General features: G+C 71.3%; 56 protein-coding genes, 1 tRNA gene and 1 other RNA gene (1 of these 58 only partly in view). 29 read left to right on the top strand and 29 right to left on the bottom strand.

Annotated features, from left to right (window positions below):
* A protein-coding gene (locus tag DN771_RS15170; protein WP_116998391.1) for a hypothetical protein crosses the window boundary here: on the bottom strand, positions 1 to 377 show its 5' portion. The gene continues 193 nt to the left of window position 1, outside the view; only the first 377 of its 570 coding nucleotides appear in the window; the start codon lies at positions 375 to 377; its stop codon lies off the left edge, out of view.
* A 62-nt stretch (positions 378 to 439) separates the two neighbouring features.
* Complete coding sequence (locus DN771_RS29555) at positions 440 to 2,620, bottom strand: hypothetical protein (protein WP_162941987.1); 2,181 nt, start codon at positions 2,618 to 2,620, stop codon at positions 440 to 442.
* 77 nt (positions 2,621 to 2,697) lie between these two features.
* Here DN771_RS29555 and DN771_RS15160 point away from each other — a divergent pair, with 77 nt between their 5' ends.
* Together DN771_RS15160 and DN771_RS15155 are read left to right on the top strand one after the other, a co-directional pair.
* On the top strand, positions 2,698 to 3,444 hold the full coding sequence (locus DN771_RS15160) for an inositol monophosphatase family protein (RefSeq protein WP_162941986.1): 747 nt from the start codon (positions 2,698 to 2,700) through the stop codon (positions 3,442 to 3,444).
* Between the two features lie 60 nt (positions 3,445 to 3,504).
* Positions 3,505 to 3,581 (top strand) — tRNA-Val (locus tag DN771_RS15155).
* 39 nt (positions 3,582 to 3,620) lie between these two features.
* On the opposite strand, the gene DN771_RS15150 is transcribed toward DN771_RS15155, so the two are convergent.
* The gene (locus DN771_RS15150; protein ID WP_162941971.1) at positions 3,621 to 4,619 is read right to left on the bottom strand and encodes a hypothetical protein; all 999 of its coding nucleotides are present in this window, start codon (positions 4,617 to 4,619) and stop codon (positions 3,621 to 3,623) included.
* Between the two features lie 465 nt (positions 4,620 to 5,084).
* Between DN771_RS15150 and DN771_RS15145 the strand changes: the two genes are divergently transcribed.
* On the top strand, positions 5,085 to 5,291 hold the full coding sequence (locus tag DN771_RS15145; protein ID WP_116998388.1) for an LPXTG cell wall anchor domain-containing protein: 207 nt from the start codon (positions 5,085 to 5,087) through the stop codon (positions 5,289 to 5,291).
* A 151-nt stretch (positions 5,292 to 5,442) separates the two neighbouring features.
* Here the strand turns inward: DN771_RS15145 and DN771_RS30425 are convergent, their stop codons facing one another.
* The 3 genes from DN771_RS30425 to DN771_RS15130 all read right to left on the bottom strand — a co-directional run bounded on the left by DN771_RS30425 (position 5,443) and on the right by DN771_RS15130 (position 9,015).
* Positions 5,443 to 5,832: a helix-turn-helix transcriptional regulator gene (locus DN771_RS30425; RefSeq protein ID WP_227462364.1), complete on the bottom strand. Its 390-nt coding sequence runs from the start codon at positions 5,830 to 5,832 to the stop codon at positions 5,443 to 5,445.
* Between the two features lie 169 nt (positions 5,833 to 6,001).
* The gene (locus tag DN771_RS15135) at positions 6,002 to 6,313 is read right to left on the bottom strand and encodes a TFIIB-type zinc ribbon-containing protein (protein WP_116998386.1); all 312 of its coding nucleotides are present in this window, start codon (positions 6,311 to 6,313) and stop codon (positions 6,002 to 6,004) included.
* Complete coding sequence (locus DN771_RS15130) at positions 6,310 to 9,015, bottom strand: cation-translocating P-type ATPase (RefSeq protein WP_116998385.1); 2,706 nt, start codon at positions 9,013 to 9,015, stop codon at positions 6,310 to 6,312. The genes DN771_RS15135 and DN771_RS15130 overlap by 4 nt, the downstream gene beginning before the upstream one ends.
* Before the next feature lie 468 nt (positions 9,016 to 9,483).
* Between DN771_RS15130 and DN771_RS15125 the strand changes: the two genes are divergently transcribed.
* A complete protein-coding gene (locus DN771_RS15125) occupies positions 9,484 to 9,936 on the top strand; it encodes a hypothetical protein (RefSeq protein ID WP_162941985.1) in 453 nt (150 codons plus the stop codon).
* A 1,105-nt stretch (positions 9,937 to 11,041) separates the two neighbouring features.
* On the opposite strand, the gene DN771_RS15120 is transcribed toward DN771_RS15125, so the two are convergent.
* Together DN771_RS15120 and DN771_RS15115 are read right to left on the bottom strand one after the other, a co-directional pair.
* Positions 11,042 to 12,484, bottom strand: coding sequence for a choice-of-anchor D domain-containing protein (locus tag DN771_RS15120; RefSeq protein WP_162941984.1), 1,443 nt, complete (start codon positions 12,482 to 12,484; stop codon positions 11,042 to 11,044).
* Positions 12,485 to 12,561: 77 nt separating this feature from the next.
* A complete protein-coding gene (locus DN771_RS15115) occupies positions 12,562 to 13,179 on the bottom strand; it encodes a TetR/AcrR family transcriptional regulator (protein ID WP_162941983.1) in 618 nt (205 codons plus the stop codon).
* 100 nt (positions 13,180 to 13,279) lie between these two features.
* On the opposite strand from DN771_RS15115, the gene DN771_RS15110 reads away from it, so the two are divergent.
* The 8 genes from DN771_RS15110 (at position 13,280) to DN771_RS15075 (ending at position 20,682) form a co-directional block, all read left to right on the top strand.
* Entirely contained in the window at positions 13,280 to 13,471 is a 192-nt protein-coding gene (locus DN771_RS15110; RefSeq protein ID WP_116998381.1) for a hypothetical protein, read from the top strand.
* Positions 13,468 to 13,809, top strand: a complete 342-nt coding sequence (locus tag DN771_RS15105; protein ID WP_116998380.1) for a hypothetical protein — start codon at positions 13,468 to 13,470, stop codon at positions 13,807 to 13,809. The genes DN771_RS15110 and DN771_RS15105 overlap by 4 nt, the downstream gene beginning before the upstream one ends.
* The gene (locus DN771_RS15100) at positions 13,787 to 15,469 is read left to right on the top strand and encodes an N-acyl-D-amino-acid deacylase family protein (RefSeq protein WP_116998379.1); all 1,683 of its coding nucleotides are present in this window, start codon (positions 13,787 to 13,789) and stop codon (positions 15,467 to 15,469) included. Before DN771_RS15105 ends, DN771_RS15100 begins: the two co-directional genes overlap by 23 nt.
* Positions 15,470 to 15,610: 141 nt before the next feature.
* Entirely contained in the window at positions 15,611 to 16,600 is a 990-nt protein-coding gene (locus tag DN771_RS15095; RefSeq protein ID WP_116998378.1) for an alpha/beta fold hydrolase, read from the top strand.
* On the top strand, positions 16,597 to 18,075 hold the full coding sequence (locus tag DN771_RS15090; RefSeq protein ID WP_116998377.1) for an FAD-dependent oxidoreductase: 1,479 nt from the start codon (positions 16,597 to 16,599) through the stop codon (positions 18,073 to 18,075). Before DN771_RS15095 ends, DN771_RS15090 begins: the two co-directional genes overlap by 4 nt.
* Before the next feature lie 51 nt (positions 18,076 to 18,126).
* A complete protein-coding gene (locus DN771_RS15085) occupies positions 18,127 to 18,954 on the top strand; it encodes a hypothetical protein (protein ID WP_116998376.1) in 828 nt (275 codons plus the stop codon).
* A 68-nt stretch (positions 18,955 to 19,022) separates the two neighbouring features.
* On the top strand, positions 19,023 to 19,688 hold the full coding sequence (locus DN771_RS15080; protein ID WP_116998375.1) for a 4a-hydroxytetrahydrobiopterin dehydratase: 666 nt from the start codon (positions 19,023 to 19,025) through the stop codon (positions 19,686 to 19,688).
* Between the two features lie 79 nt (positions 19,689 to 19,767).
* A complete protein-coding gene (locus tag DN771_RS15075; RefSeq protein ID WP_116998374.1) occupies positions 19,768 to 20,682 on the top strand; it encodes an NADP-dependent oxidoreductase in 915 nt (304 codons plus the stop codon).
* Here DN771_RS15075 and DN771_RS29550 read toward each other — a convergent pair.
* The 3 genes from DN771_RS29550 to DN771_RS15060 all read right to left on the bottom strand — a co-directional run bounded on the left by DN771_RS29550 (position 20,672) and on the right by DN771_RS15060 (position 22,778).
* The gene (locus DN771_RS29550) at positions 20,672 to 21,349 is read right to left on the bottom strand and encodes a DUF3109 family protein (RefSeq protein ID WP_162941982.1); all 678 of its coding nucleotides are present in this window, start codon (positions 21,347 to 21,349) and stop codon (positions 20,672 to 20,674) included. The two genes, DN771_RS15075 and DN771_RS29550, sit on opposite strands and share 11 nt — an antisense overlap.
* A 150-nt stretch (positions 21,350 to 21,499) precedes the next feature.
* Positions 21,500 to 21,703, bottom strand: a complete 204-nt coding sequence (locus DN771_RS15065; RefSeq protein ID WP_116998372.1) for a cold-shock protein — start codon at positions 21,701 to 21,703, stop codon at positions 21,500 to 21,502.
* A gap of 133 nt (positions 21,704 to 21,836) precedes the next feature.
* Positions 21,837 to 22,778: a TIGR03621 family F420-dependent LLM class oxidoreductase gene (locus DN771_RS15060; RefSeq protein ID WP_116998371.1), complete on the bottom strand. Its 942-nt coding sequence runs from the start codon at positions 22,776 to 22,778 to the stop codon at positions 21,837 to 21,839.
* Positions 22,779 to 22,933: 155 nt separating this feature from the next.
* On the opposite strand from DN771_RS15060, the gene DN771_RS15055 reads away from it, so the two are divergent.
* The 4 genes from DN771_RS15055 to DN771_RS15040 all read left to right on the top strand — a co-directional run bounded on the left by DN771_RS15055 (position 22,934) and on the right by DN771_RS15040 (position 27,276).
* Positions 22,934 to 25,195: a transglycosylase domain-containing protein gene (locus tag DN771_RS15055; protein ID WP_162941981.1), complete on the top strand. Its 2,262-nt coding sequence runs from the start codon at positions 22,934 to 22,936 to the stop codon at positions 25,193 to 25,195.
* A gap of 208 nt (positions 25,196 to 25,403) precedes the next feature.
* Positions 25,404 to 26,111 (top strand): zinc ribbon domain-containing protein, encoded by a 708-nt coding sequence (locus DN771_RS15050; protein WP_116998369.1) that lies wholly within the window; start codon positions 25,404 to 25,406, stop codon positions 26,109 to 26,111.
* A 13-nt stretch (positions 26,112 to 26,124) separates the two neighbouring features.
* Positions 26,125 to 26,601: a hypothetical protein gene (locus tag DN771_RS15045; RefSeq protein WP_116998368.1), complete on the top strand. Its 477-nt coding sequence runs from the start codon at positions 26,125 to 26,127 to the stop codon at positions 26,599 to 26,601.
* A gap of 90 nt (positions 26,602 to 26,691) precedes the next feature.
* Entirely contained in the window at positions 26,692 to 27,276 is a 585-nt protein-coding gene (locus tag DN771_RS15040) for a histidine phosphatase family protein (protein ID WP_162941980.1), read from the top strand.
* A gap of 28 nt (positions 27,277 to 27,304) precedes the next feature.
* Here the strand turns inward: DN771_RS15040 and sigJ are convergent, their stop codons facing one another.
* The 9 genes from sigJ to DN771_RS14995 all read right to left on the bottom strand — a co-directional run bounded on the left by sigJ (position 27,305) and on the right by DN771_RS14995 (position 37,233).
* Positions 27,305 to 28,351, bottom strand: a complete 1,047-nt coding sequence (gene sigJ, locus DN771_RS15035; RefSeq protein ID WP_116998366.1) for an RNA polymerase sigma factor SigJ — start codon at positions 28,349 to 28,351, stop codon at positions 27,305 to 27,307.
* Between the two features lie 7 nt (positions 28,352 to 28,358).
* Positions 28,359 to 29,651 carry a phytoene desaturase family protein gene (locus DN771_RS15030; RefSeq protein ID WP_162941979.1) on the bottom strand — a complete coding sequence of 431 codons (1,293 nt, stop codon included), beginning with the start codon at positions 29,649 to 29,651 and terminating at the stop codon, positions 28,359 to 28,361.
* Between the two features lie 158 nt (positions 29,652 to 29,809).
* Positions 29,810 to 30,168, bottom strand: an RNA gene (rnpB, locus tag DN771_RS15025) — RNase P RNA component class A.
* A 35-nt stretch (positions 30,169 to 30,203) separates the two neighbouring features.
* Positions 30,204 to 31,154: a hypothetical protein gene (locus DN771_RS15020; RefSeq protein WP_116998364.1), complete on the bottom strand. Its 951-nt coding sequence runs from the start codon at positions 31,152 to 31,154 to the stop codon at positions 30,204 to 30,206.
* A gap of 1 nt (position 31,155) precedes the next feature.
* Positions 31,156 to 31,902: a ferritin-like domain-containing protein gene (locus tag DN771_RS15015; RefSeq protein ID WP_162941978.1), complete on the bottom strand. Its 747-nt coding sequence runs from the start codon at positions 31,900 to 31,902 to the stop codon at positions 31,156 to 31,158.
* 167 nt (positions 31,903 to 32,069) lie between these two features.
* Positions 32,070 to 33,530 (bottom strand): FGGY family carbohydrate kinase, encoded by a 1,461-nt coding sequence (locus DN771_RS15010; protein WP_116998362.1) that lies wholly within the window; start codon positions 33,528 to 33,530, stop codon positions 32,070 to 32,072.
* On the bottom strand, positions 33,527 to 33,934 hold the full coding sequence (locus tag DN771_RS15005) for a hypothetical protein (protein WP_116998361.1): 408 nt from the start codon (positions 33,932 to 33,934) through the stop codon (positions 33,527 to 33,529). Before DN771_RS15005 ends, DN771_RS15010 begins: the two co-directional genes overlap by 4 nt.
* On the bottom strand, positions 33,925 to 35,394 hold the full coding sequence (locus DN771_RS15000; protein ID WP_162941977.1) for an FAD-binding oxidoreductase: 1,470 nt from the start codon (positions 35,392 to 35,394) through the stop codon (positions 33,925 to 33,927). The genes DN771_RS15005 and DN771_RS15000 overlap by 10 nt, the downstream gene beginning before the upstream one ends.
* Positions 35,395 to 35,493: 99 nt before the next feature.
* Positions 35,494 to 37,233: a glycerol-3-phosphate dehydrogenase/oxidase gene (locus tag DN771_RS14995; RefSeq protein ID WP_205528607.1), complete on the bottom strand. Its 1,740-nt coding sequence runs from the start codon at positions 37,231 to 37,233 to the stop codon at positions 35,494 to 35,496.
* Between the two features lie 189 nt (positions 37,234 to 37,422).
* Between DN771_RS14995 and DN771_RS30420 the strand changes: the two genes are divergently transcribed.
* The 5 genes from DN771_RS30420 (at position 37,423) to DN771_RS14970 (ending at position 42,227) form a co-directional block, all read left to right on the top strand.
* Positions 37,423 to 37,680 carry a WhiB family transcriptional regulator gene (locus DN771_RS30420; RefSeq protein WP_227462363.1) on the top strand — a complete coding sequence of 86 codons (258 nt, stop codon included), beginning with the start codon at positions 37,423 to 37,425 and terminating at the stop codon, positions 37,678 to 37,680.
* Between the two features lie 138 nt (positions 37,681 to 37,818).
* Positions 37,819 to 38,862 (top strand): anthranilate phosphoribosyltransferase, encoded by a 1,044-nt coding sequence (gene trpD, locus DN771_RS14985; RefSeq protein ID WP_116998477.1) that lies wholly within the window; start codon positions 37,819 to 37,821, stop codon positions 38,860 to 38,862.
* 18 nt (positions 38,863 to 38,880) lie between these two features.
* Positions 38,881 to 39,732, top strand: coding sequence for a homoserine kinase (locus DN771_RS14980; RefSeq protein WP_116998358.1), 852 nt, complete (start codon positions 38,881 to 38,883; stop codon positions 39,730 to 39,732).
* A gap of 184 nt (positions 39,733 to 39,916) precedes the next feature.
* Entirely contained in the window at positions 39,917 to 41,164 is a 1,248-nt protein-coding gene (locus DN771_RS14975) for an NYN domain-containing protein (protein WP_116998357.1), read from the top strand.
* 97 nt (positions 41,165 to 41,261) lie between these two features.
* On the top strand, positions 41,262 to 42,227 hold the full coding sequence (locus DN771_RS14970) for a DMT family transporter (protein ID WP_162941976.1): 966 nt from the start codon (positions 41,262 to 41,264) through the stop codon (positions 42,225 to 42,227).
* A 10-nt stretch (positions 42,228 to 42,237) separates the two neighbouring features.
* Here DN771_RS14970 and DN771_RS14965 read toward each other — a convergent pair whose 3' ends face one another.
* Genes DN771_RS14965 through DN771_RS14950 form a run of 4 tightly spaced genes read right to left on the bottom strand, consistent with a single transcriptional unit; the run spans position 42,238 to position 45,807 of the window.
* The gene (locus tag DN771_RS14965; RefSeq protein WP_116998355.1) at positions 42,238 to 42,969 is read right to left on the bottom strand and encodes a GntR family transcriptional regulator; all 732 of its coding nucleotides are present in this window, start codon (positions 42,967 to 42,969) and stop codon (positions 42,238 to 42,240) included.
* A complete protein-coding gene (locus DN771_RS14960; protein WP_162941975.1) occupies positions 42,966 to 43,907 on the bottom strand; it encodes a hydroxymethylglutaryl-CoA lyase in 942 nt (313 codons plus the stop codon). The genes DN771_RS14965 and DN771_RS14960 overlap by 4 nt, the downstream gene beginning before the upstream one ends.
* Positions 43,904 to 44,557, bottom strand: a complete 654-nt coding sequence (locus DN771_RS14955) for a carboxymuconolactone decarboxylase family protein (protein WP_116998353.1) — start codon at positions 44,555 to 44,557, stop codon at positions 43,904 to 43,906. The genes DN771_RS14960 and DN771_RS14955 overlap by 4 nt, the downstream gene beginning before the upstream one ends.
* On the bottom strand, positions 44,557 to 45,807 hold the full coding sequence (locus tag DN771_RS14950) for a CaiB/BaiF CoA transferase family protein (RefSeq protein ID WP_116998352.1): 1,251 nt from the start codon (positions 45,805 to 45,807) through the stop codon (positions 44,557 to 44,559). The genes DN771_RS14955 and DN771_RS14950 overlap by 1 nt, the downstream gene beginning before the upstream one ends.
* 163 nt (positions 45,808 to 45,970) lie before the next feature.
* Between DN771_RS14950 and DN771_RS14945 the strand changes: the two genes are divergently transcribed.
* From DN771_RS14945 to DN771_RS14920, 6 genes are read left to right on the top strand one after another with little or no spacing between them, the layout of a single operon-like run.
* Positions 45,971 to 46,165 (top strand): hypothetical protein, encoded by a 195-nt coding sequence (locus tag DN771_RS14945; RefSeq protein WP_116998476.1) that lies wholly within the window; start codon positions 45,971 to 45,973, stop codon positions 46,163 to 46,165.
* 22 nt (positions 46,166 to 46,187) lie between these two features.
* Positions 46,188 to 47,264: a tRNA epoxyqueuosine(34) reductase QueG gene (gene queG, locus DN771_RS14940; protein ID WP_162941974.1), complete on the top strand. Its 1,077-nt coding sequence runs from the start codon at positions 46,188 to 46,190 to the stop codon at positions 47,262 to 47,264.
* Positions 47,261 to 48,382: a glycosyltransferase family 4 protein gene (locus DN771_RS14935; RefSeq protein ID WP_116998350.1), complete on the top strand. Its 1,122-nt coding sequence runs from the start codon at positions 47,261 to 47,263 to the stop codon at positions 48,380 to 48,382. The genes queG and DN771_RS14935 overlap by 4 nt, the downstream gene beginning before the upstream one ends.
* A complete protein-coding gene (locus tag DN771_RS14930; protein WP_116998349.1) occupies positions 48,379 to 48,963 on the top strand; it encodes a hypothetical protein in 585 nt (194 codons plus the stop codon). Before DN771_RS14935 ends, DN771_RS14930 begins: the two co-directional genes overlap by 4 nt.
* Positions 48,960 to 49,409, top strand: a complete 450-nt coding sequence (locus DN771_RS14925; protein ID WP_116998348.1) for an SRPBCC family protein — start codon at positions 48,960 to 48,962, stop codon at positions 49,407 to 49,409. The genes DN771_RS14930 and DN771_RS14925 overlap by 4 nt, the downstream gene beginning before the upstream one ends.
* 22 nt (positions 49,410 to 49,431) lie before the next feature.
* On the top strand, positions 49,432 to 50,364 hold the full coding sequence (locus DN771_RS14920; protein ID WP_116998347.1) for an ROK family protein: 933 nt from the start codon (positions 49,432 to 49,434) through the stop codon (positions 50,362 to 50,364).
* A gap of 10 nt (positions 50,365 to 50,374) precedes the next feature.
* Here DN771_RS14920 and DN771_RS14915 read toward each other — a convergent pair whose 3' ends face one another.
* Together DN771_RS14915 and DN771_RS14910 are read right to left on the bottom strand one after the other, a co-directional pair.
* Positions 50,375 to 50,908 (bottom strand): NUDIX hydrolase, encoded by a 534-nt coding sequence (locus DN771_RS14915; protein ID WP_116998475.1) that lies wholly within the window; start codon positions 50,906 to 50,908, stop codon positions 50,375 to 50,377.
* Positions 50,909 to 50,927: 19 nt separating this feature from the next.
* A complete protein-coding gene (locus tag DN771_RS14910; RefSeq protein WP_116998474.1) occupies positions 50,928 to 51,449 on the bottom strand; it encodes an inorganic diphosphatase in 522 nt (173 codons plus the stop codon).
* Between the two features lie 62 nt (positions 51,450 to 51,511).
* Between DN771_RS14910 and DN771_RS14905 the strand changes: the two genes are divergently transcribed.
* Both DN771_RS14905 and DN771_RS29545 read left to right on the top strand, forming a co-directional pair.
* A complete protein-coding gene (locus DN771_RS14905; RefSeq protein WP_116998346.1) occupies positions 51,512 to 52,735 on the top strand; it encodes an aminotransferase class I/II-fold pyridoxal phosphate-dependent enzyme in 1,224 nt (407 codons plus the stop codon).
* A gap of 9 nt (positions 52,736 to 52,744) precedes the next feature.
* A complete protein-coding gene (locus DN771_RS29545; protein ID WP_162941973.1) occupies positions 52,745 to 53,395 on the top strand; it encodes an ACT domain-containing protein in 651 nt (216 codons plus the stop codon).
* 25 nt (positions 53,396 to 53,420) lie between these two features.
* Here the strand turns inward: DN771_RS29545 and DN771_RS14890 are convergent, their stop codons facing one another.
* The 3 genes from DN771_RS14890 to DN771_RS14880 all read right to left on the bottom strand — a co-directional run bounded on the left by DN771_RS14890 (position 53,421) and on the right by DN771_RS14880 (position 56,059).
* The gene (locus tag DN771_RS14890; RefSeq protein ID WP_116998343.1) at positions 53,421 to 54,014 is read right to left on the bottom strand and encodes an LOG family protein; all 594 of its coding nucleotides are present in this window, start codon (positions 54,012 to 54,014) and stop codon (positions 53,421 to 53,423) included.
* 193 nt (positions 54,015 to 54,207) lie between these two features.
* Positions 54,208 to 55,701, bottom strand: coding sequence for a glycerol kinase GlpK (glpK, locus tag DN771_RS14885; RefSeq protein ID WP_116998342.1), 1,494 nt, complete (start codon positions 55,699 to 55,701; stop codon positions 54,208 to 54,210).
* A gap of 19 nt (positions 55,702 to 55,720) precedes the next feature.
* Positions 55,721 to 56,059 (bottom strand): hypothetical protein, encoded by a 339-nt coding sequence (locus DN771_RS14880; protein ID WP_162941972.1) that lies wholly within the window; start codon positions 56,057 to 56,059, stop codon positions 55,721 to 55,723.
* Positions 56,060 to 56,274 lie beyond the last annotated feature (215 nt).

The following is a 56,274-nucleotide window of genomic DNA, read 5'->3' as shown; positions in this document are numbered from 1 at the left end:
ACCTCGACGGGCAGCTCGACGCCGCCCACGCCGGCGAGCTCGGTGGCGAGCACCAGCAAGTCGGGCGGTTCGGGCAGCGGCGGCAGCGTCCACGTGAACACGAGCGGGAACGTGAAGCCGGGCGGCGGGGACTCGTCGATGTCGGCCAGCTTCATCACCTCGTCCTCGAACCCGAGCATCGCCCGCGGGTCGACGTCGAGCGACAGGTGCAGGTCGATCGGGCCGCTGCACGCCTCCTCGGGATGAAGGTCCACCTCCCACAGCTGGCGCAGGGAGTACGTCTCGACGAAGTGTCGTTCGTCGTGAACGTGGAATCCGTGGTCGATGGCCTGGCTCTTCAGATCCGCGACGAATCCCGCCACATCGATGACTGCCACGCCGAGAGGCTAACCCGGATGTCGCCGCACCGGCGAGGGCGTGACCGGTGCACCTCGGGGTGTCAGGGGATGAGGTCGAGGGCCTGCGACGGCCCGCCGCTCACGTCGATCGGCGTCGCGCCATCGACGGTCATCACCGTGGACGTGACCACCTGGTTGACGATCGGGACGACGGTGACGGCGGCAGCCGACTCGGCGAGGGCGGGGTCGCCCGTGAAGAAGTCGGGGATCACGAAGTAGCCGTAGGCGTACCCGGCGTTGGCCGGGGTCTGGGCGGGCCACGCCGTGAAGGCGGCCGTGTTGGATGTGTCGGCGGCGGTGGCCGGGGCGCAGCGCGTCGAGCCGTCGGGGTCGTGGAACTCGATCGTCATCGGGTGACTGGCGGCGGCCGCCGGGTCGACGGCGGCGCCCTGGGAGAAGCGGACGTCGACGTAGGTGACGGCAGGGTCGGTGGTGACGATCTCGATGACGAACGGGATGACCGCCGATCCCTCCGGCGCGCAGGTGGACGGCCCGTTCCAGATCTCGTCGGCGTCCGCCGGCTCGGCAGCCCGGCCGACGGCGATGAGGACGTCGGCGGTCTGACCGTTGTCGTTGGTGGCGGCACCGCGGTAGGCCACGACGAACGGGATGCCGGCGTCGAACGGCACAGCGACGGTGTCGGGCGGCGGCTCGCTGGTCGGCGTCGAGTCGAGAGTCGTGTCGGGCGTCGACTCGACGGTCGTGTCGGGTGTCGAGTCCGGTGTGGTGTCGGCGGTGGTGGCCGGCGTGGTGTCGGCGACGCTGCTGTCGGCCACGGTGTCGACCGACGTGTCGCCAGTCGTCTCGACGGGCGTGCCGGCGGTCGTCTCGACGGTGGTGGCGTCGGTCGTGTCGGCCGGCGCCGAGGTGGTCGAGGCCGGTGCCGTGGTCGCGGTGACGGTCGTCGAGGTGGCGGGCGCCGCGGTGGTGGCGGTCGTCGACACACCGGGTGAGGTCGTGGCGACGCCGGCCGCCGACGTGGTCACCGGCACCGACGAGTCGGCTGCGGCCGGTTCCGACGTGGCCGGGAGGACCGGCTCGGTGGTGACCGGCTCGGTGGTGGCGGGCTCGGTCGTGTCGGACGGCTCGGAGGTCGGCGGGGCCGTCGACGTGGCGGGCAGCGTCGGCACGACGGTGTCGGGCAGCGAGATGTCGGGAACGGAGATGTCCGGGCCGGGGCCGCCGCCGGCGAACGTGCCGTCGCGGCGGGCGTCGTCGAGGTCGGTGGTGTAGCCGACGGCGCCACCGATGACGGGGATGAGCAGGCTGGCCAGCGCACCGGCCAGGAGGGGACGGCCGGCCAGGCCCACCGAGCGGCGGTTGAGGGCGGCGATCGTGACGGGCACGCCCACGCCGAGCAAGAGGAGGGGAAGGACGGAGACCTCGGCATCGGCGTCGCGGATGGGCAGCGACCACCAGAGGTCGGTGGGCACGACGCGGGTCCCGAACAGGTTGGTGCCGGCGAGCAGACCCATCGTCGCGCCAGTGGCGAACCCGCCGATGGCTGCGCCGGTGCCTACCTGCGTCATGCGGTGGCGCTCCGTCGAGACGCCGAGCGTCGCCGCCCATGCCGCCGCCGTGAACGCACCCCAGCCGAGGGCACGCAGCAGCGAGGCACCCGACAGGACCGTGTCGTCGATGGCGTTGAAGTGCGTCTCGGTGCTGCCGAACACGAACGACCCGACGACGCCGCTGACGGCGCCGGTGAGGGTGCCGAGGCCGGCACGCTGCAGCGCTCCCGGTCCGCCCATGAGGAGACCCCAGAGCCCGCCGGCGACGGCCAGGGCGACGGCGGGCACCCAGTAGCCGCGGCCGTCCTCGTAGGCGTTGCGCAGCCAGGAGTTGGTCAGGAACCAGACCACGTAGGTGGCGATGACTGCACCGCCGATGACCGCGGCGACCACCCACCACGGCGGTGAGCCGCCGGCCGATCCGGTGCGGGGTTCCAGGGGGTCGAGGGGGTTCGGCGGCGACCAGCTGCGCAGCGGCTGGTCGACCACCTGGGTACTGCCGCGCCCGCCGCCCCCAGGAGCGTCGTCGCCGGCGCCGCCGAGCCGGGGCGGGCCGCCGGCCGGGCCGGGCGTGACCGGGATCTCTTGGGTGATCGGCCGCGATGGCGGCGGCGGAGGTGGCGGGCTGGCCGGGGTGGGCCCGCCGGGCGGCGGGGGCGGAAGCGAGCCGGATGGGTCGCCGCTGGGGGGTGGGCCGAAGGGGGAGGTCATAGCTAGCTTCGAAGAGTGCGAACAGTGTGGCAGACGGCCGCGGCGGCCTGCGCGGACATTGAGACGGGCGCGCGGACGTGAGTGTTCCCGCGGATCCGGCGCTGACCGTGCTCCACCGAGTGGCCGACGAGGTGGCGCGACGACTCGGCACGATCACCGATTGGGGGATGTCGGGGGTGCGGCCCGGGCAGTACCTCGCCGATGTCGCCGTGGACGACGTGGCCGTGGAGATGTTGCTCGACGCCGGCTTCGGCGTGCTGTCGGAGGAGAGCGGGCGGTCGGGCCCCGAACGCGACCGGGTCGTGGTGATCGACCCGATCGACGGGTCGACCAACGCCAGCCGCGGTGTGCCGTGGTTCGCCACCGCCCTGTGCGTCGTCGACGACGCCGGACCCGCCGTTGCGTTGGTGGTGAACCAGGCCTCGGGTCAGCGGATCGAGGCCGTGCGTGGGGGAGGGGCGTGGATCGGCGAGCGCCGGCTCGTGGCCTCGGGCCGCCGCTCGCTCGACGGCGCGGTCGTGGGCGTCAACGGCCGGCCGCCGGCCGATCCCGGGTGGTGGCAGTTCCGTGCCTTCGGGGCCTCGGCCCTCGATCTCGCCCTCGTCGCCGGCGGCTCGCTCGACGGGTTCATCGACTTCGACGTCGAGGCCCACGGTGTGTGGGACTTCCTCGCCAGCACGCTCATCTGCACCGAGGCCGGCGCCCACGTCACCGATGCGTTGGGACGTGAGCTCGCCGTGGTCGATCACGACGCCCGCCGCACGCCCGTCGCCGCGGCGACGCCCGAGCTCCTCGACGCGCTCGTCGCTCTCCGGCAGGCGTGATCCGTCGCCGAGACCGAGCGGCCCGGGCCAGGCTGGCCGCTAGGCTCGGACACTCGCTTCGGGCGCATAGCTCAGCTGGTTAGAGCACTGCCCTTACAAGGCATAGGTCGGGGGTTCGAGTCCCTCTGCGCCCACCAACGTGGACGGTGGGCGTCGCGCGGTGCGACGACCGCGGATCATCCGGCGGGAACCGGAGGTAGCGCGACGACGGTGGGGCAGCCGATTCCGAGCGTTTCGATGACCGGACGGCGGACGATCCCGTGGTCGGTGGCTTCAGCGTGCAAATTCTCGTACGGCCGGTTCGGGTCGTCGTCGTGGAGGGCTGGGTTGCCGGCGTTGAACTCGATGAACCGAGTCACCGCATTCATCGCCGCGTCATCGAGCACACCGTCGATCGCGCCGGGATCGAACCCGGCGGTCGACAACGCCTGTTCCAGCAGCAGCGCCTCCGCAGGGTGCGCCGAGGCCACGGCCAGCTCGGTGCCAACACAAGCTTCAGCCCCGGGAGCAGCGTCGGGTGCTGGCGGGGTGTCTGGCCGCGATCCTTCCACGACGGCGGGGCGACCGGCGTCGTCCCAGACCACCTGTTGGCTCCGGAAGACCGACGGGCAGCAGTTCGGATCGTCGGCTCCGAACGTCACGTCATCGACGACGACGACACCGTCGGAAGTGACCACGTGGGTGGCACCCGGCTCGGCGATCACGGCGGCGGCGATGGTCGGTCCGACGTGGAACTCGGACGGGACTGACGCGGCCGGCGCATCGTCCGACGGGGCAGGCAACTCCATCACGAGATAGAGCTGCTGGGACAACGCGGCGCCTGGGCCGCCGGCAACGCATGCCAGCTGGACGAGGACGAATCCATCGCGACCCGGAACCTCCTCGGCGCTGACCACCTCGACGTCGAGCTGGTCGGCGTCGCCGTTGTGTGTCTCGGGGCGAAAGCTGCCGTCAGCGAGCTCGATCTCGTTGACGGCGCCGCAGGCGATGGCGTAGGTGTGGTTTGCCCAGTCGATTCCATCGACGACCAGTGAGTCGGCCACAGCCATGGTGGGCGGCGACGGCTCGGGCTCGGGGCTCACACCCGCCCCGCCGCCGGGACTCAGCGCCAGCGTGACGCCCGTCGCGCTGGCCGCCGCCAGCAACCCGCGTACCATCAGATCCTGTCGAGCCATTGAGCCCACCTCCGTCGAAACGTGCACATCTCGTGACGCGCCCGGTCGATGGACCGTACCGCGAACGGCCATGACGCGACCAGGCGTCGGTGAGGCTGCTGACGGCTTCGGTGAGCCGATCGGCCCGCCCGGTGTAGGCGATGCGGATGTCGTCAAGCTGGGTCTCGCGGACGCCGACCGCCGCGCTCTGTACGTGTGCCATCTCGCCGGCCGCACGATCAACAGACACTGCACGGTGCGGTCGACGCGCTCGAGCTGCTGAGTACTTCCTGACCGCGCACGCCGTCGACATCGAGGACACGTGAGAGCGTCGGCGACGAGATCGGTCCGCATGTGATCGGCCACGGACCAGCCGATCACCCGCCGGGAGAACAGATCGATCACGGTGGCCAGGGAGCCTCCCGCGTCGGTGTTACGGCCGCGCCGCAATCTGACTGATGGGCATCAGGTCGGCGGGCGGGCGCGATGAATCGTCAACTGCCGGCGACCGGAGTGAACAGCCTCGTCACATTGCTGATGGCGGTGAGCGTGATCGTCACTGGCTCGGTGATCGTGCTCGCGGTTCGCCGTCGGCGTTGTGCCGCGGGCTCCCTTCACGGCGCGGGCGATCTCGAATCCGGCGCGGGGCAGGCCCAGGTCATTGAGGATGGACCGCCTTTGAGCGGCTGTTGAGGCGGTCGCGGAGCGTCTGGCGGTGGACTCGCGGCTGCACCGGCACCGCCTCGGCGGGATCCTCCTACTGGTCGATGCGGTCGGAGAACTTGGGCCACCGTGCGCTTGCTGCCCAGCGGTGTCGACGATCGGGTCGTCACCGGCGCGACGTTCAGCCTTCGGGATCTCGTGCGAGCGATGCGCCCGATGCCACGGGTCGACCGCCCGGCGGTCCAGCCGTCGGAGCGATGGCGCTGAGCAGCTCGCCGATGACGTGCTCGCGTTCGAGCGGATGGCGCAGCGGGCGGTCCGGATCGATCGTGTAGTGGTTGCGCCGTCCAACCCGCTCACGACGTACGTAACCGGCGTCGACGAGCTCGGTGACGATGCGGTGCGCCGCCCGCTCGCGGATCCCGACCCGCTCGGCGATCTCCGAGAGCAGCACATCCGGATCCTGAGCGATGCACACCAGCACATGCCCGTGGTTCGTCAGGAACGTCCAGCCGGCATCGGCACGTTGGGTGCCGACACCCGATGTCGCCGCGGTCGCTGAACGGGGCACCCGTCCATCGTAGAGCTGCACCCGATGACGTGTCTTCCCGGCCACCCGACGGAGACGCCACACCGTGGTCCGCGTTGGCGTGGCAGATCTTCGCCAACGTCCTCGCCGGTTGACCGCCGACGTGAACCGCCGGATCGCCCGGCGGTTCAGACCGCGAGCCGATCTCGGACTAGAAGTCGAACAGTTCAGCGAACATAGACCGCTTGCGGCGACGACCCGAACGATCGGCGCGTGGGTTCCCCCAGACGTCATCGTCGTCCCGACCGCCATCGCGGCCATCGTCGCGGGCGCGGCGGTCGGACTGCGGTGAGCGGTTGTCACGGCGAGACGCGTCGGTGGGCGCGTCGCCGGTGCGAGCAAGGATCTTGTCGAGCTCGCCACGATCGAGCCACACGCCTCGGCACACCGGGCAGTAGTCGATCTCGACACCGACGCGTTCGGTGATCGCGAGGGTGGCATCGGGGCAGGTCGGGCAGTTCATACGGACACCTCCACGGCGTCGATCGAAGGGGCAGGAAGAGGCGACGGGGCGCCACGGCGGCGGGTCTTTGTGGCCTCGATGACACCGACCAGCACCATGGCCGCGAGCACGCAGACGCCGAGATCGACGATGTCGAGCGGGGCGACGTCGAGCAACTCGTGAAGCGGCGTGTACAAGGCGGCAGCGGTCAACGCCAGGACAGCGGTGGCGACGAAGGCCATGGTCGGGTTGGAGCGCAGCCCGAGCCGCCAGATCGGCTCGACGGTGGAACGGGTGGCGAGCGCCTGGCCGATCTGCAGGAACGTGAGCGCCGTGAAGATCATGGTCTGCCACTCGGGTCGGTCGGCGATGTGGTAGGTGAACCCGACCGCCAGAGCGATGCCGCCGATCGCGCCGCCGGCCAGGAGCGTGTGGCGACCGTGATGTCCGGACAGGATCCCTGCGTTCGGGTCGATCGGGGGGCGGCTCATCACGTCACGTTCGGCCCGCTCGACACCCATCGCCAGGCCCAGCAGACCGTCGGTCATCAGGTTCAGCCACAGCAACTGCAGCGGCAGCAACGCCACCGCCTCGGCCGTGTTGCCTGTCAGCAACAGCGGGATCGGCCAGCCGAGCATGACGAGGACCTTGCCGAGGTTCCCGGCGACGGCGAACGCGACGAAGCGGCGCAGATTGTCGTAGATCACCCGGCCCTCCTCGACGGCGGCGACGATCGTGGTGAAGTTGTCGTCGCGCAACACCATGGCGGCGGCCTCCTTGGACACGTCGGTGCCGGTGATGCCCATCGCCACGCCGATGTCGGCGCGGCGGAGGGCGGGGGCGTCGTTGACGCCGTCACCGGTCATCGCGACGACGTCACCGTTCGCCTTGAGCGCTTCGACGAGACGGAGCTTGTGCTCCGGGGTGACCCGGGCGAAGACCGACACGCGCCGCACCGTGTCACGCAGCCCCTCACCGTCGATGCGGTCGAGGTCGACGCCGGTGACCACCTCACTGGCACCGATGCCGAGCTGGCCCGCGATGGCACGTGCCGTGAGCGGGTGGTCACCGGTGATCATCACCGGACGGATTCCGGCGGCGGTGCACCGGCCGACCGCGGCGGCCACCTCGGGACGCGGCGGATCGATCATGCCGACCAGCCCGAGCAGGATCAGATCCTGCTCGATCTCGACGGACGCCGCCGACGACCCGTCCGTCGGCATCGACCGATACGCAACGGCCAACACGCGCAGGCCGGCAGCTGCGTGCCGATCCCCGGCGGCGAGCACTCTGTCGCGCAGGTCGTCGTCGAGCGGGGCGACGCGGTCCGCGGCCTGGACGCCGACCAGGCGCGATGCCAATGCGTCGAGCGCGCCCTTCACGACCACGAGTCGGTGGTCTGCGGAGACGAGCGGGAACAGTGCCCGCAGGTCAGCCTCCTCGATGTCGTGGATCGTGGACATCCGTTTGCGATCGGAGTCGAACGGCACCTCGCCGCGGCGCGGCGCCGACCGGCGCAACCCCTCGGGATCCTGGCCGATCCGTGTCGCCGCGACCAGCAACGCAGTCTCGGTGGGATCACCGATGCCGTCCGCGGCGCCCGGCGCGAGTTCGGCGTCGTTGCACAGTGCTCCCGCAACGATCGTGGCTCGCGCCAGCGAGCTGTCGAGCGCCGCGCTCGGCAATGCGTCGAGGTCGACGCCGTGGTCGAGCACGTCGACGACTGTGACCGTCATGCGGTTCTGTGTCAGCGTGCCGGTCTTGTCCGAACAGATGACGGTGACCGAACCGAGCGTCTCGACGGCCGACAGACGTCGTACCAACGCCTGGCGGCGCAACATACGTTGCGCGCCGATGGCCAGTGTGACGGTGACGACCGCCGGTAGACCCTCGGGGATGACGGCGACGGCCACGCCGATTGCGGTGAGGATGAGATCCTCGGCACTCTCGCCGGCGGCTGCCCCCATGGCCACCACGAGGCCGGCCACGACCACGCCCGCCGCAGCCAGCTGCTTGCCAACCCGATCCAGGCGGCATTGCAACGGTGTCGCCTCGTCCGCGACATCCCCCAGCAACGCTGCGATGCGTCCGAGCTCGGTGTGCATCCCCGTCGCCACCACGACGCCCACCCCGCGCCCGTAGACGACCTGGGTACCGCAGAACAGCATGTTCCGTCGGTCGGCCAACGGGGCGTCGCCAGCGACCGGATCGAGAGACTTGTCGACCGGCTCCGACTCGCCGGTGAGCGCCGCCTCCTGCAGCCGGACGCTCGCCGATTCGACCAGCCGCAGGTCAGCCGGCACGACGTTGCCCGCCTCCACCACGACCACGTCACCGGGTACCAGGTCCGCCGACGGCACCGTCATGTCGACACCACCGCGACGCACACGAACCTCGGGTGTCGACATCCGCCGCAAGGCGGCGATCGCCCGCTCGGCCCGTCGCTCCTGCACGAACCCCAACGTCACGAACAGGGCCACGATCGCGGTGACCGCTGCGGCCTCGAGCAATTTGCCGAGCAGCAGCGACAACGCCGCCGCCGCCAACAGGATCAGGACCATCACCGCCCGAACCTGATCCCACAACAGCCGCCACGCGCTCCGACCGCCGTCGTCCGCCAGCTCGTTCGCGCCGAACACATCCCGTCGGCGAACGACCTCATCGAGGTCCAGGCCGTGACGACGGCCCACTCCCAATGCCGCCTCGACATCGACATCCGACATCGCATGCCACGGTGCAGCATCCTCTGCGTCGATGGTTGGAACTGTCATCTCGTGTGCCTCCGGTGGGTCAAAACCGCTTCCGAAGGTCTCTCCGCCCGTCATCGGACCAGCGCCGCCGGGCCGAGGGCCGAGATGACGACAACACTGTACTGGGATACTCCCCTTCGGAGACCAGTCTACAAAAGCCAGCTTTATTCGCAACATGCGGTCGGCGATGACATGTGGCCGGCGTTCGACGGTCGCACCGCTCGTCGTCGACGCCGTCTCGGCGGCGTCTGGTCGTCACCGGTGGGCTGCCTCACGCCACGCGCTGACCGGCAGCTCGAAGAGCGGCGATGCGCGCAGAGCATGAATATCGCCTGCGACGCATTGCGTTCTAGCCTGTCTTTCCAACAGGTTCTGACTCGTTTCGCCCACGTGTGATGTGCGTGGTGCGAATGGACATAGCGTTCTTTAGAGTTGTCCGCTATGGCAGCAAAGACGCCGAATAGCGCCAAGAGTCGCGTTGGAGCCAAGCGCGGGCCCAAGAGCTCTATGACGGATGAGCACAAGAACGCGTTGGCTGTGGGCCGGGTCGAAGGCCGTGCGGTCCGGGAGTATCTCGAGTCGCTGCGTGCCAATCGGCCCCGGCGAGGCCGCCGCCGGACGCCGGACTCGATCCGCGCCCGCCTGAAGGCCATCGATGTCGAGCTGCAGGAAGCCGATCCGATGACCGAGCTCAAACTCCGCCAGGAACGTCGCGACTTGGAGCAGGAACTGCACCAGCGCTCCGCCTCCGTCGATCACGCGTCGATCGAGAAGGCGTTCATCTCCGTCGCGAAGTCGTACAGCGAACGTCAGGGCATCAACTACTCAACATGGCGCGAGATCGGCGTCGACGCAGCCGTCTTGAAGAAGGCCGGCATCGCCCGCTCTGCCTGAACACGCCGGCCTGTCACGCATCGTGACACTCGAGGTTGAGTGACCTTGATCCGGCGGCGCTTCATCAATCAACTGATGCCTGCCTCGGCGGCATCAGCAGAGATCCCGTTGCTGCTGCCTCGGCGGCCGTTCAGGCGCACGCTCGCCCGCGGCGCGGCAAATGGTCGCCTCACTCATAGCTTCGGGGCTATTGTTCGTTGCGCGGACAGTTGGTGGGTGGGCTGACCGCCGCAGCCCACCTACCTGCCGCTCGGGTTTTCCGTCGCCGCTCACTTCGCCCGCAGTCGATGTGCGCGGCGGTCGATGCGCGCGCACTTGGCCAACGCATCGTCGGGTACGACCGGGCGACGGGGGGATCGCCCGGTTCGGTCGCCCCCGACCCGCACCAGTTGGGGGAACCGGGGGTCAGGGGGCGACGGGCACCATGATGGCCTGTCGGCTGCCGGTCGTGCTCGTCGAAGCGGCGTGTCATCGGGCACTTCGGCGCCGCGATACCGTGTTTGCATCCCGGCGGCTTCTTCATCATGCGCGGGACGCGCTTGCCGGCGGGTGGTCAGGCCACTCTCCTGCCCCGCCGGCAACCGGGATCCATAGCTCCGAAGCTATAGTGCTCTGCGGGAACCTGTGGCTGGTGGGCTGAGTTGCGCAGCCCACCGAGCCGAGGTCCGTGCCGTCGGCGGGCGCTCTCCTGCCGCACCGAATTTCGCTGACAGTGGCGCGCCGTCCGGAATACCGTTCGGTCGAGCCTGCTCGGACCGCTGTCGAGTGGGGGAGAGTCGGCGGGGCGGTGCGAGGCCCATCACCGCCTCGCCGACATCGCCGTGCGGTTCGCGCACGCCTTTTCGTCTGAACGCGGCCGGTCCTGGGTAGCAGGCGGTCTGGCGTCGGCCTTCTCCCACCCCGGGCCGACGCCGCACGCTCAGTCCGGACGCGGCGACTTGGTCCGGCGTCGCATGGAACGGGGCGATGGCGGGTACTCCGGAGCGGGCTCGGCTTCTTCATATGTCGGTGTCCAGCCGCCCGGGTCGATCAGCGACCGGCCCGGGCGGTCTCGCGCGCGACGGCAGGACGCCTCGCTCTCGGCCTGAACGTCTCGCTGCGCCGGCTACGGCACCGGGCCGCCCACAGCGGCGACGAGCACCACCGCATCGGCGGTGCCCGCGTTGTCGAGCGAGACCGTCGGCAGCGTGAGTACGGAGCCCTCGGCGAGCACCTGCCCGCCGCCGGTCGTCACGTCGCCCGCGATGACGATCACCAACATCGGGAACGGCGAGATGACCTGGAGGCTCTCGCCGGGCGCCAGCGTGTCGCCGATCAGGTTGACGTCTCGCCGCGCCGGCCCCGGGGTGAACGCGGATGGGCCGGACGCGCCGACGAACGTGATGCGGTGACCTGCCGACGCCGCGCCGTCGGACATGGGGGACGCCGAGCCCGATGATCCGGCGGGGAGGAAGAACGCCTCGCCGGCGTCGAGCAGCGCCGACGACGCCGATCCGATGGAGACGAGAACGGCGTCGGGACCGTCGATGGCGACGAAGGACGCCGACGTATCGGTGAACGAGACCGGCCAGCCGGCCGCGTCGAGTGTCTCGTGATCCCACCCGACGGCGCCGGCAGGGAACTCGACGACGCCCTGGGCGATCACCTGCGCGGGCCCCTCGGCGAGCGGGCCGGGCACGATCTCGATCCCGCCGGCCACGGTCGACGACGGGATCGCGCTGCTGGTCGTCGTGACGTCTGCCGGGCCCGTCTGGACGTTGGGGTCGGTGGTGGTGGTCGTGGACGTCGACGTCGACGTCGACGTCGAACTGCTCGTCGTGGTGGCGTTGCCATCGGTCCCCGTGCCGGACATCGAGATGGCGAAGTTCTCGCTGTCGACCCCGATCGTGGTGGTGCTCGACCACGGACCGGCCGCGGCCGGCTTGAACTCGTAGGTGAACGTGCACGTGTCGCCCGGCCCGAACGTCTTGCCGGCGCAGTCCTGGCTGCCGCCGAAATGGGTCGGGTCGATCGGCGCGCCACCGGAGAAGTTCGGTGACTGGCTGGCGTTGCTGATGTTGGTGATGATGACGGGGATCGTGCTCGTCTGCCCGACCGGGGTGCCCGGGAAGGCCAGGGTCGGCGGTGACACCGTGAACGGGAAGAGCCCTTCGCCCGACATCGAGATCGAGAAGTTGTCGCTGTCGATTCCGATGGTGGTGCTGCTGGAGTGCCCGCCCGGGCTGCTCGGCTCGAACTCGTAGGTGAACGTGCACGTGTCGCCCGGGGCGAACGTCTTGCCGGCGCAGTTCTGACTGCCGCCGAAGTTGGCGGCGTCGAGGGGTGCGCCGCCGCTGAAGTTCGGGCTCAGGGTGGCATTCGACGCATTGGTGATCGTGACGCCGATCGACGACGTGGCCCCGACGAACGTCGCCGGAAAGCTCAGCGATGTCGGCGACACCGTGAACTCACCCGCGGCCCTCGCCGGTGACGGCGCGACCCACACGCACAGACCGGCCACCGCTGCCAACGAGGCCACCAGGCCACGAGCGATGCGCGACCGCGTCACGCGCGGGATCGTACGGCGCGCCGATGCACAGGTCACCTGATTATGAGCGCCGCGCCGGCGGTCGTTCGCGCCCCGAATCAGTGCCCGTCGATGACCGGAAGCACCTGGGCGACGAGGATGGGGAGGGTGGCCAACATGGTCCTTCGGACCCGCTCGCGATCGATGCGGTGGCGGCCGACCCACTCGATGGTGAGCTCCTGGACGAAGCCGCCCCAGGCGCGCACGAAGGCGCGGACCGCCGAGTCGGCGGCGCGATGACCGAGCCCGATGGCGACGAGCGTCTGGTCGGCGAGGATCTCGCGGGCTTCGTCGAGGATCGCCGCCACGTCGTCGTCGCTCTCGGGCGCACCGGCGTTGACGGCGCTCAGCCAGCGATCGGGGTTGTGCTCGACGGCGCTGATGAAGCTGTCGACCACCGTCGCCCAGGCCTCGGGCGTACCGAGCGTGTCCGGCGATCGTGTGCCGAGCGGGGCGCGGGCGGCGACGCGCACCACCTCGAGGTACAGCTCGCGCTTGGAGCCGAAGTAGTGGTGCAGCAGCCCGCGGGCGACGCCGGCCGCCCCGGCGATGTCGCTGATCGACACGTCGCTGTAGGGACGGTCGGCGAAGAGGCGGGCGGCGACGCGCAGGATCTGGTCACGGCGGGCGTCGGGGTCCATGCGAAGGCGACGCGGCGCGTCCTCGACAGTGCTCACGCCGTCATCCTCCTTGGTGCCTCTCGCATCGCCGCTCCGGTGCCGACATCACGCTCGTCCGCTTATTGGACGACGTTCAACAAGGGCTACGGTAGCGGCCATGGGGGCCCGCACGTTCATCACACCGCAACCGGGTGACACCCTCGACACGATCGCCGAGCGAGTCCTGCCGGGAGTCGAGGGTGCCGCTCAACAGCTCTTGTCGTGGAACCTGCACATCGCCGCTCGCGGAGGCATCGTCGGCCTCCTGCCGAGCGACATCGTCTTCACGGAACCGCCGCCGGCGTCGTGACCGCCGTCATCAGCCGGGCGAGCATCGTCGGGGGCCACGACGGGCGGGCCGAGATCGAAGTCGAGATGACCTACGAGAACGGCGGCCGCTCGACGATCTCGCTCGACGTCGAGGCGTGCATGGCATCGCTCGACCGGGCCGGCATCGCCTCGATCGACGATCTCGTCGGCCAGCCCTGGAGCGTGGTGCTCCCGGCCTTCGAGCGCCCGGGCCTCAGCGACGCACGCCAACGGCCGTCGCCGCACCAGGCCGCGCGGGAACAGCAGCAGCAACAACAGCAACAACAACATCAGCAAGGGAACGGGGGAGCACCCAATGCTCGATCTGATCATCCGTGACGGGCTCATCGTCGACGGCTCCGGCCTGCCCGGGCGCCGTGGCGACGTGTCGATCCACGAGGGCCGCATCGTCGCCGTCGGCGGACGCGCCGGCGAGGCGGCGACGGTGCTCGACGCCGCCGGCAAGGTGGTGGCGCCCGGATTCATCGACCCGCACACGCACTACGACGCCCAGCTGTGCTTCGATCCCTACGCCTTCCCGGCCATCGAGCACGGTGTCACCACCGTCGTCCCCGGCAACTGCTCGCTGTCGCTGGCCCCACTCAAGGCCGACCAGCGCGACGCGTTCAGCCGGATGTTCCGCCTGATCGAGGAGATGCCCGAGCCGACCTTCGCCGCCGGCGTCGACTGGCGGTGGGGCGAGGGCTTCGGTTCGTGGCTCGATGCGCTCACCGGCCAGATCGCCCTCAACGTGGTGCCGCTCGTCGGCCACTCCGTCATCCGCATGTTCGTCATGGGCCCCGACGCCCAGCAGCGCGAAGCGACCGCCGGCGAGATCGTCCAGATGGCCGACGTCCTGCGCGAGTGCCTCGATGCCGGCGCCGTCGGGCTGTCGACGAGCTTCGTCGACATCGACGAGACGTACCGGCCGGTGCCGAGTCGCTGGGCCGCGCCGGCCGAGCTCGACGCCCTGGCCGCCGTGCTCGGCGAGCGCGACAAGGTGTTGCAGATCGTCCACGAGTTCTACGACACGGCGCTCACCGTCGCCCGTGTCGAGCAGCTGGCCGAACTGTCCCTGCGCCACGGCATCACCACGACGCTGTCGCCGCTGTTCCACTCCGACGCCAACCCGACGGCGGTCGCCCAGGTGATGGCGGCGGTCGAGCAGGCCCGGGCGCGTGGGGCTGCCGTGTGGCCGCAGGTGCAGACCCGGCCGATCGACATCAGCTTCACGCTCGACCAGCGCAGCCTGATGTTGCTGACGATGCCGTCGTGGTGGCAGGTCGCCTCGATCCGCGATCACGCCGACAAGGTCGCCGCCGTCAACGACCGTCGCCAGGCCCTCGTCGACGAGATGAACAGCTTGGCCCGCCGCCCGAACGCCGGGCTCGGCTCGGGTGCGTTCGTGGTGCGCGAGGTGGTGAACGAGCGCAACAACGATCTCGTCGGCCGCACGATCGACGACATCGCCGCCGAGCGCGGCTGCTCGCACGGTGACGCCGTCGTCGATCTCGCCCTCGACGAGGATCTCGGCACCTGGTTCATCCGCGAGTCGATCGGTCACGACAACTCGGCGGTCGTCGGCGACCTGCTCGCCGATCCGCTGGTGCACGTCGGCGCATCCGACGGCGGCGCCCACGTGGGCTCGTTCTCCACGTTCGGCGACACCGGCTACCTGTTCTCCGAGTTCGTCCGCGAGACGAAGTCACTGAGCCTCGAGGCGGCGGTGAAGAAGATCACCCTCGACCCGGCGACGATCTGGGGCATCGAGGACCGCGGCCTGCTGGCCGCCGGCCGCGCCGCCGACGTGGTGGTGTTCGACGCGGACCGCATCGGTCGGGGTCCGGAGATCGCATCCGACGACTTCCCGGGCGACGGCATCCGCTGGATCCGCCGCCAGGAGGGTATCGACACGGTCATCGTCAACGGCGCCGTCACGTGGGACGCCGCCGGCGGCTACGCACCCGACGCCCGCGCCGGCGTCATCGCCACCCGCTGACGCCTCCCGCCCCGACCCACCCGAGTGTCGGGCGCCCCCCTGTGGGGTCCCCAGCACTCGGGTGCGCTTCAACACTCCGACGGGTCGGCGACCGACCGACCGCCGACCTCTGCACCCCGAACGTCCGAAAGGCTCGACCCCATGTCCAACGACGTGCTTCCCGACGGCGCCACCGCCCAGGTGGCCGACGCCGCCGGTACACGCATCCACTACGTCGAGGCCGGCGACGGCCCGCTCGTCCTCCTCGTCCACGGCTTTCCAGAGTCCTGGTACTCGTGGCGTCACCAGCTGCCCGCCCTCGCCGCGGCCGGTTATCGAGCGGTGGCCATCGACGTGCGCGGCTACGGCCGGTCGGCCGCGCCGCTCGCCGTCGAGGACTACCGCATGGTCCGGCACGTCGCCGACAACGTCGGACTCGTCGCCGCGCTCGGCACGGAGACGGCGACGATCGTCGGTCACGACTGGGGCGCTCCGATCGCCTGGACGTCGGCCCTGCTGCGCCCCGACGTGTTCACCGCCGTCGCCGGCCTCTCGGTGCCGTACTCGCCGCCGTCGGCCATCCGCCCGCTCGCCGCGATGCGGGCGATGGCGGGAGACGAGGAGTTCTACATCGAGTACTTCCAGGAGCCCGGTCGCGCCGAGGCCGAGATCGAAGCCGACGTGCGTGGCTGGTTGAGCGGTTTCATGTACACGGCGTCGGGTGACGCCCCACCGCCCGACCCCGCCGCCGGCACGGTGGCGACGATTCCCCACGGCGCCCGGATGAAGGACCGGTTCCACCAACCCGACCCGCTGCCCAGCTGGCTGACCGAGCACGACCTCGACGTGTACACGAGCGAGTTCGAACACACCGGGTTCCGCGGCCCCCTCAACCGGTACCGCAACGTCGACCGCGACTGGGAGGACCTTGCCGCGTTCCGGGGCAAGGCGATCGACGTCCCGGCCCTCTTCATCGGGGGCGACCGCGACGGTCCGACCATCTGGGGCGGCCCGGCGATCGCCGCCTTCGGCTCGACGCTGCCCAAGCTGCACCGCTCGCTGATCCTCGAAGGGTGCGGTCACTGGACCCAGCAGGAACGCCCCGACGAGGTGAACGCGGCGTTGATCGACTTCCTCGGAGCGGTTCGATGAGCCCGCATCGGGATCCGGTCGCCGTCCCCCAGGACATCGCCGTGGTCGGCGGCGGTATCGCCGGCATGCTCGCCGCGCTGCTGCTCGCCCGGGACGGTCACCGCATCACCGTGTTCGAGCGGGACGACACCGATCTCCCCGAGACCGCCGACGAGGCGTTCGAGCAGTGGGACCGCCGCGGGGCGCCGCACGCCCGTCAATCCCACGCCCTGCTGGCCCGGCTCCGCCGCATCCTCAAGGACCGGGCACCCGACGTCCTCGAGATGCTCGCCGAGCAAGGCGCCACCGAGCTGACCGTCGAGCGCATCCTGCCGCCGGGGATCGAGGACCGCGCCCCCCGCCCAGGTGACGAGGAGCTCGTCCTGTGGTGCTGCCGGCGGCTGACGATCGAGTGGGTGTTGCGCCGCGTCGTCACCGCCGAGCCCGGGGTGATGTGGCGCCGCGGCGTGGCCGTCGACGGGCTCGTCGCCGACGGCACCGACGTGCGCGGCATCCGGCTCGCCGACGGGTCGGAGGTGCTCGCCGACCTCGTCGTGGTCGGCGGCGGGCGCAACTCGCCCGTCATGGACTGGATCGCCGCGCTCGGCGGCAAGGTGCAGCCGACCGAAGAGGAGTCCGAGGCGGGCATCATCTACCTGTCGCGCTTCTACCGGCTCCGGGACGGCCACGAGCTGCCCGTTCTCACCGAGCGCGGCGCCGGTGGCGACCTCGGGTATCTGGGATTCGCCGGGTTCTACGGCGACAACGGCACGTTCTCGATCACGTTCGGGGTGCCGACGGTGGACCGCGAGCTGCTGGCGCTGCGTGACGTCGATGCGTGGGAGGCCGCCGTCCGCACGCTGTCCCCGCTCGAGCCCTGGACGGCCGACGGTCTCGCCGACCCGATCACCGACGTCGAGGCGATGGCCCGGCTCACCAACCGGATCCGCCGGTTCGTCGTCGACGGCGAGCCCGTCGCCACCGGGCTGGTCGTGATCGGCGACGCCGCGCTCACCACCAACCCCTGGTACGGCAAGGGTTGCTCGCAGGCCGGCATCGCCGCTGAAGCGCTCTCGGCAGCGCTGCGCGAGCACGGGCGCGACCGCGTCGGCGTGGCGCTCGCCATGGACGAGTCGATGCGCAGAGACCTCGAGCCCCACTACGTCGTGTCCTGCCTGCAGGACGCCGACCGCATCAAGCTGCACACGTCGTCCCACGAGGGCTCGGAGCCCGACCCGGTGGCCGCGGCGACCCGGGATTTCATCATCAACGGACTGCTCGAGGCGACGCGTGTGGACGCCGACGTGTTCCGGGCGTTCTTCCGGTCGTTCAACATGCTCGACGATCCGACCGCGCTGCTCGCTGACCCGCAGGTGCTCGCCGCGGCCGGTGCCGCGCACGCGGCGAAGGACCAACGCCCGCCCCAACCGAAGCTCGGCCCGGCGCGCGAGGAGTTGCTGTCGGTGATGGCCAGCGCGGCGCCGCTCGGTCGCTGATGCCGCCGGCGTGCGGCGCCACTGCTCCACGAGTGTCATAACCTGAACCTGGTGGTCGACGACGTGCGGCTCGATCGGGCGACGGCCCGGCGTGTGTTCCAGCGGGCGAGCGCGGCCGATGGCCCGGATCGGCGGGACGGCGCCTCGACCGATGTCGACCGGCTCGACGACGAGACGGTGGTGGCCGCCGCGGTCGAGGCCGGGATCGACCCCGCCGAGGTGCGCCGGGCGCTGGCGTTCGAACGCCTCGGTCCGGAGCCCGCTCGCGGTCGTGGCGCCGGGCTGCTGGGTGGGGCCGACGTGTCGGCCGACGCCGAGATCGCCGGCCATCCGGACGTCGTGATGGCCCGGCTCGATTCGTGGCTCGTGGGCGGCCACCACCTTCGCCGCGATCGGCTCCGCGACGGGCGCGGCGTGTGGCGCCGCCGCACCGGCGTGCTCGGCGCGACGTTCCGTACGGTTCGCCGCGCCACGGGGGAGGGGCGCCTCGGCGACCTGGCGCGGATCGAAGCGATCGCTGTCGACACCGGGGTCGGGACGAGCGTCGTGCGGGTGACGGCCGACCGGCGTCGAGATCGCCTCGTTCGGGCGTCCGCTGGGGCCGCAGCTGCGACGGTCGGGACGGCGGTCGTCGCCGTCGTCGCCGCGGTGTCGGTGCCTGCCGTGCTGCTGGCCACTCCCGTCGCTCTCGGCGTCGGCACCGGCATCGCCGCCACGGGCCGGCGGGCGGCCACCGACGTCGCCGTCGAGCTCGAGCGCGTGCTCGACGCCGTCGACCACGGCGACACGCCGGCCCGCCTCGGTCCCGACGTCGTCCGCAGGGTGATCGGCCGGCGCGGCCGGCCGAGTTCGCCCGTGCCACCCCCGCCGCCCACCTAACGGTTGGTGCCTGGCACCAAGCGTTAGGTTCGGGGAGTGCGACCGTCTCGATCAGCAGGGGAGCGACCATGACCGATCCGAAACAACCGCTCACGTTCTCCGATGTGGAAGCCGCCGGCCTCGACGACTGGCGCCTGGTGCTCGGTTCGCTCCGCACCCGCTTCGCCACCGGCAACTTCGCTGCCGGGCTGGCGTTCGTGGAGCGGATCGCCGCTGCCGCCGAGGAGGCCAACCATCATCCCGACGTCACCCTGACGTATCCCGAGGTCGCCCTCGTGCTGCGTAGCCACGATGTGGACGCGATCACCTCGCGCGACATCGACCTGGCCCGGGCGATCAGCGGCTTCGCCGCCGAGACCGGGATCTCCGCCACTCCGGAGAAGGTGCGCGCGCTCGAGCTGTGTCTCGACGTGGACGATCCTGCTCCGGTGGCTCCGTTCTACGCGACGGTGCTGGGCGCCGACAACGGCGACGACGACATCATCGACCGCACGGCGCAGATGCCGCCGCTGTGGTTCCAGGCACCGGGCGGCGACGGGGCCCCGCTCCCCGCCGCTCATCCGTCCCAGCGGTGGCACCTCGACGTGTGGGTGCCGGCCGATCGCGCCGAGACCGAGGTGCAGGCCGTCATCGACGCCGGCGGGCGGCTGGTCAGCGACGCCGAGGCGCCGCGGTTCTGGGTGCTCGAGGACGCCGCCGGCAACCGGTCGTGCATCTGCACCGACGCCCGCTGACCCAGTCGTACACACGCAGCACGTCTCCGTGACCGGAGGCCTTGACTTCAAGCGAACTTGATGAGCTTGGCTGGCCGCCGTGAAAGCCATCTTCATCAGCCGCCCCGGTGGACCCGACGTGCTCGAGCTCCGCGACCTACCGACCCCCGACCCTGCACCCGGCACGGTGCGGGTGCGGATCCATGCCGCGGGCGTGCAGCCCCTCGACCTGGCGATCCGCGAGGGATTCCGGCCGCCGTACGCGGCACCCGACCTGGTGCCGGTCCCGGGCAACGAGTTCGCCGGCGTCGTGGACGCCGTCGGCGACGACGTGCACCACTGGCACGCCGGCGACGAGGTGCTCGGCTTCACGTTCCTCGGGTGCTACGCCGAATACGTCGTGATTCCGGCCGACCAGATCGTCGCCAAGCCGGCGACGATGCCCTGGGAGGTGGCGGGCGGCTTCACCGCCGGCGCACAGACGGCGGAGATGGCGTGGGAGGAGGTCGAGCCCGGTCCGGGCGACGTGGTGCTCGTCCACGGAGCCGCCGGCAACGTCGGCGGCTACGCCGTGCAGCTCGCCCGCCGGCGCGGTGCGAGGGTCATCGGCACGGCCCGGCCCGAACACCACGACTACCTGCGTGCGCTCGGCGCCGAGCCGGTCGACTACCGGGGCGATCTCGTGGGAGAGGTCAGGCGGCTCGCTCCCGGTGGCGTGGACGTCGTGCTCGACGGTGCCGGCCGGGGTGCGCTCGAGGCGACGGTGGCGCTGGCCCGTGACCTGCGACGGACGCGCACGATCTACGAGCACGAGGCCGGCCCCAAGGTGGGCGTGATGACGCTGTCGGGCGTCCGCAGCGCCGAGCGTCTCGAGCGACTCGTCGCGATGTCTGCGGGCGGCGAGCTGTCGTCGCTCATCCGGTCGACGTACCCGCTCGAGGAGGCGGCGGACGCCCACCGGGAGCTCGAGACCGGCCACGGGCGCGGCAAGATCGTGCTCGTCGTCAGGTCGTGAGGCGGCGTCGCAGCTCGACATACACCGGCTCGCCGACGATCTCGGTGAGCTCGGCCGCGAGCGACTCGAACACCGGCGCATCGCCCCGGTAGGGCTCGGGCTCCTCGGTGCAGCACCACGCCATCACGTCGCCGTCGTCACCCCAATCGGCACGAGACCACGCCCGCACCGTGGCCACCTCGGTGTCCTCGTCGAGCTCCACCCAGTCCACGTGCACCGGCAGCTGCCAGCAGACCGATGGCTTCCAATCGATCGGCGAGTCGCCGATCGCCAGGGCGGCGATGTGCAGGGCGCACCCGGAGCCGCCGGCGAATCCAGGCCGGTTCAGGAAGATGCAGGCGCCGTCGACCACCCGCGTGCCGCGCCGCGACTCGTCGCCGAAGATGCCACCGTCCGCGGCGTCGGCGTGGTGCTCGAACTGCGACGGCGACAGCATCGCGGCCATCGCCGACAGGGTCATCGCCTCGTCCTCGCCGTCGAGCTCGGCGCCGAGTGAGCAGCAGCCGTGGCCGAGCGCCGCGGCGCGCTCGGGCCCGATGCCCTCACACCCGGCGCCGAAGATGCACGTCCAGTTGGACGTCATGAAGCGCCGGTCGAAGCGCCACACGGTGGGCCCGGCGTCGATCTCGATCATCCCGTCGTCGGGCAGGGTCGCGCCGTCCGTCACCTGCTCGGAGGGTACTGCGGTCCCCCCGGTAACAGATGGTGCCAGGCACCATCTGTTACCGGGGCGGGCCGAGCGGAAGCTGGCCCGGACGCGACGATGCCCCGCCCTGGCCGGACCGTGCCGGCAGGACGGGGCATCGACGACGACTGGTCAGACGAGCGAGACGCTGCGCGCTTCCTCGCCGCCCTTGCGGCTCGGCCCGACCTCGAACTGCACGTTCTGGCCGACATGCAGGGTCTGACGGCCCTCGCCGGCGATCTGCGAGGCGTGGACGAAGAGGTCCTCACCCTGGTCCCGGGTGATGAACCCGAAACCGCGCTGATCGTCGAAATACTTCACTGTTCCTGTGGCCATGTTGGCCCTCACTTTTCTCACCGGAACCCAGAACGCCCGGGCCCCGCGGCACGCACCGTACCTGGCGACGGACCGGGAACGTCGGTTGGGCGACCGATCGTGGCCGGACGAGGAGCCGCCCGGCAGCGCGGGATCAGTTGCCGGAGAGGGCCGACACCACCGGGGCGAAGGCCTCGACGTCGTCCTGGCCGACGATGAGATAGCTGATCCCCGTCTCCTCGCGGAGTCGCAGGATCTCCTCCGTGACTGCCGACACCGGGCCGATCAACGAGAACGGCGACTCACGGATCAAGTCGGGGTCCACCTCGAGCATCTTGGCCAGGTTGTCGATCATCGGCTCGGGCTCCTCGGTGATGGAGACCATGAACACCCGGATGTTGAGCTCGATCCGGTCGATGCGGTCGCCGGCGGCTTCGCGGATGATCCCGATGCGATCGAGCACCGCCGGACGGGTCATCGTCTCGAGCGCCTCGGGCCCCACGGCGCCGGCGGTCATCGTGCCGTTGATGCCGACGATGTCGGCCTCGCGCGCGGCGATCCCGAGCACCCGCTTGCCGCCGCCGCCGATGAGGATGGGCGGCCGGGGCTGCTGCACCGGCTTGGGCAGGCCGTCGTAGTCGGTGATCGTGTAGTGACGGCCCTCGAAGGAGAACGGCCCGTCGCCCATCGCCCCCTTGATGACCTGCAGGCCTTCGACGAAGCGGTCGATGCGCACACCCGGCCGGTCGAGGGGGATGCCGGACGCCTCGTAGTCGCTGGTCATCCAGCCGGCGCCGAGTCCGATCTCGACCCGACCGCCGGACAGCACATCCATCGTGGCCAGCTCCTTGGCCAGCACGACCGGATGCTTGTAGTCGTTGTCGAACACCAGGGCGCCGACGCGCAGCGTCGTGGTCGCGTCGGCGATCGCCTGCAGGGCGGGCATCGGCGCCAACTGGTCGGTGAAGTGATCGGGCATCGTGGCCGTCGAGTACCCGTGGTCCTCGATGCGGCGGGCGAGGTCTCTCCAGCCGGCGCCGTCGCGGGCGTCGCGGATCTGGATGCCGAACCGGAAGGGGCGAGGGTGAGCAGCCACGGCAGCACCCTACGACCACCCCCCGACCCATCCGAGTGTTGAACGCCTCCCGAGTGTGGAAGGCCCGGAAACCGGGCATTCCACACTCGGATGACGGTCCGGACCCGGCGGTGGGTGACCGCTTCGCGGCGGCCTCGGGCGTTACCGTGGGCGACGTGCGCGCCATCACCTGGGTCTCCCGGCTCCTCGTGATCACCCTGGCCGCCGGACTGCTGTTCAGTTCCGTGTTCGCCGGCGTCGCCCCCCGCATCTGGGGTGTCGCCAACTCGTGGGAGGGCCGCCCGATCGAGCTGCCGGGCTTCGACGATCTCGCCCGGCCCTCCCGGGCGCTCGACACCAGCGGCAACGTCATCGCCGTCTTCCAGCGCCAGAACAGCAAGCCGATCGAGCTGGCCGACGTCCCCCAGAGCGTCATCGACGCCTTCCTCGCCGTCGAGGACCGCGAGTTCTACGAGCACAACGGCGTCAACGCCCGAGCGCTGTTCCGGGCGACGGTGTCGAACGTGGCCTCCGACGCCAACCAGCAGGGCGCGTCGACGATCACGATGCAGGTCGCCAAGAACGAGTACCTCGGCGGCTTCGACCGCGACCTGCGCTACAAGATGCTGCAGATCCACTACGCCTTGATGCTCGAGCGCCAGTACAGCAAGGAGGAGATCCTCCAGCGTTACCTCAACACGGTGTTCTTCGGCCAGAACTCGTACGGCATCGAGGCCGCGGCCGAGACGTACTTCGGGCTCCACGCCAGGGATCTTTCGCCGGTGCAGGCCGCGTTCCTCGCCGGCTTGGTGCAGTCGCCCTCGAGCTACAACCCGATCAACAATCCCGAAGCGGCCCGTAACCGGTTCGAGCAGGTGCTCGGCCAGCTCGTCGACGAAGCGATCCTCACGCAGGAGGAAGCCGACGCCTACCAGGATCCCAACAGCCCGACGGCGTTCCAGATCCCGGCCCGGGCGCAGTCGTTCCCCGACCAGCCGAGGCCCGAGCGGACGTACTTCTCCGAAGCGCTCACCGACTACCTGCTGAACCGGTCCAACATCCTCGGCGACTCGTACGACGAGCGCTTCGCCGCGCTGTACCGGGGCGGTCTGACGATCCAGACGACTCTCAACCCGACGTATCAGGCGTACGCCGAGACGGCGGCGACGGTGCTGCCGCAGAACAATCAGGGATTCGAGGCGGCGATGGTGTCGCTCGACTCCTCCACCGGCGCCGTGCGGGCGATGGTCGGCGGGCGCAGCTTCGAGGACAGCCAGGTCAACATGGCTCTCGCCCCCCGCCAGACGGGGTCGAGCGTGAAGATCTTCATCCTCGCCGCCGCCCTGCAAGCCGGCGCCCAGGCCACCGACATCATCGACGGTCGCCGGCCGTGCGTGCTGCCCAACCCCGGCGATCCGAGCGATCCGTTCGAGATCACCGACGCCGTCAGCCGCGAGCCCGACACGCTCGCCCAGATGACGTGGCGCTCGATCAACTGCGCCTATGCCCGGCTGGCGCAGATCGTCGGCCTCAACCGTGTCGTCGACACGATGTACCGCATGGCCGACTCGCCGTACCTCAACCGCAACCTCGATCCCGGCCAGCGCGATCCGTTGCAGCCCTTCCCGGCGCTGGCCACCGGCGCCAACGAGATGTCGCCGCTCGACATGGCGGCGGGTGCCCAGACGATCGCCAACAACGGCCTGCACATGCAGCCGTACTACGTGGAGTCGATCACCGACAGCACGAACACCGTCGTCTACCAGCACGAGGATCCGGGCGTGCAGGTGCTCGACCGCGAGGTGGCGCTCGAGGCCGTCGACATCCTCAAGGGCGTGCTCACGGTGGGCACCGGGCGGCATTATCCGATCTCGGTGCCCGCGGCCGGCAAGACGGGTACGCAGGACGAGAACACCAACGCCTGGTTCGTCGGCTTCACGCCCAACCTCGCCACGGCGGTGTGGGTGGGCGACCCCGACGGGCATACCCCGATGATCAACGTCCCCGAGTTCGACAACGACCGGGTCCAGGGTGGCGGCTACCCGACGGAGATCTGGCAGAACTACATGGAGGCTGCGTCACAGACCGAGGGCGCCGCCGACTGGGAGGCTCCGCCGGCGCCGGCCCGTGAGCCGTACCGGCTCTTCCTGCCCGGCAACGAGTGCGTGTACGTCATCACCGGCTACACCGGCGGACAGCCGGTCGGGGCCCCCGCAGTTCCGGGCCAGCCGAGTGGCTTCGCCAACCCGGCCGCACCGCCCCCGACGGCCCCGCCGGCCACGCCGGCACCGCCGGCACCGCCGGTGCAGACCACGCCGGTGCAGCCCGTCTATGGCACCGTGCCGGCGGGCACCACCATCCCACCGGACAACCTCGATCCCAACGCGCCGCTGCCGATGTACCCCGTGTCGTCCGGGTACGTCTACCGCGCCTGCTGACCCGCAGGCTGTCTGCGGCGATGTGTGAGCCAGGGACGCGCATCGCCGCGTCGTCCACTCACACTTGCTGGCAGGGGCCGATCCTGCCGGCGAGGTGTGAGCCAGGGATGCAGGTCTGCGCGCTCGTCGCTCACACTTGTCGCTCACACCTTGGCGTCCGGGGCCCCGCTACCCTCCACGGGGTGGCACCCAACTCCGTGAACCGACCGTGCTGAGCGACGATCTCGTCGCCCTCCAGGAGGTCGACACGGCGATCGACCAGCTCGGCTTCCGCCGAGCGCGGCTCCCCGAGCGTGAAGCGGCTGCCGCGGCCGCCAGTCAGCGTGACGTCAGCCGCAAGCGAGCTGCCGCCATCGCCGCTCGCCAAGCCGAGATCGAAGCGGCCGTCGCCGCCGCCGAGAAGGAGGGCGCGGACCTCACCAGGCAGCGCGAGCGGCTCCAGGCGCAACTGAAGACCGTGATCGCGCCGCGCGAGGCCGAGGCGCTGATGCACGAGCTGGAGACGATCGCCGCCCGTCGCGACGCCCTCGACGACGCCGAGCTCGAACACCTCGAGGAGGACGCCCGCCTCGCCGGCGAGCTGGCCGAGGTGGAGGCTGCGGTCCCGGCGCAGGACGACGCCCAGGCCGCCGCCGCTGCCGCCCTGGCGGCCGCCGAGGCCGAGATCGACGCCGAGGTGGCGACGCTGACCGAGCGCCGCAACGAGCTGGTGGGACGCTTCGACGCGTCGGCCCTCGCCGACTACGAAGCGGCACGCCGCCACCACGGCGGTGTCGCCATCGCCCGCCTCGACGGCCGGCAGTGCACCGGTTGTCACATGGACCTGTCGACCAGCGAGTTCGAGCGCGTCAAGGCGACCGCCGCCTCCGATGCGATCGCCGAGTGCCCCAACTGCGGGCGCCTGCTCGTGCCCTGACACGGGCCGACTCGTGCTGTTCTGGTTCATCGGCACCGCCGTGCTCACGGTCTGGTACGTGTTCCGTGACCCCCGCTTCGACTACCGGCTGCTCGTCGTCGGCGCCGTCCTGCCCGAGATCGACATCGTGACCGGCGGCATGTGGCTGTTGCACACACTGGTGTTCAGCGTCGGCCTGCTCGTCGTGGTGATGCTGGCCACGAGCGGGCGCAAGCCGATCCGCCGGCTCCTGCTCGGCCTGCCGATCGGAACGCTGCTGCATCTCGTGTTCGACGGGGCCTGGGCGACCACCGACGTGTTCTGGTGGCCGCTCGGCGGCACCGACTTCGACGGCTTCGACCTGCCCTCGGTACAGCGCGGCCCGCTCAACATCGTCTTCGAACTGGCCGGGCTGGCACTGGTGGTGTGGATATGGAAACGGTCGGGACTGTCCGACCCGGCTCGACGCCGGCAGTTCCGGGCGACCGGTCAGCTGTTCGCCGCGGCGTGAGCTCTAACATCGGCGGCGTGCAGACGAGGGGCGCGGTCTGATGGAGTCTTCGACGCGGACGGCCGATCCGACGACATCGGCGACGCCGCTGTGCTGATCCTCGTACGCCACGGCCGCACGGCGCTCAACGCCGCCGGCCGGCTGCAGGGGCGCATCGACGAGCCGCTCGACGAGGTCGGCGAACAGCAGGCCAAGGTGATCGCCGATCGGATCGGACCGGTCGACGAACTGATCAGCAGCCCGCTCGTGCGCGCGCAGCAGACGGCGTCGGCCTTCGGGCAGCCGTTCAGCGTCGACGAGCGCTGGATCGAGCTGTCGTACGGCGTGTTCGAAGGGGTCGACGCCCGCGCCACACCCGCCGGGGTCTGGGCGAAGTGGCGAGACGATCCGGCCTTCGCGCCCGAGGGCGGTGAGTCCCTGCTCACCCTCGATGGCCGGGTGCGCGGCGCGTGTGAGGAGCTCGCCGAGCGGGCGGGAGGGGACCGCACCGTCGTCGTCGTCTCGCACGTCTCGCCGATCAAGTCGGCCGTCTCCTGGGCCCTCGGCGCCGGTGTCGAGATCGCCTGGCGTTCCCACCTGTCACCGGCGTCGATCTGCCGCATCGACATCCGATCCGGCGTGCCGGTGCTCACGGCGTTCAACGAGACCGCCGACGCCAATCTCAACGTGTCCTGACGCGGAGCCGCCGGGCTCGCGGCCGGCGTCAGGGCGCGACAGGTGCGCCGCGGCGGTGGCGGAAGCGGCCCGTGCCCTCGGAGGGGGCCGGATTGTCGGCGGCCCACGGCAGCGACGCCACGAGCCGTTCGAGCTTGTCGGGGTTGAGCCACATGTTGATGGCGGTGACCCGGCCGTCGGCGCCGACGTCCACCGTGGTGGCGGCCCACCGACCGGAGCCGAACATCACGAAGCCGACGGTGCCGTTGATCTCCATCTGCGCCATTTGCACGTCGCCGCTGGCGTAGATCCGCCGGACGAGGTTGCCGAGCAGACGGCCGACCTTCTCCGGTCCGACGACCGGTCGTAGCGCCGCGTGGACGACGCCGCCGCCGTCACTGAGCACGACCACATCGGGGGCGAGCGTGGCGAGCAGTCCCTCCGGATCGCCCGACATCACGGCGATGAGCATCTGCTGTGCCGCTTCGGCGGCCACGGCGATGTCGGCGCCCGCCTGCCCGGCATCGGCGGGCGCATCGCCGGAACCGTCGCGCACGTGACGGCGGGCCCGGCTGAGCGCCTGGCGGCAGGCAGCCTCGCTTCGCCCCAGGGCGTCGGCGACCTCGCTGTGCGAGTGGTCGAGGACGTCGTGCAGCACGAACACCGCTCGTTCGATCGGCGTGAGCCGTTCGAGCAGGAGGAGGAACCCGATCGTCAGGCCGTCGGTCTGCTCGAGCTGGTCGCCCGCGCTCGGACCCGTGGCGACGGGCTCGGGAAGCCACACGCCGGGGTACTGCTCGCGCTGGCGACGCGCCGACTTGAGCACGTCCAGCGCCCGCCGCGTGACGGCGGTGACCAACCATGCCTCGGGGGTGACGATCGTGGCGTGGTCGACGGTGAGCCACCGCAAGGCGACGTCACCGACCACGTCCTCGGCCTCGGCCATCGTGCCGAGCATGCGATAGGCGATCGACAGCAGCTTCGGCCGTGCGGCGGCGAAGGCCGCTGTCGCGTTGTCCTCGCACGACGCGTCGAAGGTGCGACCGCCGGCGGAGGCCGGTGATGAGGGACGGGATGGTGTCGACTGAACGGTCATCGGGCGATCACGGAGCGGTGAGCGACGGGGCGGCCGGCGTGTGCGACAGGCTGCGGGGTGCGACCAGCGCGGCGGCGTCCCAACCCGATCGTACCGAGGCGTCGGCGAGCGCCCCGCGCGGTCCGATCCAGTCGCCGGCCACGGCGAGACCGGTGACTCCGGCGATGCCGACGGTGGGCCGGCCGAGCGTGCCATTGGTGGCGACCCGGGGGTGGTCGCCGGCCACCATCGATCGGGGCACGTAGCGAACGTCCACGACGTGGTCGGTCCAGCCCGGCTGGACGGCCTCGAGCGCCGCTTCCAGTTCACCCCGGTGGTCGTCGGCCTCCTCGTCGGGAGCGAGATAGCGACCGACCGACACGACTGCGCCGTCGGCCGGTGCCACGTCCGCGACGTCGCTCGGTGTGGAGACGAAGACCCGCTCGTCGAGTCCCAGCGCCGTGACGATGCGACGCTGGGGGAGCGGCCGCAGGGCGACGTCGAGATGGGCCATCCGGATCGGGACGGCGGCTGCGGCGGCCACCTCGAGATCGAGCAGCGGTGGTCCGTCGATCAGCGCCACGGCCCGACGGGCCTCGTTGACTGCCACGACGATGCGATCGGCGTCGATCTCCGTGCCATCGTCGAGCGTGATGCCGGTCGCCCGCTGGCCGTCCTGGTGGACGCGGCTGACCGGGGCGTTGCGCCGGATCGTGCCACCGTGGGCGATCACGATGTCGGCGAGGCCGTCGACCATCGTCTGCCAGCCGCCGTGCACGTACAGCACGCCTCGCAGGGCGTTGCGCATCTGCCGGGCGGCGGCCCCGGCGTCGAGCAGGTCGAGGTCGGCGGCGTAGTTGGTGGTGCGCACGAGGGATTCGACGACGGCGCGGCTGCGAGCGTCGGGGACGGCGTCGCTGAGCCAGTCGGCGACGCTGGTGCCGGCGAGCTCGCGGGCGCTGCGGGAGCCGGCGCCGAGCATGGCCCGGACCGTGCTGATCGGCCGGCGCAGCGTGGCGACGTAGCGGGCGGCGCGACGTGCGGTGCCGCCTGTGATCACGCCGTAGCGGCGGAAGTTCGGGGCGCCGCCGTGCAGCGGGACACCCAGGCGGCGCAGGATGGGGTAGCCGACGCCGCCCTTGTAGACGGCGTGCGGGCCGACGTTCATCGAGAACCCGTCACGGCGTCGGCTCCGGGCCCGGCCACCGAGTTCGCTGGTCGACTCGAGGACGGTGACGGCGTGGCCGGCGGTGGCCAGGGCGGCTGCGGCCGTCAATCCGGCGAGCCCACCGCCGACGACGTACGTGGGTTGTGTGCGCATGCCACCCAGACGATCGACCCCGCCCGCCTGTGACATCGCCTCCCGTCCCGTCCCGGCCTCGCATCGCCAAAGTGTGACCCCAGAACGCAGAAACCTGCCTCCACCGCTCACCGATCCGGTTTCAGCCGGCGGCCTGCGTGGCCGGGGAACGCAATGTGATGGTGAGTCGGCGTGTAGGCGGGATTCTGTACCGCCCGAGGGCGGTGACGGCCATCCATCTGTGCGGTCTACCCGAAGGCTGCACCACCGGGAGGTGATGCGGACGGGCCGCCCATACCTTCTGCTCGACCTTGCTCCTGGTGGGGTTTACCGAGCCACGACGGTCACCCGCCGTGCTGGTGCGCTCTTACCGCACCGTTTCACCCTTGCCTGTGCCGTTGCCGGCCATCGGCGGTCTGCTTTCTGTTGCACTCGTCCGTCAGGTCACCCCGACCTGGCTCTCGCCAGCACCGTGCCCTGTGGAGTCCCGACCTTCCTCGACGTGGTCAGGCCACGCCGCGACCGTCCGGCCGACTCACCATCGCCATCAGGCTACCGGTGGGGCCGTCGCGGTCAGGCGTCGCAGGTGAGGCTGTTGTAGACGAAGGCGTTGTCGGCCGGCGTCTCGAACGCCGACTTGTAGCGCAGTCCGAGCTCGTTGACGGCGCCGATCTCGATGCTGACGGCGGTGAGCTGAGCGAAGCGCGTGCTGATGACGTACGGCAGCACGATCGGCGCGGCGTCCGGCGTGGAGTCGGCGCTGGCATCGGTCGCCGGCGGCTCGGTCTCGACCGTGGGGACCTCGCCGCCGTCGGCCTCGATGATCTCGGGGGAGAGGTAGCCGACCGGCGCCGGGTTGCGCAGGAGCGTGGCGGTGGCCGCGCGGCGCGACGCCTTGGCGCCGAGAGCGATGACGGCGGAGCGCAGCTCGGGGGTGGAGAGCTGCGGGATGAAGTGCAGGCTCGACGACGTGGCGAGCGATTCGAGCGCCCAGATCATCGTCAGGACATCGCGGGGGATGTCGTCGCTGACGGGGATCTCGCCGTCGGAGTTGGTCCCGCCGAAGATGTTGTCGAGGGCCGGACCGAAGAATCGGGCCTCGTACCACGGGTTGGGGCAGGCGAAGGGCGTGCCGCCGACGGTACCGAGCAGGCCGTCGAGCTCGGCCGCGGCCGCGGTGTGGTCGGTGGTGAAGCGTTCGAGGGCGGCGGCAGCCTGTCCCTCGAGGCCGCCCTCGGCGGCGAACCGCTCGTACATGCCAAGGGTGGAGTACTCGAGCGACTGCAGCGTGCGCAGGAACACGGCGTCGTCGACGGTCGCGGTGGGCAGCGCCGTGGTGGTGGGCGCCAGGCCGACCCGGCCGGGCGCGCCGCCGCCATCGTTGCCGCACGCGGCGAGGACTGCGGCCATCGCGGCCGCGGCGCCGCCGAACTCGAAGAGGCGGCGACGGCTGAAGGGCTGGCGTGCGCTCGGGGTGAGGGCGTCGTCGGCGAAGGTGGGGGCGTCGGGGTGCTGGGCGTTCATCTCAGGCCTCGGTCGTCTCGGTCGTGGAGTCATCCGTGTCGGCCGACTCGGTGTCGGCCGACTCGGGCTCGGTGTCGGCCGCTTCGGTCGAGGCGGGCTCGGTGGCGGAGCCCTCGCTGCCCGACGGCTCCGAACCGCCGCCGGCCGGAGCCTGCGACGTGGCCGAGTTGTCGAGCATGGCGGCGAGATCCTCGCCGTCGCCGGCCACGCTGGCCAAGACGGTGCAGTGAGACGATTCGACGAGCAGCGCGGCCGACAGCGTCTTGGCCCCCTCGACGCCTTCGAGGCGGCCGACGAGGTCGGTGTGCGTGACGACTGCCGCCGACTCGAGCTCGTAGGCGGCAGCGATGACCCCGTCGAGGTCGTCGCCCCCGAACGATCCCTCGAGGCTGTCGAAGCTCGCGTCGTCGCGCTCCTGCGGTGCGTCCACGCCGAGCAGGGCGGACAGGGCGTTGGCGTACTCCTCGTGGTTCTCACGGAAGGCTCGGAACACGTTGACGTGCTCGGTGTCCTTCACCGCGCCGGCGAGGGCGACGTCGTACAGATCGCGAGCGGTGAGCTCGAACTGCTGGGCGAACGAGAGCAACTCGACGTCGGCCTCGGTCGGGCGGGCCGGGGAGGCGACGGTGGTGGGAGGGGCGGCCGGTTCGCTTCCCGTGGCCGACGACTCCGGCGCCGAGTCATCGGCCGAAGACGTGGGAGGAGTCGAGGGCGGCGTCGAGCGTGGCGCCGCGGTTCGGTTGTCCACGAGGGGCGGTCCTTCCGTCTGGGTGGTGGCTCGGGCCGACGGGGTCGGTCCGGTCCTGGTCTGAGATGTCGTCGAGGCGGTCTGTTGGTGCGTTTGGGGCGACCGCTGCCCGCCGGCGACGGCGGGACGGGCCCTAGCTTTCCTGCTCGGAGGCGGGCCGAACAACTTTAGAAGTCCAAGGCCGAGAGTTCCGGGATCCATCCCTGGGCTCTCGTCACGGCATCGGCCCACCGATCGCGCTCGCCGGGGCGGCCTCCGTCGACCGGTTCGACGACCTGCGCGGGGCGCCACATCGCCTCGGCATCGGCGATGTCGTCCCACACCCCGACGGCCAGACCGGCGAGGAAGGCGGCACCCATGGTGGTCGCCTCGGCGACCGGGGAGACCTCGACCGGCCGACCCGACAGGTCGGCGAGGGCCTGGACGAACGTCGGATTGGCCGACATCCCGCCGTCCACCCGGAGCCGATCGATGGCCGTCCCCGTGTCGGCTTCGGTGGCCTCCACCAGGTCGACGCCGCGGTGGGCGACCCCCTCGAGCACCGCCCGCACCAGGTGAGCCGACGTGGTGCCACGTGTGATGCCGAGCAGCGTGCCGCGGGCTCCGTAGTCCCACGACGGCGTGCCGAGGCCGAGCAGCGCCGGCACGTAGACCACGCCTCCGGCGTCGGGCACGCTGGCCGCGGCATCGTGGCTGGCCGCCGGCGAGTCGATCAGCTTCAGGTCGTCGCAGAGCCACTCGACGTTGCTGCCGGCCGACAGCATGATCGCCTCCGAGCCCCACGACAGCCCGGAGTCCCGCGACCAGGCGACGATCGGGAACGTGCCGTGCTCGCACCGGTGCGCCGACGCGGGTGCGGTCGCGCCGGTGCACGTGTCGAGCATGCCGCCCGTCCCGAACGTGATCTTGGTGCTGCCGGGACGGACGCAACCCTGCCCGACCATCGAGCTCTGCTGGTCGCCGGCCAGCCCGGCGAGCGGCGGGGCCCCGGGCAGGGCCGTGGCCGAGCCGATCACGCCCGACGACGGCACGATCTCGGGCAGCACGCCGGCCGGGAGTCCGAGGGCATGGAGCACCCGGTCGTTCCACGCCGTCGCTGCGGCGACGGTCAATCCGGTGACCGCTGCGTTGGTGTGATCGGTCACATGGGCGGCGCCACCGGTGAGCGTCCAGGCGAGCCACGAGTCGACGGTGCCGAAACACAGGTCCCGGCCGGCGGCCTCGGGGACGTTGGAGAGGATCCACGCCAGCTTGGTGGCCGACTGGTTCGGCGCGAGGGCGAGGCCGTGCTCCGAGCGTGCGGTGATGCACTCCATGACCGTTCGCAGGTCCTGCCAGCCGAGGCCGGGACCGATCGGCTCACCCGTCGAGCGATCCCAGACGATGGTGCTGGAGCGCTGGTTGGCGACGCCGACCGCGACGACCGGCGCCGTCGCCCGGGAGAGCACGGCCGTCGCCGCATCGAGAGCGGTGGCCGCCATGTCGGCCGGATCGAACTCGACCAGCCCGGGGAACGGGGTCGACGGCGGCGTGGGCCGGACCTCGATGTCGGTGATGCGGAGGGTGTCGTCCACCAGCGCCGCCCGCAGCGACGTCGTCCCCACATCGATGACGAGAACCATCGTCATGGTGCCCTCCGGGTCGGGGTGAAGCCCTTGGACTGCAGGCGCTGGCCGATCCAGCCGCCGAGCAGACCGGCGCCGACCACGATCGACAGGTTGAAGAACACGGCGAACCAGCGCACCTCGTCGGAGCGGATCAGGCGGATGGCGATGAACACCGCCTGCGCCGCGACGTAGGTGAGCGACGCGGTCACGATGCCGTGGCTGAGCGGCGTCCCCGCCCGTTGCACCCAGGCAGCGCAGCCGGCGCCCAGGACGAACCCGGCGATGGCGCCGAGCGTGAGGATCACGGCCCCGTTGGAGTTGTCGTTGTCGGCGACGATGCGCGCGGCAATCGAGAACGGCACGGCAAACACCAGACACACGCCGGCCCCCGCCCTGATGGCCGCCCAATCCCACTTCATGGCCATGGAGACGCTCCGAAGGGGGAGGCAAGACCGAGCTTGCCGGGGTTGAGGATGCCGGCGGGGTCGAGGGCGGCCTTGACGGCGGCGAGCACGGTGAGGCCCTCGCCCAGCGCCTCGGCGGCGAAGCGGGCCCGATTGATGCCGACGCCGTGATGATGCGACAGGTTGCCGCCGCCGGCGAGCACGGCTCGCTGCCCGGCATCCCACATCGCCACGTACGTCGACTCGACGAGGTCGGCCGGCGGGAGCGCGGCGAACGTGAAGTAGAGGCAGGCGCCGTCGGTGTAGCTGTGCGACAGGTGACACGTGGCGGCCCGGGCGTGGGGTACGGCCGACAGGGCGGCACGGACGTCGCGGAACAGCGCGTCGAGGCGGCTCCACGGCGCGGCGATCTCCATCGTGTCCACCACGTAGCCCTTGCGGGTCAGCGCCTGCAGCGCGCTCGTGTCGTTGCGGTGCTCGAGCCAGGCGTCGACCAGCGCCGCCGATGCCGGCGCGCCGAGCCGGCAGGCGTCGGCGACGACGTCCATCGTCGCGTCGACGATCCGCGGATCGCCCTCGTCGAGCACGAGCAGGGTGCAGCTGGAACCGTCGCCACCCCGTCCCGAGCCCATCGATTCGACCTCGTCGTAGAGCCGGAGCACCGCCGGCGTGGCGCCGTTGCGCAGGATCACCCGGCAGGCCTCGACGCCGTCGGCGAACGAGGCGAACGAGTACGCGGCCCGGCGCTCGGCGACGGGCACCGGATGAGCCCGCAGCCACACGGTCGTCACCACCCCGAGCGTGCCCTCCGAGCCGCAGAAGAGCTGGGTGAGGTCGGGGCCGGTTGCGGCAGCCGGCGCTCCGCCGGTGCGCACGACCGTGCCGTCGGCGAGCACCACCTCGAGGCCGACGACGAGGTCTTCGATCTTGCCGTAGCGCGTCGAGTACTGCCCGGAGCCGCGGCAGGCGACCCAGCCGCCGACGGTGGCCAGTTCGAGGCTCTGGGGGAAGTGACCGACGCTGAGTCCGTACCCGGCGAGCGTCGACTCGAGGTCGGGCCCGAACACACCGGCACCGGCTTCGACGATGCCCGACACCGTGTCGACGTCACCGATGCGATCGAGCCCGGTCAGGTCCAGCACCACGCCGCCGAAGGCCGGGGCCGCGGCGCCGGTGACGGCGCTGCGCCCGCCGGCTGGTGTGACCGGCACGGCGGCGCCGCGGCACGCCCGCAGGACGGCGCCGACCTGTTCGGTGGACGTCGGCCGGACCACCGCCGCCGCCCGCGACGGCACCTGCCCGGCGAGCGCCCAGTGCATGGCGAGTGGCCACCAGTCCCGCGACGCGTCGGCGGTGACATCCTCGGCGTCGTCGACCGGAGCGATGGCGCGCAGCTGGTCGAGCAGTTCGGACGTGACCGCCACTCCGTCGCCCCAGCGTGGCGCCGACCCGGTGAGTTCGATCGGAGGTGTCGGCCGCACGCCGCGGAACCCTATCCGGACCGTAACTGACGGGATGTGCCCGGCCCTCCCGTCGGACCGGCAGTGGTCCGAGATAGTGCCTGGCACTATCTCGGGACGTCAGGCGACGGGGACGGAAGGGGTCTCGGCGTCGGCGCGCTCTCGGGCGACGAGTTGTTCGTACTCGGCGAGCTGGTCGGCGACGGTCGCCTCGTCCCATCCGAGCTCGCCGGCAAGCAGCCGGGCGACATCGGGGGCCGCCGCCACGGTGGCCTCGCGATCGAGCAGGTGGCAGCGTGTGCGGCGGGTCAGCACATCGGTGAGGGAGACGGCCATCTCGTGGCGCGCCGCGTACAGCGCCTCGGCCCGTTCGTACGGGAGACCCGGCACGAGCGGCTCGCCGAGCGCCGGGTCGGCGGCGACGAGGGCCTCGATCGATTCCCGCAGGGTGCCGTAGCGGTCGCCCAGCCGGGCCTCGCGGGAACCGGCCGGTGACTCGGAATAGCCGTCGGCGCCGAGGAGCCGCAGCGATCGGGTGCTGTTGCGCCGGGGCAGGTACTCCTGCAGCTGCTGGCGCCAGCGGGTCAGCCGGCCGAGCCGGGGGCGTCGCCCGGAGAGGGCGTCGGCGACCGCGTCGACGGTGTCCTCGGCCATCTCGCGATACGTGGTGAGCTTGCCGCCGGCGATCGAGATCACGCCGGTGTCGCCCACGGTGACGCGGTGCCGACGGGAGAGGTCGGCGGTGCGTCCGCTCGCCGAGTCGTCGCGGACGAGAGGGCGGAGCCCGGCCCACACGCCGGTGACGTCAGCCGGCGTCACGCCCGTGGTGACGGCGGCGTTGAGCGCGCGGAGCACGTAGTCGATGTCGTCGGCCGTGCACGGCGGGTCGTCGAGACGGCCCTGGTAGTCGGTGTCGGTGGTGCCCACGTACGTATGGTCGAACGTGCCGTCGGCCCGGGCCCCCCACGGCACGACGAACAGGCTGCGCTTGTCGCCCGGAACGGGGATCACGGCCGCGATGTCGTTGCGGACGAGCCGCCACGGCACCGTGAGGTGGACGCCCTTGGCGGGGCGGATCGTGTGGCTGATCTCGCCGCCGGCCCGCTCGAACGCCCGCACCTCGTCGGCCCAGACGCCGGCGGCGTTCACGACGACCTTGGCCCGTACGTCGATGGTGCCGTGGCCGGTGTCGACGGTGGCGCCGCCCACCCGGCCGTCGGCGTCGTGGAGGAAGTTGGTGACACGGGCGTAGTTCGCCACCACCGCGCCCTTGGCGGCGGCGGTCCGGGCGACGGTGAGGACGAGCCGGGCGTCGTCCACGGTGGCGTCGTAGTAGATGTAGCCCCCGCTCAGCCGCTCACGAGGCATCGTCGGCATGTGCCGGTGTGCCGCGTCGGCGTTCACCCTCCGGTGCAGACGGCCGATCCGCCAGCCGCCGGTGAGGTCATACATCCACATCGCCGAGCCGAGCGCCCGAGCCACCCGCTTGGGGATGAGGCCGTCCTTGGTGAGGATCGGCAGCAGGAACGGGAGGATCTTGACCAGGTGCGGGGCGTTGCGCCGGAGTCGCTTGCGTTCGCGAAGAGCCTGGTAGACGAGGTGAACGTCGCCCTGCTGGAGGTATCGGAGGCCGCCGTGGACCAGCTTGGAGCTCTTCGACGAGGTGCCCGAGGCGAAGTCGGACGCCTCGACGAGCGCGGTCGCCAGACCTCGATTGGCGGCGTCGAGGGCGACACCCACCCCGGTGATCCCCCCACCGATGACGAGCACGTCGAATGACTCGTCGGCGAGGCGCCGCAGCATCTCGCTCCGATCGAACGGGGGTTCGTGCTGCTCGATGGAGCGGGGCGCATCAACCACGGCGCCCAGGCTATGGCACGGTCATCCGCACGTGCTTCGAAGGCGGTCGTGGTCGGTGTGTTCCGGGTGCCGGCGGGTGGCCGAGCGACCGTGCCACTCTTCGCTGGAATTTTGCCCCTTTACGGACCGGCGGAGTTGGTTCTATCGTTCCCGCTCGCAGACCTACTTGGAACGGGGGAGTCCAACAACGTGTCGTTGCAACACATCGAGCGGCAATCATCGATCGAGTGGCGTCAGGCCGGAGCATGCCGAGGACTCGACGCGACCATCTTCTACCCGGACGACGACGACGACGCCGAAGAGGCGAAGTCGGTGTGTGATCTCTGCGGCGTCCGGGCTGCGTGCCTCGAGCACGCCCTGATGAATCGCGAGAAGGCGGGCGTGTGGGGTGGCGCCACCGAACGGGAACGACGCCGGATCATTCGCCAACGCCGCCGGCCGGCCTGAGCCGGCGAAGAAGGGGGTGGTAACCGGCCAGTTTCCGCGCGCCCGCTACTCGATACCGTGGACTGGGTGACATCGGCGACGAGCGACACCCCGACCGCGACCGGCAGCGCCAGCCCCTCCCCGGCGGGCGCAGATCTGCTGAGCGCGTACGGCGGGTGGCCGGGTGTGATCACCCACGTCGTCGAAGGTCGTGACCTCAGCGCGCCGCAGGCTGCCGCGGCGATGGGCACGATCCTGTCGGGCGGCGCCACGCCGGCCCAGCTGATCGCCCTCACCGTCGCCCTGCGGATCAAGGGCGAGACCGCCGACGAGCTGTCCGGTCTGCTCGACGCCGTGCTGGCGGCCGGAGAACAGGTCCCGCTCAGCGACGAGGTGCGTGCGTCGGCGGTCGACATCGTCGGCACGGGGGGCGACCGCTCGCATTCGATCAACGTGTCGACGATGGCCGCCATCGTCACGGCCGGGGCCGGGGTACCGGTGTGCAAGCACGGCGCCCGGGCGGCCTCGTCGAAGTGCGGCACCGCCGACGTGCTGGAAGCGCTGGGGGTGGTGCTCGAGCTCTCGCCGGCCGGCGTGGCCCGTTGCGTCGACGAGGCCGGCATCGGCTTCTGCTTCGCTCCCCGCTTCCATCCGGCGTTCCGCTTTGCCGCGCCGGCCCGCCGCGAAGTCGGCATCCCGCTCGTGTTCAACCTGCTCGGCCCGATGGCCAACCCGGGGCGGGTGCGCCGCCAGGTGATCGGCGTGGCCGATCCCCGCTTCGCCGAGCGCATGCTGGCGTCCTTGCGGGCCCACGGCTCCACCGACACGTGGGTGGTGCACGGCGGGGGCCTCGACGAGCTGAGCACCACCGGGCCGTCCACGGTCCTCGCCCTCGACCACGACGGTGGGGTGCGGACGTTCACGATCGACGCCGTCGAGCTCGGCCTGGCCCCGGCCACCGAGGAGCAGCTGGTAGGCGGCGACCCGGCGGAGAACGCCGATGTGGTGCGTCGCGTCCTCGCCGGCGAGCACGGCGCCCACCGTGACATCGTGGTCCTCAACGCCGCCGCCGCGCTCGTCGTCGGTGGCGCCGCCGCCTCGATGGCCGACGGCCTCGTGCTGGCGGTGGACTCCATCGACAGCGGCAAGGCAGCGGCGACGCTCGAACGACTCGTCGCCGTGTCGCAAGCCGCGGCCGACTGAGCCCGGGCTGGCGGCACCGTGAGCGACAGCAGCGTCCGCGTGCCGGCCTCGACGGCCAACCTCGGTCCCGGGTTCGATGCGCTGGGCATGGCGTTGTCGCTGTTCGCCGACGTGGGTGTGCTGAGCGACGCCACGCCGTCGGAGCTTCGGGCGAAAGTGGTCGACGAGCATCACCCGGCGTCGATCGCCTTCCGGCGGGCCGGCGGCGACGGGACGGTCTGGGTGCGGTCACCGATCCCGATGAGCCGGGGCCTGGGGTTCAGTGGGGCGATGCGGGTGGGAGGCGCGGCGGCGGCCTGCCGACAGCGGGGCGACGATCTCGGCGATGCCGGCACGCGTCGGTGGATCCTCGACGTCGCCGCCGACCTGGAGGGTCACGCCGACAACGTCGCGGCATCGGTGTACGGAGGAGTGGTGGTCACGGCCGGCGAGCACGTCGTGCCGGTGTCCACGCCGCTCCGTCCCGACGTCGTGGTGTGGGTGCCCGAGGCATCGACGACGTCGACGGACGCCTCACGGACCAGGTTGCCGCCCACCGTCGCCTTCGCCGACGCCGCGGCCAACGTCGGTGCCGCGGCGCTCCTGGTGGCCGCGCTGGCCGCCGGTCGGGTGGACGCGCTGCGTGCGGCGACGGCCGACCGTCTCCACCAGGACGTGCGGTTCGCAGCCGCTCCGGACTCACGGAGGGCGCTCGAGGCCGGCCTGGACGCTGGCGCGTGGTGCGGCTGGCTCTCGGGCAGCGGTCCGTCGGTGGCCTTCCTCTGCGAGCCGGGCCACGGGGCCACCCTCGCCGACGCCCTCCCGCCCAACGGCCACCCCAAGCTGCTGTCCATCTCCACCATCGGCGTGCATCCCACCCCCCAAACCTGATTCTCAGGCGTCTCCGGTCGCGAAAACGCGACCGTGGCGGCACTGGAATCACGCGCCTCCGTCAAGATCCAGCCCCAGATCGCCGAATGGCACGATCGAGCCCCAGATTCTTGTGGGGTGCCGCCCGACTGCTCGGGCCAGCCGGTGGCGATGGGGCGAGTGCTGCGCTCCTATCGTTGACCATGTGGAAACGACGCCGGCGCCCGGCCCGACGACACTCGAGCACCGCCATCTGCGGTCCGCGCTCGAGTTCGCCGTGGGTGTCGCCGACGCCGGCCAGCGCCTCAAACCGCCGCTGGTCTTTCCGCCCGAGCTGAAGCCGTTCCTCAAGCAGCAACGCCTGCCGGGAGCCGGACTGGGCCGGATCCGCCGGGCGATCGAGGCCGACCCCGAGTACCGCCACCGACTGGCGGTGGCCGCCACTGCCGAGCTGGTCGACCCGATCGGACTGGAGTGGCTCCGGCGCGAGGAAGGCTGGGAGGACCGCATCAGCACGCTCATCGAGGCCGAAGCCGAGGCCGCCGCAGAAGCCGACGCGGCGCTCGCCCTCAAGCGGTCCGAGCGGCGCCGCGAGGCGGCCGAGCAGGTGGCGGTACGCACGCGGACCGAGCTCGCCGCACTGACCGAACAGCTCGAGGAACGCACCCGCGAGCTGTCCGAGAGGGCGGACCACCACCAGGCCTCCGGGGCCGAGCTGGAGCAGCTGCGCGCCGACCTGGCTGCGGCCAAGCAGGCCGCCCGGCATGCGGGCGACCGGACCAACGCGGCACAGCAGCGCCTGGCCGGCGTCGAGGCCGAGCGTGACGCGGCGCTCGCACGAGCGGCCGAGGCGGAGCGGCAACGCGACGAACTGTTGGCCGCCCGCGCCGAGCAACACGGCGTGCCGGTGTCGGCCACGCAGCTCGGCGAGCTGCGCGAGCTCGCCGAATGGGCCAAGGGCATCGCCGACCGGATGTCCCGGCTCGTCGACGTCCGCCCCGCCCGGCGGGTCCCGATCGGTCTGCCCGGCCCGCTCGCCCGAGATCCGCGCAAGGCGGCCGAGTATCTCCTCAAGACCCCCTCCGTGCTCGTGTTCGTCGACGGCTACAACGTCGCCAAGCTCACCTGGCCGGACCTCGACCTGCAGGCCCAGCGCGAGCACCTGCTCGACGCCGTCGACACGGTGGCCCGCCGGTACGGCAGCGACATCACGGTCGTGTTCGACGGCGCCGACATCCCGGGCAGCCACACCCGCGCCCGCCGCCTGGCGAGGGTGCGCTACTCGCCCGGCGGCGTGATCGCCGACGACGTGATCCGCTCCGAGGTCTCGGCGGCGGACGCCTCGCGGCCCGTCGTCGTGGTCACCAACGACGCCGAGATCCGTCGTGACGTCACCGCCGCCGGGGCCAATGTCGTGGCCAGCGACACGTTCGCCGCCGTGGCTCTCGGCTGACGACGGGCGGCGGCCCTCCGCAGCACCGCTCGAATGCTCGGCGGGCGCGGGTGGAACCGCTGACGGTGGGCCGGTCGAGCGCCACTACCTTGGCGCCGTGACCTCGCTGCGCAACAGCGCCGGAACCGACGAACCTGCGCCGAATGCGCCGACGGCGGCCACGCCCGGTCGTCTTCCCGCCACCGCCGAGGGGACGAGTGCGGCCCCCTTCGGCGTCGTCGACTGGGGACTGGTCGCCTTCGCGGCGGCCATCTGGGGCGCCTCGTTCCTGCTCATCGCCGAAGGGCTCGAGGCGATGGAGCCCGGCGTCGTCACGATCGGGCGCCTGGCCTTCGGGTTCGTCACGCTGGCCTTCGTCCCGAAGACCCGCCAGACCCGCATCGCGGCGGGCGACTGGCCCCGGGTCGCGTTGCTCGGCTTCGTCTGGTTCGCCATCCCCCAGACGCTGTTCCCGATCGCCGAGCAGTGGGTGTCGTCGGCGGTCGCCGGGATGCTCAACGGCGGACTGCCGATGTTCGCCGCTGCGGTCTCGGCGATCCTCCTGCGAAGGCCACCCGGGCGCAGCCAGCTGCAGGGGATCGTCGTCGGCTTCGCTGGCGTCGTGTGCATCAGCCTGCCGTCGCTCCAGGGTGGGTCGAAGACGGCCTTGGGGACCGTGCTCGTGCTGCTCGCGATCGTCGCCTACGCCTTTGCCGGCAATCTGATGGTGCCGCTGCAACAGCGCTACGGGGCGATCGGCGTGATCGCCAGAGCCCAACTGGTCGCCGTGGTGCTCACCGCCCCCTACGCGATCGTCGGGCTCGGCGAGTCGAGGTTCGAGTGGAAGCCCTTCGGCGCCGTGCTGCTGCTGGGCACGATCGGCACCGGTGTGGCGTTCGTCGCCGCCGGCACGTTGATGGGTCGCGTCGGCGCCACACGTGGCTCGGTGATCGCCTACCTGATCCCGGTCGTCGCCCTCGTGCTGGGGGCCCTGGTGCGCGACGACCCGGTCGATGCGATCGCCGTGGTCGGTCTGGCGCTGGTGCTTGCCGGCGCCTGGCTCACCAGTCGCGCCGGTCGCTAGTGGTGTGTCGTCAGCCGCCCTGGCCGGAGGAGCGGGCCTCGGCGGCGAGGCCGTCGCGCACCATGTCGTGTCCCTGGGCGATGTGCTCGGCCATCAGGCGGCCGGCCCGCGTGCCGTCGCCGGTGCTGACCGCCTCGACGATGAGATGGTGGAACAACGCCGAGCGCTGCAGCTGGTCGCCGTCGAAGTCGCGCAGCGCCCGGAACACCAGAGGAACGTCGACCGTGCCGGCGAGCAGGGCACCGAGGCGATCGTGGGCCGCCGCCGCGACCACGGTGTCGTGGAAGCGCCGGTTGGCGGCGTTCAAGGCCCTCGTCTGGGCGACCGACCCCTGGACGCCACGGCGCCGGGCCGCAGCGACCTGCTCGACAGCGGCGGAGAACTCGGCGGCCGCGGCGTGCAGGGCGGCGAGCTGCTCGGCCGTGCGCCGGCCGGCGGCCAGTTCGGCGGCGTACGACTCGAGGCGGCCGCGCAGCTCGTAGAGGTCGTCGATCTCGGCAGCCGAGATCGACCTCACGACGACGCCGCGGTTGCGCTCGCTGGTGACGAGGCCGTCGGACTCGAGCCGGCGCAGCGCCTCCCGCACGGGTGTGCGCGACACGCCGAGCTCGGCGGCGATCGCCTGCTCGACCAGGCGGGCCCCCGGCGCGTAGCGACCCTCGACGATGCCGGCGCGCAGCCGCTCGTACACGGGCTCACCGGGGAGCTCGGTGCCGGCGCCGGGGCCGGCCCGGTCGCTCATGGCGTCGCGTCGAGCGGCGAGAGCGTCTTGAAGCGCGGTCCGGCGACGCCGACGTGGCTGGCCACCGGCCGACCGACGAGGCGGCACGCCAGCTCGGCCGCCTCGATGAGACGCTCGACGTCGACACCGGTGGCGACGCCCATCTCGGCGAGCACGTGAGCCAGGTCTTCCAGCGCGAGGTTGCCCGATGCGCCGGGAGCGAACGGGCAGCCGCCGAGACCGCCGACGCTGCCGTCCACGCGCACCGCGCCGGCATCGATGGCCGCGAGGGCGTTGGTGACGGCGAGACCGCGGGTGTCGTGGAGATGGATGCCGACAGGGAGGTCGGGATGGTCGGCGGCGACGTTGCGCACCAGGGCGGTGACCTCGGTGGGGATCGCCGTGCCGATCGTGTCGGCGAGCCCGATCGAACGGACGCCGACCCGAGCCGCGTGGTCGGCGGCGCGTCGCACGTCGGCGGGATCGACGGGCCCGGTGTGCGGGCAACCGAACGCCGTGGCCAGCGTGACCTCGACGGCGGCACCGTCGGCATCCGCCAGCTCGACGATCTGGCCGAGGTCCTCGAGGGAGCCGGCCGTGGGCCGCCCGGCGTTGTTGCGGTTGTGGGCGTCGGAGACCGACACGACGAACTGAACGTTCCGGAGCCCGGCGGCAAGCGCCCGTTCCGCCCCGCGGCGGTTGAGCACCAGCCCCCACCGCGTGGGTCCGCCGGGATCGGCGGTGGCCGCCGCCAGTTCGTCGGCGTCGGCCATCGCCGGGACGCGGTCGGCGCGCACGAACGACGTGAGCTCGAGATCGTCGACGCCGGCGACGACCAGTGCGGAGTAGAGCGCCAGCTTGTCGGCCATGGCGATCGGCGACTCGTCCTGCAGTCCGTCGCGCAGCGTGACGTCGCGCAGCGTGACCCGGCCCGTCGCCGCCGGGTCAGGGCTGTTCATCCTTGCTCCGGCATGGCGATCGCGGCGCCGACGTCGAACGACACGAACCCTTCGGGCGCGGCGATCTCGACGATCGGGTCGTCGCGATCGTCCCATTCCAGGCGCAGCGCCCGGCTGATGACGGCGTGCATGTCGTACAGCATCGTGATGTAGGTGAGCTCGAGGATCTCCTCGTCACTCAGATGTTCGCGCAGGGCGTCGAACACCGCATCGGGCACGCGGCCGCCCTGCAGGACGAGGCAGTCGGTGTAGGCCAGGACGGCCCGCTGCACCGGCGTGAAGCAGTCGGCGATCGACCAGTTGGGGATCGCCGCGATCATCTCCTCGGTCATGCCGACGATGCGGCACGACTTGCAGTGCTGCGAGAACACGAACTGGCTGCTCTTGGCCCAGCCGGCGCGCGTCTGGCCGAGCTCGCGCAGCAGCGGGTCGAGGAGCCGCCGCGGGCTCCGGTAGAAGCCGAAGCCCTGGGACGCGTGGCGGAGGGCGTCGGGAACGAGGGCGAACACCGTCCACCAGTCGCCGGGCGTGCCGGTGGACGTGCCGGGCTCGGCGACGGGGTCGCGGCCAGGCCCGAAGAGGCGGTCGTAGGTGGCGTGGACGAGCTCGTTGTCCGTGTCGGCTCGGGACACCTGGCGAAGACGGGTCATCAGGACTCCTTGTCCGGTTCGGTGCCGGATCCGGTGGATCTGGCTGCGTTCGGGTCGACGGCGATCAGCTGGGCGGCGACGAGGTCGGCGATCTCGGTGGCGCCGATGCCGGCGACGTCGCGCAGGACGGCCTCGGTGTGCTGGCCGAGGCGCGGGCCCGGGTGCCGAACCGCGCCCGGGGTGGCCGAGAACTTCGGCACGATGCCGGTCATCGGCACGTTCCAGCCCTGGTGCGACGTCGCCCGCAGGACCATCTCCCTGGCGAGGTAGTGCGGGTCGGTCAGCATGTCGGCGGCGGTGTAGATGCGCCCGGCGGGCACGGCGTGCTCCTCGAGGATGGCGAGCAGCTCGTCGCCGCTGTGCTGGGAGGTCCAGTCGGCGATGAGCGCGTCGAGCTCCTCCATCCGTTCGCCTCGGGCGCTGTGGGTGGCGTAGCGCTCGTCGATGGCCAGCTCTCGGCGCCCCATCGCCGAGCAGAGGCGGGAGAACACCGAGTCGGCGTTGCCGGCGATGAGGATCTCCGAGCCGTCCGCGGCCGGGTAGACGTTGGATGGGGCGACGCCGGGCAGCACGCTGCCCGATCGGCCGCGCAGGACGCCGCCGAGCTCGAGGTCGGCCATCGAGGACTCCATCAGCGCGGCGACCGCTTCGTAGATCGCCACGTCGACCACCTGCCCCTTGCCGGTGGCGCGCGCCGAGGTGAGCGCGGCCAAGGCGCCGATGACCCCGAACATCGCCGCGAGGGCGTCGCCGAGCGAGACGCCGGCGCGGGCCGGCGGGCGGTCGGGGCTGCCCGTGGTGTGGCGGATACCGCCCATCGCCTCGCCGATGCTCCCGAACCCGGCGTCGCGCGATCGCGGTCCGGTCTGGCCGAACCCGCTGATCCGCACGACGACGAGGGTGGGGTTCTCGGCGGCGAGCACGTCGTAGGTGAGGCCCCACTCGTCGAGCCGGCCGGGTCGGAAGTTCTCGACGATGATGTCGCACTGCGCGGCCAGGCGGCGCACGACGTCACGTCCGCGTTCGTCGCGCAGGTCGATCGCGACCGAGCGCTTGTTGCGGGCGATCGCCGGCCACCAGATGCTGTCGCCGTCGATGGTGACGCCCCACGTCCGCATCGGATCGCCGCTGGTCGGGTCTTCGACTTTGACGACGTCGGCGCCGTAGTCGCCGAGGAGCTGTCCGGAGAAGGGGCCGGCGATGAAGCTGCCGAGCTCGAGCACGCGGACGCCGGTCAAGGGGCCACTCATCTCGGTAATCGTACACAACCCGGGGAACAACTCGCAGAGCGATCCTGCTCAGTCACAGACGTGGCGCGGTGATACCGGTGGATTGCATGCAACTGGTCGAGACACCTCCGCTCGGATCGATGCCGAGGAACGACTGTGACACCCCATCTCTATGGTCGCAGCCATGGTGATCTCGTGTGACGACTGCGTGATGCAGGACTCCGCTGCGTGCGGCGACTGCGTCGTGACCTTCCTGCTCGATCATGACCGCCCCGAGCGGCGCGGTGCCGTGGTGCTCGACATGCCCACGGTGCGGGCGGTGCGCCTGCTCGCCGACGCCGGGCTGGTTCCCGACCTGCGGCATCGGCGGGCCGGCTAGCCCTGCGCCGTACGCTGGTGCCGTGCGACACCGCCCCCCGACGCCGGCGCTCAGCGAGCTGCGTGATCTCGCGCTCGAGCACGGGATCGAGCATCTGGGCGTCGCCCGGGCCGAGGTGCTCGGGCGGGCCCGGCAGGCGTTGCACGAACGGCGTGACGCCGGGCTCGACGGCGGGATGGGGTTCACCTACCGCAACCCCGACCGCTCCACCGACCCCTTCCACTCCGTGCCCGGCGCCCGTTCCATCCTGGTCGGGGCGCTGTCCTACTACTCCGACGACCCCGCTCGCCCCTCCGGTCCGCACGCCCGGGTGGCCCGTTACGCGCGGGTCGACCACTACGCCCCGCTCCGCAGCGGGCTGCGAGCCATCGCCGCCCGACTCAAGGCGGCCGGTGACCGGGCGACGGTCTTTGCCGATGACAACGGGCTCGTCGACCGCGAGGCCGCGTACCAGGCGGGCATCGGTTGGTACGGCAAGCACGCCAACCTGATGGTGCCCGGCCGGGGTAGCTGGTTCGTGCTCGGTTCGGTCGTCACCACCGCCGGTTTCGAGCCGGCCGATGCGCCGGTGCGTGACGGCTGCGGGACGTGCCGGCGATGTCTCGACGCCTGCCCGACCGGCGCCATCGTCGCCCCTGGGGTCGTCGACGCCGGACGCTGCCTGGCGTGGGTGCTGCAGAAGCCGGGGACGATCCCGGTCGCCATGCGCGAACCCATCGGCGACCGCATCTACGGCTGCGACGATTGCCAGGAGGCCTGCCCGCCCGCCGTCCGCTTCGGCGCTCGGCATCCCGGCGCCGGTAGCACGCTGCCCGCGTGGGTCGACGTGCTCGACCTGCTCGAGGCCGACGACACGACGTTGCTCGATCGCCACGGCGGCTGGTACATCGCCGAGCGCGACCCCCGGTGGCTGCGGCGCAATGCCCTGGTCGTGCTGGGGAACACCGGATCGGGCACCGACGCCAGGACGCGCGCCGTGCTCGAGCACTACCGGTCGGGTCCCGACGACGTGCTCGCCGAACACGCGGCCTGGGCCGCCGACCGCCTCGGCGTCGCCGTCGTCGGTGCCGCGCCTCGTGCCGGAGGAACGCCGCGATGAAGCACGTGCTGGCCACCAACGACTTCCCGCCCAAGATCGGCGGGATCCAATCGCTCCTGTGGGAGTGGTGGCGGCGCCTGCCGAGCGACCGCTTCGCCGTGCTCACGAGCCCCTACGCCGGCGCGGCCGAGTTCGACGCCCAGCAGGCCTACCGCATCGAGCGTGTCCGTGAACCCGTCCTGCTGCCGCATCCGCTGATGGTCCGCCGCATCAACGAGCTGGCTGCCGACTTCGGCGCCGACTTCGTGGTGCTCGACCCGGCGATCCCGCTCGGCCTCGTCGGGCCGTCGCTCGAGCTGCCCTACGACGTCGTGCTCCATGGCGCCGAGGTCACCGTGCCGGGTCGCATCCCCGGTACCAAGCAGGCGCTCGGCCACGTGCTCCGCAACGCCCGCCACATCGTGTCGGCGGGCGAGTATGCAGCCACCGAAGCTGTCCGCGCCGCCGGACGCGACCTGCCGATCACCGTGGTGCCCCCGGGCGTCGACGTCGAACGGTTCCGGCCCATCGACGACGACGCACGCGTCGCGGCGAGGCGGCACTTCGGCCTGCCGGTCGACGACGAGCTGATCGTGTCGATCTCCCGGCTCGTGCCCCGCAAGGGCTTCGACGTCGCCATCCGCGCCGTCGCCGCCCTGGCCGAGGCCCGGCCCGGGCTCACCCTGGCCATCGCCGGCAGCGGTCGTGACGACGGTCGCCTGCGCAAGCTGGCCGCCGGGCTCGACGCGCCCGTGCGCTTCCTCGGTCGGGTGTCACACGAGGACCTGCCGTTGCTCTACGCATGTGCCGACGTGTACACGATGGCGTGCCGCACCCGTTGGGGCGGCTTGGAACAGGAGGGGTTCGGGATCGTGTTCGTGGAGGCGGCGGCGTGTGGCACGCCGCAGGTGGCCGGCCGATCGGGCGGAGCCGCCGAGGCGGTGATCGACGGCGTCACCGGCCTCGTCGTCGATCATCCCGACGACTGGAAGCAGGTGGCCGTGGCGTTCGAGGCGCTCCTCGACGACGAGGGGATGCGGGAGAAGATGGCCATCGCATCCCGCGAGCGCGCCGTCGCCGAGTTCTCCTACGACGTCCTCGCCGACCGGCTCGGCCGATCCCTCGGAGCCCTCCCGTGAGCGACGACCCCTCCATCGGACGCGATGCCGCCCTCTCCGGCGAGCGCATCGTGAGCGGCAACATCCTCGGAACGATCATCTTCGTCGTCACCGCCGTGCTCGCCGCCGCGTTCTTCACCACGACGTTCCAGTGGATCGGCGCCATCACCGCACTCACGCTGTTCGCCATCGGCGTGTTCGCCTTCCTGTGGGCCTACTTCCACGCCGTCGGGCGCAGCCGCACCGAAGAGATCGGCGTCGCCCAGCTGTACGTGATGACCGGCCCGCCCACCCCCGCACAGGTCCGGCGCACGATGCTGGCGCTGCTCGCCGTGCAGGTCGTCACCGCCACCGCCACCACGTTCGCCCGTCTCGACGGCCCCGACGGCAAGGCCGGTTCATCGCTCGCCGTGGGGTTCCTCGTGCCGATGCTCGGCTTCGGACTCAACGGGCTGTGGGTCGCCTTCCACGGCACGTTCCCGCCGCGCCGCCTCAAAGCCACGGCCGGCGACCCCCGCACGGCGGCGCCCGATCGCCCCGAATCACGATCGTCAACGAAAGCCAGCGCCTTGCCGGGCGAGTCAGGAAATGAGCAAGAATGACGGACATGGCCGCCGAGACCGCCACGGAGCACATCACGATCGCCGCGCCACCGGACCGGGTCTGGGAGATCGCCGCCGACATCGAGCGGTATCCCGAGTGGGCCAAGGACATCAAGGACGTCGTCGTCAGGTCACGTGACGAGCAACGGCGCCCCACCGAGGTGGAGTTCCGTGCGTCAGCGCTCGGCCGCAGCACGCACTACACGTTGGCGTACGACTACAGCAACGCTCCGACCACCCTCGCCTGGACGATGGTGAAGGGCGACATCCAGCGGCGGATCGAGGGCACCTACACGTTCAAGCCCGACGGCTCGGGCGGCACGGACGTGCAGTACGACCTCGTGATCGAGCTCGCCGCCCCGCTGCCCGGTTTCGTCAAGCGACGCGCCGAGGTGCGCATCCTCAACAACTCGATACGCGAGCTGAAGGCCCGAGCCGAGTCCTGAGCGGACCAAGGCTCGTCACAACGTGAAGATCGGTGTCGACGTCGGCGGCACCAAGTGCCTCGGCGTCGCCGTCGACACCGACGGTGTCGTCGTCGCCGTCGACCGCCGCCCCACCCCGCACGGCACGGAGGAGCTGACCGCCACGGTGTGCGGGCTGGCTCGCGCCCTCGCCGAGCAGACGGGGTTCGACGAGGCCACGTTCGGCGTCGGCTTGCCCGGCTCGATCACTCGCCACGGCGTCCTGACGTCGTCGCCCCACCTGCCCGGCGTCACCAACTTCGACGCCGGCGCGGCGTTCTCGTCCGACCTCGGCCGGCCGGTCGCCGTCACCAACGACGCCACGTGCGCCGTGCTCGCCGAGTGGCATCTCGGCGCCGGCCGGGGCGTCGACAACGTCGTGATGATCACGATGGGCACCGGCATCGGCGGGGGAGTGATCGCCGACGGCATGCTCCTGCTCGGCGCCAACGGCTACGCCGGCGAGTTCGGTCACATGATGATCGACCCCAACGGCCCGTCGTGCCCGTGCGGCCAGCGCGGATGCTGGGAGCGCTACGCGTCGGGGTCGGCGGTCGCTCTCGAGGCCAAGCGCCTCGCCGCCGATGGGATGCTCGAGGCCGTCGTGGCCCAGGCCGGCTCGATCGAGGCGATCACGTCCGAGCTGGTGGTGGCCGCAGCGGCGCGCGGTGACGCCGACGCCGTGAAGGTGCTCGACCACTTCGCCTACTGGATGGCGGCGGGCCTGGCGAACCTGACGAACGCCTTCGACCCGGCGTGCTTCGTGCTCGGCGGCGGCCTGTCGGAGGCGGCACCGGTGTTCGAGCCGATGCTGCGCCAACACGTGGCGGCCGCGGTGTACGCGTCGAATCTGCGGCCCCAGCCCGAGATCCGCTTCGCCGAGCTCGGCGAGCGCGCCGGGGCGATCGGCGCCGCCCTCTACGGCGCCACGCGCTGACGCCGCGGCCTCAGATCGCGCCGGTGACGAGGGCGTGAAGGACGCCGGTGAGGGAGAAGCCGTCGGGCATCTCGCCGCGGTCCACGATCGCCCGCAGCTCATCGATCGGCACCCACTCCACGCGGTCGGCCTCGGTCGGGTCCGACGGGGGACCGATCTCTGTCGCCCCGTCGGCGACGAAGACGTGGAACGTGTGGTCGGAGAGGCCGTTCACGGGGTGATAGCTGAGCAGATGGTGGATCGGGCCGGGCTGCCAGCCGGTCTCCTCGAGCGTCTCGCGGGCGGCCGCCTGCTCCGGCGTCTCGCCGGCATCGATGCGGCCGGCCGGTAGCTCCCAACCCCACGTGTCGGTGATGAAGCGGTGGCGCCACAGCAACAGCACCCCGCGATCGGGGTCGTGGACGATGGTGGCCGCGGCCGCCGCCGGCATGCGTACCACGTGGTGTTCGAAGCGCGGGCCGTCGGGGATCTCGACATCGACGAGCGTGAGATCCACCCACTCGCTCTGGTAGATGGGGCGCTCGCCGTGGACCCGCCACTGCATCGTCATGGCGGTGGCGTGCTCAGTGCGCGGATGCGCCGTGCGTCTTGGTGAAGTTCTCCTGCGCTTCTCTGATCTCCCGCCAGGCGTCCTCGCAGCCACCGATGCCCTGCGTCGAGGAGTGCTTCCCGGGCTCGAGCGCCTTGTACACCTCGAAGAAGTGACGGATCTCGGCGATCAGCTGCGGCGGCAGGTCGGAGATGTCGTGGGTCTCGTCCCAGCGCGGCTCGGTGGGCGGGACGCAGATCAGCTTGGCGTCCTCGCCTTTCTCGTCCTCCATGTACAGCACGCCGACCGGCCGGGCGGTGACCCACACCCCGGGGTACGTGGGATCGTCGAGCAGCACGAGGGCATCGAGCGGGTCGCCGTCACCGCCGAGCGTGTCGGGAACGAAGCCGTAGTCCGCCGGATAGGTCGTCGCCGTGAACAGCCGTCGATCGAGATAGACCCGGTTCGTCTCGTGGTCGATCTCGTACTTGTTGCGGCTGCCGCGCGGGATCTCGATGACGACGTGGATGCTGCCCTCCGGGGGACTCGAGCTCATGGTGTCGATCCTCGCATATCCGTCCCGATGGGCGAAGGCGAGCACCGGTAGCGTTTGTCACCATGCCGTCCAGCTTCGAGTTCAGGCGCATCGGGAATCTGCCCCCGTACGTGTTCGCGATCATCAACGGGTTGAAGATCGAGGCACGGCGTGCAGGTCGCGACGTCATCGACCTCGGCTTCGGCAACCCGGACATCCCGTCGCCCGACATCGCCGTGCAGAAGCTCGCCGAGGCGGCCACGAAGCCGGCCAACCACCGCTACTCGCTGTCGCGCGGGCTTCCCAAGCTCCGCGAGGCGATCGCCGGCTACTACGAGCGCACGTGGGGGGTGCAGCTCGACACCGAGCTCGAGATCACCAACACGATCGGATCCAAGGAGGGCTTCAGCCACCTCATGTGGGTGCTGCTCGACCGCGGCGACGCCGCCATCGTGCCCAGCCCGAGCTATCCGATCCACATCTACGGTCCGCTGTTCGCCGGCGCCGACCTGCGCCAGGTGCCGATGCGATCGCTCGCCAACCCCGCCCCTGAGGAACGGACCGGGTTCGCCGAGGAGTTCTTCGACCGTCTCACCACGGCCTACGACATCGGCTGGCCGAAGCCGCGGGTGCTCGTGATCTCGTTCCCGCACAACCCCACCGGCGCCATCGTCGACCTCGACTTCATGCAGCGCGTCGTCGACTTCTGTCGCGAGCGGGGCATGATCGTGGTCCACGACTTCGCCTACGCCGACATGGGTTTCGACGGCTACCAGCCGCCAAGCATCCTGCAGGCCGAGGGGGCCAAGGAGTGCGCCGTCGAGCTCTACTCGATGACGAAGAGCTTCTCGATGGCCGGCTGGCGCAGCGCCTTCCTGCTCGGCAACGCGGAGGTGGTGCAGGCGCTGGTGAAGCTCAAGAGCTACCTCGACTACGGCATGTTCCAGCCGGTGCAGATCGCCGCCACGGTCACGATCAACGAGGCGTCGGACTTCCCGGCCGAGGTCCGCGAGATCTACCAGAGCCGCCGCGACGCGCTGATCGACGGGCTCGACCGCATCGGCTGGCACATCCCCAAGCCGGGCGGCTCGATGTTCGTCTGGGCGCCGATCCCCGAGGCGTATGCCGAGATGGACTCGGTCGAGTTCTGCTCGCACGTCGTCCGCGAGGCCGACGTCGCCCTCTCGCCCGGGTCGGGCTTCGGCCCCGGGGGCGAGGGCTTCGCCCGCTTCGCGCTGATCGAGAACGAGAAGCGCATCGCTCAGGGCATCCGCAACCTCAAGCGCGGCCTGCCCAAACTGGGCTAGACACAGCCGATGGATCTTGAGAACGGGGACAGCGGCGCCGGAGCGCGCTCGCTCGTCGTGCGCTTGTGGCTGCCCGATCGTCCGGGTGCGCTCGGTCAGGTGGCCAGCCGGATCGGATCGGTTCGCGGCGACCTGTTGGCGATCGACATCCTCGAGCGCGGCGGCGGACAGGTGGTCGACGAGCTGGTGGTGTCGCTGCCGTTCGAGACCTCCGAGGAACTGCTGGCGAGGGAGATCGGGGCCGTCGACGGTGTCGCCGTCGAACACATCCGCCTCGTCGGACCGAATCGTCCCGATCCCGCCATGGCGATGTTCGAGCTGGCGGCCGCCGTGGCCGAGATGCCCGGCGAGGCGGTCAGCGTGCTGTGCACGGGTCTGGTCGACGCCCTCGATGCCGAGTGGGCTGTGGTCGTCGGCGAGGGCGCGGTCGTCGCCCGGGCGGGCAACGCACCCGGCGAGGCGTGGCTCGAGGCCTTCCTCGGCGGGAGCGAGCACCTCGCCGACGACCAGCTCGGCCCGGGTGACGTGCTGTGGGCCCGCATGCCCGTCAGCGGGCTGGCGGTCGCCGCCGGCCGGTCGGCGCGGGCCGTCCACGAACGCGAGCGGATGCGGCTGCGGGTGCTCGCCCGCATCGTCGACCAGCTGATCGCTGAGCGCTGAGCCGGCGTCGCCTCAGGCGGTCGCGTCAGGCGCTGGTCGGGCCGCTGGCGCGGTCCATCCACTTGTCGATGACGGGCGGGTCGAACGACTCGAAGCGATCGAGCAGCGACGCGGCGTCAGCGTCCACGAGCAGGCGGTCGGCGTGTTCACGGCGGAGGAGTCGCGAGTCGACGATGTGATCGATCAGCGCGACGAGCGGTTGCCAGAAGCCGTTGACGTCGAGCAGACCGACCGGCTTGCGGTGAAGCCCGATCTGTTGCCACGTGAACACCTCGAACAGCTCCTCGAGCGTGCCCGACCCACCGGGCAGCGTGACGAACCCGTCGGAGAGTTCGATCATCGCCAGCTTGCGCTCGTGCATGTTGTCGACGATGCGGAGGTCGGCGATGCCGCGGTGAGCGATCTCCTTGTCCTGCAGGACGCTCGGCAGTACCCCGATCACGGTGCCGCCGGCGGCGGTCGCGGCGTCGGCGACGACTCCCATCAGCCCGACGTTGGACCCGCCGTACACGAGGCCCAGGCCGCGTGCGGCGATCTCGGCGCCGAGGGCGGCGGCCGCGTCGGCGAACGCCGGGTCGGAGCCGGGGCTCGACCCGGCGTACACACAGATGCGTCTCATCGATGGCGAACGTAGCGTCCGCCACGCTCCGGGCTCCGCGGCGTTCTTGGGGGTCGGCCGGTCGCCGTCCCAACCGGAGGGTAAATACCGGACGCTTCGGTGGGGTAATTACCCTCCCGTTCGTACGTGGCGGTGACGGTCCACCCGGCCCGCCCGACCGGAGGGAAAATACCGGACGCTTCGGTGGATCCCGTCAGGAGTCGAGTGTCGGCGAGGCCCAGTGACGGGAGCGTTCGACGGCGCGGGTCCAGGTGGCGTGGAGGGCGTCGGCAGCGGTGCGATCGGCAGCCGGTTCGAACGCGGCGTCGAGCTGCCAGCGGGCGGCCACGGCGTCGAGATCGGGGAAGACGCCCTCGGCGAGGCCGGCGAGGTAGGCGGCGCCGAGCGCCGTCGTCTCGTGATCGGTCGGCCGGCTGACCGTGACGCCGAGCTGGTCGGCTTGCATCTGCAGCATGCCGTCCATCGCGCTCGCGCCGCCGTCGACCCGGAGCCCGGCGAGCGCCGTGCCGCCCGCCCTCACCATCGCCTCGACGGCGTCGCGCGTCTGGAACGCCATCGCCTCGACCACGCCGCGGGCGAGGTGCGCCGACGTGGTGCCCCTCGTGATCCCGACGATCGTGCCGCGGGCGTGCGGGTCCCACCACGGCGAACCGAGACCGGTGAACGCGGGCACGACGAAGACGCCGCCGTTGTCGTCGACGGACGCGGCGAGCGGCCCGATGTCCGCCGCGCTGGCGATGAGGCCGAGGCCGTCACGCAACCACTGGACGGCGGCGCCGGTGACGAAGATCGCCCCCTCCAGCGCATAGGCGACGGTGCCGTCGGCCAGCTCCCACGCGATCGTCGTGAGCATCCCGTCGGCAGGCGGCGGGCAGTCGGCGCCGACGTTGAGCAGTACGAAGCTGCCGGTGCCGTACGTGTTCTTCGCCATCCCCGGTGCGAAGCAGGCCTGCCCGAACAGGGCCGCCTGCTGGTCACCGGCGATGCCGCTGACGGGAACCGCCTCCGGAACGCCGCACCGCGCCGACGTGACGCCGATGCGGCCCGACGAGGGCACGACGCGGGGGAGGGCCGCGACCGGCACGTGCAACAGCTCGCACAGCTCGGGGTCCCACACCCGCCTGCGGATGTCGAACAGCATCGTCCGGCTGGCGTTGGTGACGTCGGTGACGTGGGCCTCGCCGCCGGTGAGGTTCCAGACGATCCACGAGTCGACCGTGCCGAGGGCGAGGTCGTCCGACACGGGCACGCCGCCGTGCTCGAGGAGCCACTCGTACTTCGTGCCCGTGAAGTAGGGGTCGAGGACGAGCCCGGTGCGCTCACGCACCAGCGGCAGCGCCCCGGCCGCGGCGAGCTCGTCGCAGCGCTCGGCCGTGCGCCGGTCCTGCCACACGATGGCGCGGGCGTAGGGCACACCGGTGCTGCGGTCCCACGCCACCGCGGTCTCGCGCTGGTTCGTGATACCGATCGCCGCCACGTTGTCGATGCCGACGCTCGCCACGACGTCGAGCAGCGTGGTGTGAACGGCGTCCCAGATCTCGGTTGCGTCGTGCTCGACGAGCCCGGGTGCCGGATAGTGCTGGGTGAACTCGGTGTAGGCGCTGACGGTCGGCGAGTCGTCGGCGAACACCGCCCGCGCCCGGACGCCGGTGGTCCCGGCGTCGATGGCGATCACGCAGCGCGACATCCCAGCCGCCGCGTCCGAGTCAGCGCCGCTTGCGGGCGCGGTTCGGGCCGGTGGACGTGCGCCGCGTCGGCGGCGGCTTGGGCCGGCTCGGCGCCGTCTGCGCGACGGCCTTCGGGGTGGCCGACGCCCGCGCCGTGCGCAGCTCGGCCAGCGTCTTGCGCTGGTAGCCGAACTTCGCCAACACGTAGCTGAAGCCGATCCACAGCGGGAACGACACGACCAGGCCGATCAGGACACCGCCGATGTCGGTGCTGTCCCGGAAGAGCGTGGCGAAGAGGATGACCATGATCGTGGCGTAGATCAGCCACTCCTTCGCCAATCGCTTGTACGGCACCGGCCGATTCGCGTCCCAAGCCATGGGCGACATCCTGCCAGACAAGGGTCGCCCTCCCACGCTCCCGGTCGTGGCCGTCGGCGAGATCCAGCAAGCGAGACATCCTGATCAATCCGGTGACAGACCACAGTGGTCTGTCACCGAGTTGGTGAGGTGGATCGCGCCGCTGGGCTCGTCGCTGGCAAGGCGCGAGGACGAAGGAATACGCCCGGTCTTTCGAGGACGAGCAACGCAGCCAA

The organism is Desertimonas flava (assembly GCF_003426815.1).
Taxonomy (GTDB): domain Bacteria; phylum Actinomycetota; class Acidimicrobiia; order Acidimicrobiales; family Ilumatobacteraceae; genus Desertimonas; species Desertimonas flava.
This window is presented reverse-complemented; position numbering and strand designations above follow the sequence as displayed.

Coding starts and splice junctions, on each gene's coding strand:
- DN771_RS29555 (WP_162941987.1), bottom strand. CDS start 2,620: ATGACCTCCCCCTTCGGCCCACCCCCCAGCGGCGACCCATCCGGCTCG.
- DN771_RS15150 (WP_162941971.1), bottom strand. CDS start 4,619: ATGGCTCGACAGGATCTGATGGTACGCGGGTTGCTGGCGGCGGCCAGC.
- DN771_RS15145 (WP_116998388.1), top strand. CDS start 5,085: ATGAATCGTCAACTGCCGGCGACCGGAGTGAACAGCCTCGTCACATTG.
- DN771_RS15135 (WP_116998386.1), bottom strand. CDS start 6,313: ATGAACTGCCCGACCTGCCCCGATGCCACCCTCGCGATCACCGAACGC.
- DN771_RS15130 (WP_116998385.1), bottom strand. CDS start 9,015: ATGTCGGATGTCGATGTCGAGGCGGCATTGGGAGTGGGCCGTCGTCAC.
- DN771_RS15125 (WP_162941985.1), top strand. CDS start 9,484: ATGGCAGCAAAGACGCCGAATAGCGCCAAGAGTCGCGTTGGAGCCAAG.
- DN771_RS15110 (WP_116998381.1), top strand. CDS start 13,280: ATGGGGGCCCGCACGTTCATCACACCGCAACCGGGTGACACCCTCGAC.
- DN771_RS15100 (WP_116998379.1), top strand. CDS start 13,787: ATGCTCGATCTGATCATCCGTGACGGGCTCATCGTCGACGGCTCCGGC.
- DN771_RS15095 (WP_116998378.1), top strand. CDS start 15,611: ATGTCCAACGACGTGCTTCCCGACGGCGCCACCGCCCAGGTGGCCGAC.
- DN771_RS15090 (WP_116998377.1), top strand. CDS start 16,597: ATGAGCCCGCATCGGGATCCGGTCGCCGTCCCCCAGGACATCGCCGTG.
- DN771_RS15080 (WP_116998375.1), top strand. CDS start 19,023: ATGACCGATCCGAAACAACCGCTCACGTTCTCCGATGTGGAAGCCGCC.
- DN771_RS15065 (WP_116998372.1), bottom strand. CDS start 21,703: ATGGCCACAGGAACAGTGAAGTATTTCGACGATCAGCGCGGTTTCGGG.
- sigJ (WP_116998366.1), bottom strand. CDS start 28,351: ATGACCGTTCAGTCGACACCATCCCGTCCCTCATCACCGGCCTCCGCC.
- DN771_RS15030 (WP_162941979.1), bottom strand. CDS start 29,651: ATGCGCACACAACCCACGTACGTCGTCGGCGGTGGGCTCGCCGGATTG.
- DN771_RS15020 (WP_116998364.1), bottom strand. CDS start 31,154: ATGAACGCCCAGCACCCCGACGCCCCCACCTTCGCCGACGACGCCCTC.
- DN771_RS15010 (WP_116998362.1), bottom strand. CDS start 33,530: ATGACGATGGTTCTCGTCATCGATGTGGGGACGACGTCGCTGCGGGCG.
- DN771_RS15005 (WP_116998361.1), bottom strand. CDS start 33,934: ATGGCCATGAAGTGGGATTGGGCGGCCATCAGGGCGGGGGCCGGCGTG.
- DN771_RS14965 (WP_116998355.1), bottom strand. CDS start 42,969: ATGAGCGACCGGGCCGGCCCCGGCGCCGGCACCGAGCTCCCCGGTGAG.
- DN771_RS14960 (WP_162941975.1), bottom strand. CDS start 43,907: ATGAACAGCCCTGACCCGGCGGCGACGGGCCGGGTCACGCTGCGCGAC.
- DN771_RS14955 (WP_116998353.1), bottom strand. CDS start 44,557: ATGACCCGTCTTCGCCAGGTGTCCCGAGCCGACACGGACAACGAGCTC.
- DN771_RS14950 (WP_116998352.1), bottom strand. CDS start 45,807: ATGAGTGGCCCCTTGACCGGCGTCCGCGTGCTCGAGCTCGGCAGCTTC.
- DN771_RS14945 (WP_116998476.1), top strand. CDS start 45,971: ATGGTGATCTCGTGTGACGACTGCGTGATGCAGGACTCCGCTGCGTGC.
- DN771_RS14935 (WP_116998350.1), top strand. CDS start 47,261: ATGAAGCACGTGCTGGCCACCAACGACTTCCCGCCCAAGATCGGCGGG.
- DN771_RS14925 (WP_116998348.1), top strand. CDS start 48,960: ATGACGGACATGGCCGCCGAGACCGCCACGGAGCACATCACGATCGCC.
- DN771_RS14915 (WP_116998475.1), bottom strand. CDS start 50,908: ATGCAGTGGCGGGTCCACGGCGAGCGCCCCATCTACCAGAGCGAGTGG.
- DN771_RS14910 (WP_116998474.1), bottom strand. CDS start 51,449: ATGAGCTCGAGTCCCCCGGAGGGCAGCATCCACGTCGTCATCGAGATC.
- DN771_RS14905 (WP_116998346.1), top strand. CDS start 51,512: ATGCCGTCCAGCTTCGAGTTCAGGCGCATCGGGAATCTGCCCCCGTAC.
- DN771_RS29545 (WP_162941973.1), top strand. CDS start 52,745: ATGGATCTTGAGAACGGGGACAGCGGCGCCGGAGCGCGCTCGCTCGTC.
- DN771_RS14890 (WP_116998343.1), bottom strand. CDS start 54,014: ATGAGACGCATCTGTGTGTACGCCGGGTCGAGCCCCGGCTCCGACCCG.
- glpK (WP_116998342.1), bottom strand. CDS start 55,701: ATGTCGCGCTGCGTGATCGCCATCGACGCCGGGACCACCGGCGTCCGG.
- DN771_RS14880 (WP_162941972.1), bottom strand. CDS start 56,059: ATGGCTTGGGACGCGAATCGGCCGGTGCCGTACAAGCGATTGGCGAAG.